Source organism: Arthrobacter sp. CAN_A6 (genome assembly GCF_015751715.1).
Classification (GTDB): domain Bacteria; phylum Actinomycetota; class Actinomycetes; order Actinomycetales; family Micrococcaceae; genus Arthrobacter_D.
On record NZ_JADOUV010000002.1, the window covers coordinates 283,960 to 341,504 of the forward strand.

Consider the following 57,545-nt stretch of genomic DNA (forward strand, 5'->3'; position numbering starts at 1 on the left):
GACGCTGAGCCGGGCAACGGTTTCCAGGTCTACATTCGAGTGCGTCGCAACAAGGGATAGTAGAACCACAACCCCTCAAGCATAACGAGGGGGCGTCCGCCGGCAGTAATAGGTTTGCCTTACCCGGAGCTTGCCTTCCCATACTTTCGCGGAAAATGGGGGTGCGGCGTGCACGTGAGATTGGACACCAGCCGCTTCGGACGTGGCACGGAGGTTAACGATCTCCGGCGATCAACGGCAGAATCAGGGTATGAACCTTGGAGCAGCACACCCGCTGATGGACGGCCGCACGGCTGAATCAGCCCTCATCTCCGCTTACCGCGGGCTTCCGCCACGCCGTCGTCCGGTGTGGTTCATGCGTCAGGCCGGGCGGTCACTGCCCGAGTACCGGGCACTCCGTGAGGGCACCAACATGCTCGAATCGTGCCTCGACCCCGAGCTGGCCTCCGAGATCACCCTCCAGCCGGTGCGCCGGCACGATGTCGATGCCGCCATCTTCTTCTCCGATATCGTCATCCCGCTCAAGCTGGCAGGCGTGGACGTCGACATCGTGCCCGGCGTCGGGCCCGTGCTCGGCACACCCATCCGCAGCGCCGCCGACGTAGCCGCCCTGCCGGTTCTTACCGACGCCGCCCTGGAGCCGATTCGACAGGCGGTCGCCCGCACCGTTGCCCAGCTGGGTTCCACTCCGCTGATCGGATTCGCGGGCGCCCCCTTCACCCTCGCGGCGTACATGGTCGAGGGCAAGCCGTCCCGCGACCATCTCGGTCCCCGCACGATGATGCACGCCGACCCCGACACCTGGCGGGCCCTCACCGAGTGGGCCGCGGACGCATCGGGCCGCTTCCTCCGCGCTCAACTTGAAGCTGGAGCATCAGCCGCGCAGCTCTTCGACTCCTGGGCGGGTTCGCTCGGCCTCGATGATTACGTGCGGCACGTCGCGCCGGCCTCCTCCCGTGCCCTTGACCACGTCCGCGGGTCGGGCGCTCCGCTGGTCCACTTCGGCACCGGCACCTCGGAGCTGCTCGTGGCCATGTACGACGTCGGCGTGGACGTGGTGGGCGTGGACTACCGCCTTCCGCTGGCCGAGGCCAACCGGCGCCTGGGCGGCAGGGTCCCGCTGCAGGGCAACATCGACCCGGCCCTGCTCAGCGCGCCCTGGGCCGTGCTGGAACAGCATGTCCGGGAAGTACTCGACTCGGGTTCGGCGGCGCCCGGGCACGTGGTCAATCTGGGTCATGGGGTGCCACCGGAAACCGACCCGGAAGTACTGACCCGGGTGGTGGAACTGATCCATTCGGTGGCCCCATCCGCATGAGCGGACCAGCCAGAAGCGGAACCGGGCCGACCTCCGGCTCATCAGGCACGGGCGGTCATGCGCCGGTCGTCGTCGTGGGCGGGGGAATGGCGGGACTCGTCGCCGCACGGACCCTCGCCCGGCGCGGGCTGCAAGTGACGATCCTTGAGGAATCGGGGCGTTTCGGCGGCAGTGTGGATTCGCGCGAGCTCGGCGGGCTCCGGCTCGACAGCGGGGCTGAATCCTTCTCCACCCGCTCCGCCACGGTTCCCGGGCTCGCCGCCGAGCTCGGACTCGATGCCGAACTGGTGGTACCCGAAGCGGCAGGCGCGTGGGTCCAGCTTCCGGGGAAGGACCTGCAGCGAAGTGCTCAACCCCTGCCCAATTCGGGCGTGCTCGGCATTCCGGCGGACCCGACCGACGCGGGGACGGCGGCGGCGATCGGCCGAACGGGTGTGCTCCGTGCATCCCTGGACCGGGTGCTGCCACTTGGATCCCTCGCCACCCGCCCCGGCGTCAGCCTCGGCGAGCTCGTCCGGAAGCGGATGGGGGAAGAGGTCCTGGACCGCCTTGTCGCCCCTGTTGCGGGCGGGGTGTTCTCGGCCGACCCGGACACCCTCGACGTCGATGCGGTGGCGCCCGGCCTGCGGGCGGCCATGGCCCGGCTGGGCTCGCTCGGTGCCGCAGCCGGTTCGCTGAGGAAAGCCGCCCCGGCCGGGTCGGCTGTCGGCGGGCTCCGCGGCGGCATGGCCCGGCTCCGGGATGCACTCGTGGCGGAGTTGACGGCCGCGGGTGTGGATCTGCGAACCGGGGAGACGGTTCGTGGAATCCACCGTTCGCGGAGCGGCTGGCGGGTAGTGACCGAGCGCTCCACCCTGGAGCGGAGGCTGCCGGCCCGCGCCGTCCTCGTGGCCACCGGTGGGCCCGACGCCGTCGACCTCCTTGCCCCCGTCCTCCCGGAACTGGCCGTCGAGCGACCGGCGCCGGTGCCTGGGGTTGCCCTCGTCACCCTCGTGGTCGAGCTGCCCGGCCTTGACGCGCACCCGCGCGGGACGGGAGTGCTGGTGGCCCGGGGGGTCGAGGGAGTATCGGCCAAGGCGCTCACCCATTCCACTGCCAAATGGAAGTGGCTGCGTGACCAGGCTGCGCCGGGCGTGCACGTGCTGCGGCTGTCGTACGGACGGGTTGGGGATACCGCACGAAACCTCGGGCCGTCGACCGGGGACGACACGCTGTTCGCTGCCGCCCTCGCTGATGCGTCGGCCCTGCTCGGGGTGCGCATCGACGGCGCCGCCGTACTCGATTGGGACGTGGTCCGCTGGGCCGGCGCCCTGCCACATGCTGCTGTGGGGCATCGCGACAGGGTGGCGAGGATCCGGGCCGTCACGTCGGCGGCCGGAACACTCGACGTCACCGGGGCGTGGCTCGCCGGCACGGGACTCGTCGCGGTGATCGATGACGCGCGGGCGCGGGCCACCGCACTCGCCGACCGGCTCGATACCGAGGGTCAGGAACCCGTCCAGCGTGACATCAATTACTTCTACGAGTTGTAGAAGAACAGGATTTCGGATTGCTTCGGCGCAGGGGCAGACTAATACCATGAGTGAGCTAACCGGCAAGAACGCTTTCCACAATCCTTCCACCGAGCCCTCGAATCAACCATCCCCGGACGTCGCTGCCGATGCCGAGGGAGAGCTGTTCTTCACGCTGTGGACCGTTTTCAAGCGCGACGGAAAATTCGCGGGATCCGCGGCTCCGGCCGGCGGCCTCGGGGACGTGCTGGGTTCGATCGAGGGGACCGGCGTCGTCGTCCGGGGTTTCTACGATGTCTCAGCGATGCGCGAGGACGCCGACGTGATGGTCTGGCTCCATGGCCCGCGCGCCGAGGACCTCCAGTCGGCGATCCGTCACATCCGGCGCACCGGCACGTTCTCCGGAACCAGCATCGCCTGGTCCGCCATGGGCGTGCACCGCAACGCGGAGTTCTCGAAGAGCCACAGCCCGGCGTTCTCCCGGGGCGTTGCTCCTGCCGAATGGGTGTGCGTCTACCCCTTCGTGCGCTCCTACGAGTGGTACATCCTTCCCAGCGAGGAACGCCGTGGGATGCTGTACGACCACGGGATGAAGGGCCGCGAGTACCCGCAGGTCCTCTCCAACACCGTGTCCTCCTTCGCGCTCGGCGACTGGGAATGGATCCTTGCCCTCGAGGCCCCCGAGCTGGTGGACCTCGTCGACCTCATGCGGCATCTCCGGGAGACCGAAGCGCGGCGCCACGTGCGCGAGGAAATACCCTTCTACACGGGCCGCAGGATCAGCCCCGACGAGATTGCAGAGGTGCTCCAGTGACCGCACAGGCCTTCAACCCCCTTGACGGAGTCGACGACGCAGGGCGCATGGCGCCCAAGAACTACGACGCCGTCGTCCTTGCGTCTTTCGGCGGCCCCGAGGGGCAGGACGACGTCATTCCGTTCCTGCGCAATGTGACACGCGGCCGGGGCATCCCCGACGAACGGCTTGAGGAAGTCTCCCACCACTACCGTGCCTTCGGAGGCATCAGCCCCATCAACGGCCAGAACCGCGCACTCCGTGCAGCTCTCGAGGCAGAGCTCCGGCGCCGCGGCATAGACCTTCCGGTGTACTGGGGCAACCGGAACTGGGCGCCGTTCATCGCCGACACCCTGCAGGAGGCGTACGACGCCGGACACCGCCGCGTCCTCGCCCTGACCACCAGCGCGTACTCGAGCTACTCGAGCTGTCGGCAGTACCGCGAGGACCTCGGGATGGCCCTCGTCAAGACGGGGCTCGAGGGCAGACTCGAGGTCGACAAGGTCCGCCAGTATTTCGACCACCCGGGATTCGTGGAGCCCTTCGTCGAGGGGGTCACCGACGGACTCGCCAGGGTGCGGGCCGGTCTGAAGGAGCGAGGGGAGGACGGCGCCCCCGTGCACGTCATGTTCGCCACCCACTCGATTCCCATCGGTGACGCCGAGGCGTCAGGACCCCGCAACGCCGAGGGTGGGCCTGCCCACGAAGAGGGTGCCTACGTTGCACAGCACCTTGCCACGGCGCAGGCCGTCCTGGACCGCGTGCCCGAGGCCGCGGGCGTCGATTGGTCGCTGGTCTACCAGTCCCGCTCGGGCGCGCCGCACATCCCCTGGCTCGAGCCCGATATCAGCGATGCACTGCGGGAACGAGCCGGTACTGGGGTCAGGGGAGTGGTAATCGTGCCGCTCGGCTTCGTGAGTGACCACATGGAAGTCGTCTGGGATCTTGACACGGAGGCCCTCGAGACTTGTGCCGAGCTTGATATCGTCGCAGACCGCGTGCCGACCCCAGCCACCCACGAGAAATTCGTGGCGGGACTGGTCGACCTCATCTCCGAGCGCACCGTCGAGAACAACATCGGCGAGCGGCCGTCCACCACCGACCTCGGCCCCTGGTACGACGTCTGCCGTCCCAACTGCTGCGCCAACCGGCGGGGCGAAAAACCCACCATTGCGGCGGTCGACGCGACGGTGGGGACTCCGCTTCCGAATCCCGGGTCCTGATGCCGCAGGCAATCCGCGTCGGAACCCGGGGCAGCGCCCTCGCCCTGACCCAGACCACCACCGTTGCCGAGAACATCGCCGGGCTCTCAGGGCGGCCATACGAGCTGGTGCGCGTTCGAACGGAGGGCGACATCCTGAAGGGATCGCTGTCGCAGATCGGCGGCACGGGGGTCTTCGTAGCCGCCCTGCGCGATGCGCTGCTGGAGAGCCGCTGTGAACTGGCAGTGCACTCACTCAAGGACCTCCCGACGCTCCCGGCGCCCGGACTGACCGTCGCTTCGGTACCGGCACGGGCCGATGTCCGCGATGCACTGTGTGCCAGGGACGGTCTCACCCTCGCGACCCTGCCCGACGGTGCGACCGTGGGCACCGGATCGCCGCGCCGCGCCGCGCAGCTGCGATCGGCCCGCCCTGGTCTGAACGTCGTGGATATCCGCGGCAACGTGGATACGCGCCTCGGCCGGGTCACCGGACTCGTGGACGGGGCACCAGGGGACCTCGACGCCGTCGTCCTCGCCGCGGCAGGGCTGCTCCGGCTCGGACGCCAAGCCGCAATCACCGAGTACATCGATCCCGCTGTCATGCTGCCCGCTCCGGGGCAGGGCGCGCTCGCCGTGGAATGCCGGATCGACGATGCCGATGCCTCCCTCCGGAAAGCCCTTGAGTCCTACGACGACGCGGAGACGCGGCTGGCCGTGACTGCGGAACGCGCCGTCCTGCTCCAGCTCGAGGCGGGCTGCGCCGCCCCCATCGGGGCGTTCGCTTCGGTGGCGGGAGGTAGCCTGACCCTGGAGGCGGTGGTCTGCAGCCTCGACGGGCGAACGATGATCCGCAGGACGCACTCCGCCGGTACCGTCGACAATGTCGGCGCTGCTGAGCTGGGCATGGCGCTCGCTGAGGAACTCCTCGCCGCGGGAGCTGCTGGGATAGCTCCCTTGAAGAGCTGACGGAACCCGCTCTGATGGAAGCTGCCCCCCTTCCGCTGGCAGGGGTGTCCGTGGTGCTCCTGCGCAGCCCCGAGCGGTCTGCCGCCATGGCCCGTGAGGTGCAACGGCTCGGAGGAGAGCCGCTTGTGATGCCCCTCATCGACTTCGAGCAGGCACCTGAATCCGAAGATCTACGGCGGGCGCTGGTCCGTCTGGCCGAGGGCCGTTACCAGTGGGTCGTGTTTCCGAGCGTCACCGCCGTGGCTTCACTCCAGCTGCACGCCGGCACCGCCGGCCGGGACCTGGCGGGGATGCTCCACTCGGGACCGCGCATCGCCGCGGTGGGCAGCATCACCGGGAAGTATCTGGCGAGCACCGGCGTCGTGGCCCACCTGGTTCCGGAGGGCAGCCAGTCCGCGCGGGGACTCCTCCATGAGATCCCTGCCGGGCCGGGGTCGATCCTCCTGCCGCAGGCCGACATCGCCGACCCCGCCCTTGCCGAGGGCCTCACCGCCGCGGGATGGTCCGTCGACCGCGTGACGGCGTACTGCACGGTCGACTATCCGGCAGCTGCCTCGCGCCGCCTCGTGATTCCGGTACCCGCCGGTGACGGAAGGATTCCCGGATCGATCGATCCCCGGCACTTCCGCCGTCTCGCCGCAGGGGAGGCACCGGTGGTGGCGGTCCTTACCTCCCCGAGCAACGTGTTCCGGTTCCATGCCATGCTGGAGAAGGAGGCACCGATGGGCTTCGGTTCCGCCCCGTTGGTCGTCGCGATCGGACCAAGCACCGCAACTGCAGCGGCGGGCGCAGGGCTTCGCGTCGACGCCGTTGCCTCCCGGCCTACCCCGGAGGGGATCGCCGAGGCCGCCGTCCGCGCCGTCACCGGCAGAAGCACAATACCGAGAGATGGAGTTTTCCAATGAGTTTCCCCCAGCACCGGCCCCGCCGGCTGAGGTCCACACCCGCCCTCCGGCGGCTGACGGCCGAACACCGCGTTCGCCCCTCGGAGCTGATCCTCCCCGCCTTCATCCGGGAGGGACTGACCGAGCCCGCGCCCATCAGCTCGATGCCCGGGGTGGTGCAGCACAGTACCGACTCCCTCAGGAGGGCTGCCGCGGAAGCCGTGGAACGGGGCGTCGGCGGGATCATGCTGTTCGGTATTCCCCTGTCCAGGGACGCGACCGGCAGCGCCGGCATCGATCCCGACGGCGTGCTGAACCGGGCCATCGCCGATGTGCGCTCCGAAGTGGGGGACGCGCTCGTCGTGATGAGTGATGTGTGCCTCGACGAGTTCACCGACCACGGCCACTGCGGGGTGCTCGCCGAGGACGGCAGTGTCGACAACGACACCACGCTGGCGCTCTACGCGCAGATGGCCGTCGAGCAGGCGAACGCGGGAGCCCACGTGGTGGGCCCGTCGGGCATGATGGACGGGCAGGTCGCCGTGATCCGGCAGGCTCTCGACGACGCTGGCCATCAAGACACCGTAGTGCTCGCCTACGCCGCGAAGTATGCCTCGGCGTTCTACGGACCGTTCCGTGAGGCCGTCGATTCGCAGCTGAAGGGAGACCGCCGCACCTACCAGATGGACGCGGCGAACCGGCGGGAGGCACTGCTCGAGGTGGAGCTCGACATCGAGGAGGGCGCCGACCTGGTCATGGTGAAGCCTGCCATGAGCTACCTCGACGTGCTGGCCGACGTCGCGGCGATGTCCCCCGTCCCGGTGGCTGCCTACCAGATCTCGGGGGAGTACGCGATGATCGAGGCCGCCGCGGCGAACGGCTGGATAGACCGCCGCCGGGCGATCGAGGAATCGGTCCTCAGCATCAAACGGGCCGGCGCGCAGATGATTTTGACCTACTGGGCCGCGGAGCTTGCGCTCTGGCTCGACGACAACCACAGCTGAGGACACCATGGCCACTTCCGAAGAACTGTACGAGCGCGCGCGTTCCCTGATGCCAGGCGGGGTGAATTCACCCGTCCGGGCCTTCGGCTCGGTGGGGGGCACCCCGAGATTCCTCGTCGATGCCCAGGGCGCGTATGTAACCGATGCCGACGGCACGACCTACGTGGACCTCGTCGGATCGTGGGGACCGGCGCTGCTCGGCCACTCGCATCCGGACGTTCTCGCGGCGGTGCACCGCGCCGTCGACCATGGACTGACCTTCGGAGCGTCGACGCCGGCGGAAGCCGACCTCGCCGAGATCGTCATGAACAGGGTTCCCGCCGTCGAGCTCCTGAGGATGGTGTCGACCGGGACCGAGGCCACCATGACCGCGGTACGGCTGGCCCGCGGCTTCACCAACCGCAACCTGATCATCAAGTTCGCAGGCTGCTACCACGGCCATGTGGACAGCCTCCTGGCAGCCGCCGGCTCCGGCGTCGCCACGCTGGCACTTCCCGGTTCCGCAGGAGTGACCGAGGCGACGACGGCGGAGACCCTCGTGCTGCCGTACAACGATGTCGCAGCGGTTGAGCAGGCGTTCGCCGAGCACGGCCCGCGCATTGCGGCAGTCATCACCGAGGCAGCACCGGCCAACATGGGTGTCGTCACGCCGCAGGAGGGCTTCAACGCCTTCCTCTCCCGCGTGACCACCGAGCATGGTGCCCTCTTCATCGTGGACGAGGTCATGACGGGGTTCCGGACTGCTCCAGGAGGCTACTGGGGCCTGACCGGAGGGGCACCGGACTCTACGGATCCGTGGACTCCCGACCTCCTCACGTTCGGGAAGGTGATCGGTGGCGGTATCCCCGCTGCGGCTCTGGGCGGCCGCGCGGACATCATGAACTACCTCGCCCCGATCGGGCCCGTCTACCAGGCCGGGACCCTCTCCGGAAACCCCCTCGCGATGGCGGCCGGCGTTGCCACACTCACCGCCGCCACCGACGACGTGTATCGCCACGTCGATGCCCGCTCACTCGAGCTTTCCACTGCGCTCTCCGACGAGCTTGGACGTGCGGGGGTTGACCACTCCATCCAGCGAGCCGGCAGCCTCTTCAGTGTCGCCTTCGGTACCTCCGCCAAGGGCGTGCACAATTACGCGGATGCCCAAGGGCAGGAAACGTATCGCTACGGGCCCTTCTTCCATTCGATGCTGAATTCAGGCGTCTACCTCCCGCCGTCGGTCTTCGAGGCCTGGTTCCTTTCGGCGGCCCACGACGCCGCCGCCATGGAGAAGATCTTCGCGGCCCTTCCTGCGGCGGCGACGGCGGCTGCCCAGGCCCAGCCGCTCTGACGCCCTCGCTCCTTGGCTTGGATGAACCTGGCACACCCTGCACCTGCACCCGCCGCCGTCCGCGGCACTGGAGTCAGGCATTGAGAAGTGCCGGCGTGGCGACGATGGCTACCGTCGGAGGTTGCGCCTCTTCCGACGATCCCGCCGGAAGAACGGGCCAGGCGCATTCGATCACGGCGGTCGGATCGGTGCGCCTCAGGTACTCCTGGAAACTCGCGGCCTGTCGTTCAGCCCAGACGAGCTGGGCATCGTGGAGCTCCTCGGCTGGGCGGGCCAGCAGTGGGAAGCGGTGCGCGAGAACCGCGGCCACGCGGAGTGTGGCAAGGACATCCGCCGCGGACGTGTGCGCGTTCTCGAATTCGATTCCGTAGTGGGCGCACATCGCGGTAAGCGTCCTTTTGCCTCTGCGGTACCGATCAACTTGCTTGTCCATGATGAACGGGTCAAGGACCGGGCGCGGGCTGGGTGTGGAAACGCCGTGGCGCTCGCCCTCGCGCTCCAGAACGGTGAAATCGTACCGGGCGTTGAAGGCGAGCACGGGAACTCCGTCATCGAACAAGCGTGCGAGGACAGCAGCCACTTCCAGCACCACCTTCGCCGGGGGCTGTCCATGGGTGCGGGCGTGCTCGGTGGAGACCCCGTGGATGGCGGCGGCCTCGTCAGGGATGGGTATTCCCGGGTCCGCGAGCCACTCGTGGTGCTCCAGCGGCGAGCCGTCGCGATCCACCAGCAGGATCGACGCTGTGACGACGCGGGCTTCCCGGGGGTCCCGTCCCGTGGTCTCGAGATCGAAAGCGGCCCGTGGTAATTCCTGCCAGCTGGTCATGCGCCAAGGCTAGCGCGACGAACCGACCTTTCCGGGCAGGGCGCCGCGGTTACGCTGGAGTGCATGAGTAGGGAAACCGCCGGCGCTTTCTCCTCCGAGGATGCCGAGCAGTGCGACGTCAGCGACCGCTGGGGATTTCGCCGCCTCGAATACAGCGACGCCGTCCTTGAGGTCGCACGGCTGGTGCCGGCCGGCTGTGTCGTGACCTACGGAGATGTCGCGGAGCTCCTTGAAGCAGGCGGGCCGCGCCAGGTAGGAGCAGCAATGAGCCGCGGCGGGGACGACATTCCCTGGTGGCGTGTCCTGCGGGCAGGTGGACTGCCTCCGCGCGGACTCGCGGAGCGTGCCCTCGAACACTACCTGCGTGAAGGGACGCCGCTCAGGTCTCCGGTCGGGTCTCCGTCCCGGAGTCCGGAACCACCGAACCGGACGTTCAGCGTGGACCTGACCATCGCCCGTTGGGCGCCGGGAGAGATCGAATTCGAGTCGGTGGAGGATGTGCGTGCAGGTTTGAGGGGCTGCCCGACCACGAACCCCGCAGGTGATCGGAACGGAAATGTCAGTGCGAAGTGATGGGCTTGATTCATGACCACGATCCTTGACGGCGCTGACACGCTGGACACGCCGCCCGCTGGTCAGGAGACCCGGGACCCAGCAGGAGCGGACGTTGCTCCTGCCACTGCCGAGGAGATCGCTGCGCTGTCCGGCCCCGTGCTTGTCCTCGGCGGTCCAGGTACCGGCAAGTCGACGCTCCTGGTCGACGTCGCTGTCCACCGGATCCGCGCCGGCACGATCGAGGCCTCCGAGGTCCTCCTGCTCGCGCCCACCCGGGCGGCTGCGGCGCGCCTACGTGATGAACTGACGGAAAAACTCGACCGCAGCCTCAGCAGCGCACCGGCAAGGACCTGGGCCGCCTATGCATTCGATCTGATTCGGCGTGCAAAGGCGGAGGGACGGATGCCTGAACTCCGCCGCGCGCCGCGTCTCCTCTCGGGTGCCGAGCAGGACCTGATCATCAAGGAGTTGCTTGCAGGCCACGGCGAGGACGGCGCACCGGCCATCGACTGGCCGCAGAACCTCGCACTTGCCCTTCCCACCCGGGGATTCCGGCAGGAGATCCGTCAACTCTTCGACCGCGTCAGCGAATACGGGGCCTCGGCCGGGCAGCTTGGCCAGTGGGGCTACCGCTTCGACCGCCCTGACTGGGTTGCCGCTGCAGCGCTCTACGGCGAATACCGGGACGTCCTGGACCTCCGGATGCCGGAGGCCTTCGACCCTGCCGGAATACTCACGGCAGCCCGTTCCCTGCTGGAACTGGATGAGGAGTTCCTGGCGCAGGAGCGTCAACGCGTGAAGCTGGTCCTGGTGGACGACTACCAGGAAGCCAACCCGGCAATCCATGCGCTCCTCGGTCTCCTTGCCAGCGGCAGGGACGCCGTCGTCGCTTCCTGCCCGGATACCGCGGTCCAGGGTTTCCGCGGCGCCAGGCCTGAACTCACCGGGCAGCTCGAACAACTGCTGTCACCGGAGACCGGTCTCACCTCGGTCGTGCTTGCTGAATCCCATACCCTGACGGCACCGCTGGCCGAGGCATGGCGCAACGTCGTCTCCCGTATCTCGACCGCCGGAGTACCCTCCGGCTACAGGGCGCTGGCCCCGCGGGCTGGAAATCCACTCGGGCCTCGTCCAACGGCTGCGCCTACGGTGAAACTTCAGGAGAACCGGTCCGGTGCCGGCGAACCGGCACCTCCCTCGGCTCCCGTGAAAACGACACCTTCCGTCGCCTCCCATCTCGTCGACTCGGTCTTCCACGAGCAGCGCTACATCGTGCAGCGCATCCTCGAGGCACACCTGTTCGGCGGCCGGACCTTCGACGACGTCGCCGTGATCGTCCGGAACGGCGCGCAGGTCGCCACTGTTCAGCGCTTCCTTGCCGCCCAGGGAATTCCGGTCAACGTGCCCGCCTCCGAGACTGCCCTCCGGGACGAACCGGCTGTCCGACCGCTGCTGGACATCTTCTCCGTAGTGGTGGGAGAACGGGGTATCGACCCTGAGTTGGGTGTATCGCTCCTGACCTCCCGCATCGGGGGCGCAGGAACTCTCGAGCTCCGCCGGCTCCGCCAGGTCCTTCGCAGGCGGGAGTTGCAGGACGGCGGCGGGCGCACGAGTGATGAGTTGCTGGTGGATCTGCTGACATCGCCCCTGGCAATCGAGGGACTCGGCAGTGAGGCCGGTCCTGCGCGCCGCATCGAGAGGATGATCCGAGCCGGGAAGGACGCCCTCACCGCACCTTCCGCCGATCCGGAAACCGTACTGTGGGAGCTCTGGTCCGCCAGCGGTCTTTCCAACAAGTGGTCTACTGCGGCCCTGAGCGAAGGCCAGGGCTCGGTTCGGGCCGACCGCGACCTCGATGCCATGCTGGCCCTCTTCCAGACCGCTGAACGGTTCGTCGACCAGATGCCCGGTGCCGCACCGCGACTGTTCCTCGAATATCTACTGAGCCAGGAACTTCCCATGGATACGCTTGCTGCACGGGCGCGACGGCACGCGTCGGTCTCGGTACTTACCCCGGCCAGTGCCGCGGGACGTCACTGGCCCTTTGTGATCGTCGCCGGACTCCAGGAGGGCATCTGGCCGAACCTGCGCCTGCGCGGTGAACTCCTCGGCTCGGGTGAACTCCAGGCGCTCCTTGACCACGGAGCATCGTTCCGGCAGCATCGCCAACCGCTCAGTCTTCTCCAGGACATCCGGTTCGATGAGCTGAGAACGTTCTCGACGGCTATATCCCGTGCAAGCGAAGAGCTCATCTGCTGTGCCGTGTCCTCGCAGGACGATCAACCGTCGCAGTTCCTCGACCTCGTCGACCCATTGTCCCCGGGCACGACCGAACGGCCGAAAACGGAAGTGCTGCGGCCGCTCACGCTTCGCGCGCTCGTCGCCGAACTGAGAAAATTCGCGCAGGACCCGGGCAACCCGGGCCTGGCGACCGAAGCAGTGGCGCATTTGGGGCGAATGGCGGCCAGAACGCCGGAGATACCGGGGGCTGACCCAGCGCAGTGGTGGGGTCTGCTGAACCTCAGCACCACGCAGCCCATTCTGCCCGCCGACACACCGGTTCCGGTGTCACCCTCGAAAGTCGACTCAGTACTGACGTCCCCGTTGAGCTGGTTCGTATCGGCAGCCGGTGGTGAGAAAACCACCGACTTCGCCCGCTCAATCGGAACCCTCGTCCACTCGATAGCACAGGATATGCCCGAAGCGACCGGCAACGAGTATGTAGCCGAACTCGAGCGGCGATGGCCGACGCTCGGCATGAAGGACACCTGGGAAGGGAAAGCGGATCTCCGCAGGGCGGAGGGTATGGTCAGGAAACTCGCCGCGTACGTCATTTCGGCACGGCAATCGGGCCGCAGGCTGCTGGCAACCGAGGTCGACTTCGAAGTGGACCTTCCGTTCGAGGAAGAAGGCCATCAGCGGACTGCACGCCTGCGGGGACAGATCGACAGGCTCGAAGAGGATGCGAAAGGACGGCCTGTCATCGTCGATCTCAAGACGGGCAAGTCCGCGCCCGCGAAGAAGGAAATCGAGGGTCATCCGCAGCTCGCCTCCTACCAGGTTGCCGTCAACGAGGGAGGACTTTCGGACCGGGCAACGGCCCAGGAATCGGGAGGCGCGGCGCTTGTTCATCTGGGAACGAAGAACAAGGAGGCATCCGTCCAGGAGCAGCACCCCCTGGATCCATCCGAGGATTGGGCGCGCACCATGATCCAGGAAGCCGCACGCCTGATGTCGGCCGCGTCCTTCGAAACGGTGCACGACCCGCGGCGCTCGGGGTTCGGAGGAAGCGGTTGCCGCCTTCCCGAAGTGTGCCCACTCTGCGCAGAAGGCCGTCAGGTGACCCAGTGATGATTCCGCCGGCACCGGAAACCACCGCTGGGCGGGACTTGAAGCAGACTGTCCGTTATTCGGCACGCGAACTTGCGGAGTTGCTTCATTCCGACCCGAACTCGCCCGTGCAATACCCCACCGATGACCAGGTGCTGGTCATCGAGGCGCCGCTGCAGCCGCAACTGGTTGTTGCCGGCGCAGGTTCGGGCAAGACCAGGACCATGGCCGACCGCGTTGTATGGCTCGTTGCCAATTCCCTGGTACAGCCCGAGCAGATCCTGGGTGTCACGTTCACGCGCAAGGCGGCGGCGGAGCTCGGCACCCGCATCCGGCAGCGTTTGGCGGCACTTCACCAGGCACTGGGGCAGGAAACAGACGGCACAGGTACTGGCAGACCGGGCGACCTGGATCCGGCCGTGTCCACCTACCACTCGTTCGCCAACTCGATCGTCCAGGACTATGGCCTGAGGATCGGCGTCGAACGCGATTCCGTTCTGCTCGGAACCGCCCAGGCCTGGCAACTCGCCCACTCCGTTGTGGAAGCGTACCAGGGTGAGTGGGCCCACTTCACCGCTGCTAAATCCACGCTCGTCAAGGGTGTTCTGGACATGGCTGGCGAATGCGCGGAGCATCTGGTGGCGCCGTTCCAGGTGCGCGCCGCGCTACGCCACCAGATCGACGCGGTACAACGATGGGAGTATGTCGCCGGGACTCCCCGCAAACCGGCGCTGGGCGTCGAGACCCTCCTCAACAAGCTGCGTACCCGCGTGAGTGTCACCGAGCTGGTCGAGCAGTACGCGGAGGCGAAGTTGGCGCGCCGGCAACTCGATTTCGGTGACCTCGTCGCCCTGGCGGCGCGTATCGCCGAGGAAATTCCTGAAGCTGTCGCACTCGAACGGGAAAAGTACAAAGTTGTCCTGTTGGATGAGTTCCAGGACACGTCGCACGCACAGATGGTCCTGTTTTCGAGGCTGTTCGCCGACGGCCGGGCAGTAACGGCAGTCGGAGATCCCCACCAATCGATCTACGGCTTCCGTGGCGCCTCGGCGGGCCAGCTCGGTACCTTCCGGACAGCTTTTCCGACCGCTGTTCCAAGCGGTGGCTGGACGCCCGCTCCTGTGGCCAACCTGTCGGTCGCGTGGCGGAACGCGACGGCGATCCTTGCTGCGGCGAACACGATTTCCTCTCCCCTCGGGGTACCTGCGCCCTGGTTGCGGACCACCCGATCCCTTTCGGTACCCGACCTCGAGCCGAAGCCGGGGGCTCCGGTAGGGGAAGTCATCCTCGGGCGGTTCCTCTCGGACGCGCGCGTCGCTTCGGGTGGGATCAAGGAGCCCCTGTTCGCCGGCAGCCCGGACGGCAGGACTCCTGGACCGAGTGAAGCCGAAGCTCTCGCGGCGCAGATCATCCACCAGTCACGGCGGACTTTCGAACGGGACGAACAGGGAACGCGGCTCCGCCCGACGCTCGCGGTTCTTTGCCGCAGCCGAAAACAGTTCGAACCCATCCGCAGCGAGTTGGAGCGCCAGGGCATCCCTGTGCAGATCGTCGGTCTTGGAGGATTGCTCAGGACGCCGGAGATCGTCGAGATGTTGGCGGTGCTCCGGGTCCTCGGCGACCCCGACCGCTCCGATTCCATGCTTCGGCTGCTCTCCGGTGCCCGGTGGCGCATCGGTCCGGCGGATCTGATGGGGCTGGCCGACTGGTCGCGACAATTGGCCCGGTCCCGTGAGGCAGGAGGACGCCCGAAGGCCGGCGCGGACACCGAAGCGCCTGTCGCTGGAACGGAGTCGGAAACGGTCGTGCAGTATGACCTTGCGGAGGCCGGAAGCCTCGTCGAGGCGGTCGACCACCTCCCGCCGTCGGGCTGGGTATCGGCCTCGGGCCGCGAGCTCAGCGTCGAAGGACGCACGCGGCTCGGGGTGTTGAAACGTGAGCTCCGCAACCTGAGGCATTTCGTCGGAGATGACCTAGGAACCATTGTCGGAGAGGTGGAGCGGACCATCCTGCTGGACATCGAAGTGGCGGCGAAGCCCGAAATGGGGATCCACGACGCGCGCCGGAACCTCGACGCATTCTCGGAAGCGGTCGCCGGTTTCACTGCCTCGGCTGAGCGCGTGGACCTACCCGCTTTCCTGGCATGGCTCGAAGCCGCCGACGCGGAGGAGGACGGTCTTCCTGTGACGCAGTTGGAGGCCAGCAGGGATGCCGTCCAGCTCCTGACAGTTCACGCGTCCAAGGGTCTTGAATGGGACGTCGTGATGGTTCCGGGGCTGAACGGAGGCGCTTTCCCCAGCGGCACGGATTCGCGGTGGAGTTCAGGTGACTCCGCTATACCCTGGGGCCTTCGTGGTGACGCGGCGGAGCTTCCGCAATGGGATTGGGAGCAGCCGGACCAAAAGGGGTGGCTGGAGAGCGAGAAGGGTTTTGCAGGTGAGGCCAAGGCGCACACGGAACGTGAGGAGAGGCGTCTCGCCTATGTTGCCTTCACCCGCGCCAAACATGTCCTGGTGTGTACCTCGTCCGCCTGGGGCGGGGGCAGGACCAATGCTTCCCCTCCGTCCGGCTACATTCTTGACCTGTTGGAACGTGCAGGGAAGTCCCAGCCCGGCTTTTCGCTGATCCAGTGGCTCGCCGAGGAGGACGAGGGAACCAGCAACCCCGCCAATGCGGTGCCGCACAGGGCGCTCTGGCCCTTTGATCCGCTCGGGATCCGAAGGTCCGCCCTCGAATCGGCAGCGGCGGCGGTCACGAAAATCGCCGAGCAATCCGGCTCCGGCGCGGGGCATGCTCCACTTACCGAAGGACGGTGGGTGCGGGAGGTCGATCTGGCACTCGCCCGCCAGTCCGAGGACCTTCGTCCGCTTCCGGTGAAGCTGCCCGCCCACATTTCTGCCTCGACCCTTGTGGAACTCGGCGAGGATCCGGCGGCGGTAATGACCCAACTTCGTCGGCCCGTACCGCGCAAGCCAGGTTCCGCAGCGCGGAAAGGGACGGCCTTCCATGCCTGGATCGAGGAATTCTACGGAACCAGCGGCATGCTCGATCTCGGCGAATACCCTGGTGCCGCGGATGAGTACATCGATCAGGCGCTGGGTCTTTCCGACATGGCGGAAATTTTCAAGCGCTCCGAATGGTCAGCCAGGACGCCGGCCGGAATCGAGGTCCCCATTGAAACAAGGGTGGGTGGGGTGGTGGTGCGCGGCCGCATCGACGCGGTCTTCCGGGACGCCGACGGAGGCTGGGATCTGATCGACTGGAAAACCGGGCGTCCACCGAGCGGAACACGGCGCGGCACGAAGGCGGTGCAGCTCGCGCTGTACAGGCTTGCGTGGTCGCGGTTGAACGAGGTGCCGCTGGAGCAGGTTCGTGCGGCCTTTTTCTACATTGCGGACAACAAGCTGGTGCGCCCGCATGACCTTGCCGACGAGGAAGACCTGGAGAGGATCGTTGCCTCGGTCGAGGAGCCTAGCGGCGGGAGGAAATAATGGGCAAGGCCGAGGTCTCGACGTCGTTCCTATTCATCGAAACCGCGGAATCATCGTCCGGCCGAAGCCGCGTCACCTTGGCGGACGCCGCGCCCGCGTGATGATTCAGCCGAGCACGCCCGTACGGGTCGCTCTCGGAATGTGCCTCGTTGTGGAACTGGCCCGGCCGGTTCCCGGGATACGCGGAACTACCGTTAGCCGGAGAATGTTGAGGCGTGCCTGCGGGCTCGACAGCGGAAGTCCCCGATGCCGCCGGGTCCTCGGGGTCGGAGCCGTCTTCGGGTCCGTGGGCTGTGACCGGTGCCCCCGAGTCCTCGGGGTCGGAGCTGTCTTCGGGTCCGTGGGCTGTGACCGGTGCCGCCGGGTCCTCGTCGTCGTCGTGCCCGTGCCGGCTGATGTCGTCGTCGTGCCCGTGCCGGCTGTCGAGGTCGTCGTCGGAGAGGCTCGACCCGTCCGCCTGCGCCGTGCCCGCTTCGGGCTCCCCGGAACCGATGGAATGGAAGCTCGTCGACGCAGTGCGACCGGAAAAGGGCGCTGCCAGCTCGGTGGCTTCCACATCGGCCTGCAGGGTTGCCAGCATTTCCTCAGCCTCCAACACCATGGAGGGGTCCTCGAGGGAGATTCCGCGCACCAGCCACTGGGCCAGTGCGAACTCCGCTGCCAGCGCCGCCCTGCGTTCGATGTGCGGATCGACCGGCACGTCGGAAGCCGCGGCATACGCCGCATAGACACCGTCGACGAAGGAGTGGTCCATCGCGGCGGCAAGCCATGCGAAGTCGTCCGCCGGGTCGCCGATGCGAAGGTCGGTCCAACCTGTTACGGCCGCTACCCTGCCTGCCGAGATCAGGAGGTGGTCCTCGTGCAGGTCACCGTGGACCACTGACGGGCTGAACCGCCACAGGGCCACATCTTCGAGGGCATGCTCCCAACGGCGCAGCAGAACCGCAGGAATGCGGCCCGTGGTAGCCGCCTGATCCAGTTCATTGAGCTTGCGCTGCCGAAATTCGTTGGCTCCGTAGCTCGGCAGGTCAGCCTGTTCAACGAGCAGTTGGGGGAGCTGATGGATTGCTGCGATGGTTTTCCCGAGCTCTGCTGCCATTCCGGCTCCGGCCGACGTCAGGGCATCCAAGGTCCTGGTGTTGCCTTCGAGATGTGAGTAGACGAAAGTGCTGATGTTTCCCTGCCGGACACTGCCCGCGATGTGCGGTATCAGGAACGGCAGTTCTGCCTTGACTGCAGGAGTGAACGCCCGGAGGGCCTTCAACTCGGTTTCCAGCCTCATGCTTGCTTCCACGTGTTTGGGTGAACGGACGCGCCACTGTTTCCCGGAGTCGTCGACCAGGAGCGCCGAGTCGAAGTCCGCGGTGTCGTCCGGAGCGCCCGCCACTCCTGTCGGGGCAAGCCCCGGCACAGCGGCGCTGGCAATTGCAGCGAGTTCCATGGGGGTCCGTTTCACAAGTTCAACGGTAGGGGCTTGCGGAGGTTCAGGAGTAATCGGTGTGCGGCGAGTCGCGAGGTGGGTAGCACTCTTCCTCCACGGAGGCTCATTCGAAATGTCTTTTGGGGGTGCGAGAAAGTACCTTTGAGTTATGACTGAACCCCTCCGGACCCTGGTTCTCCCACCGCTGGGGTCGTTACCGCTGTCGCGGTCCGAGACCGACCGGGACGGAGTCTTGCGGCTAGCTCCCGACCTGTTCGACACCCTGTGGGCGTCCCCGGAAACACTGGTCCTGGTGCTGGCCGGGGGACTTGCTCCCGTCATAGGCTCCAGGCTGAAGCTTTTCCCGGCGGGTGATATCCCGCAACCGGCCCAGCCCGTCTACCTCGGGCGGGTACTCCCGGGGGCCGTCGATGCAGGGAAGCAGGTAGTCCTTGTCGTCCTTGACGAACCGGATTTCGATCTTGCTGCAGAAGGAGAATGGATCGGACTGCGCGAGGTCGCGGCCTCGCTCGACCCCCGGGACGCAGGCCTTTTCGTCGCAGGTGCCGCAGTGGCCAACTGGCACGCGACCCACACCCACTGCCCGCGCTGTGGAAGCCCCACCATTCCCGTCGACGGCGGATGGGTGCGGCGATGCCCGCGGGACGGCTCCCAGCACTTTCCGCGCACCGACCCGGCAATCATCGTCTCCGTGGTGGATGAGGATGACAGGCTGCTGCTCGGGTCAGCAGTCACCTGGCCGGAGAACCGATTTTCGACCCTCGCCGGTTTCGTCGAGCCCGGAGAATCACTCGAAGCTGCAGTGGTGCGGGAAATTGCCGAGGAGTCGGGTGTCGAAGTCCACTCACCCCAGTACCTCGGTTCGCAGCCCTGGCCCTTTCCCGCCTCCATCATGCTTGGTTTCACGGCGGTGGCGTCGGGAACCGACCTGGTGCCCGACGGCGTCGAGATCAAGACTGTCCGGTGGTTCAGCCGCCGCGAACTTTTCGAGGCGGTGCGCGACGGCGACATCACCATTGCAGGAAGCGTTTCCATAGCGCGAGCACTGATCGAACGCTGGTATGGGGGGCCGCTCGACGAGGAGCCGGCCGAGGTACGCCCGTAGTGTCCGAACAGCCTTTCGAAGAACGAATTCTCGACGGCCTGGACAACGAGCAGCGGAGCGTCGCGAGTTCGCTCTCGGGACCGTTGTGCGTGCTGGCCGGGGCCGGAACCGGAAAGACGCGGGCCATCACGCACCGCATCGCCTACGGCGTACACACCGGTGTGTACAAACCGCAGCAGGTACTTGCTGTGACCTTCACCGCGCGGGCCGCGGCGGAAATGCGGACACGCCTCCGCGACCTCGGCGCCGGAGGCGTGCAGGCCCGTACCTTCCACGCCGCCGCGCTGCGGCAACTCCAGTATTTCTGGCCCTCCGCCGTCGGCGGTCCGATGCCGGCGCTCGTGGACCACAAGGCGCAACTCATCGCGGAGTCGGCGAGGCGCCTCAGGCTATCGACGGACCGGGCAGCGATCCGTGATGTCGCAGCAGAGATCGAGTGGGCGAAGGTGTCGATGCTGACGCCGGACAACTACACAGCGGCAGCAGCCGGCCGGGCCGAGCCGGCCGGGATGGACCTGACCACTGTGGCCCGGATCTTCACCGCCTATGAGGACCTGAAAATCGACCGCAACCTGATTGATTTCGAGGACGTGCTGCTCACGACTGTGGGCATCCTCCAGGAGGACGAGAAGGTCGCCGCCACCGTGCGGAGCCAGTACAGGCACTTCGTCGTGGACGAGTACCAGGACGTTTCCCCGTTGCAGCAGAGACTGCTTGACCTGTGGCTGGGCGAGCGCCGTGAACTGTGCGTGGTCGGTGACGCCAGCCAGACCATCTATTCCTTCACAGGGGCCACCTCGCGCCACCTCCTCGAGTTCACCAAACGGTACGAGGGCGCCCAGGTGGTGAAGCTGGTCCGCGATTACCGTTCCACGCCGCAGGTGGTGCGGATCGCCAATGCCCTGCTCGCCGCCCGTAACTCGGAAGCGGACAAGCGGGCCGTCGACACGTTCTGGTCCAAGCCGCTCGAACTGATCGCTCAGCGGGCCGCCGGGCCGGAGCCCGTGTTCACCGAGTGCAGCGACGACGAAGCGGAGGCCGCCGAGGTGGCCCGCCGGATCGGCCAGCTCCGGGAGTCCGGAGTGGCGGCGAGCGAAATCGCCATCCTGTACAGGACCAACGGTCAGTCCGAGGCTTACGAGCAGGCGCTAACCAGTGCCGGCATCGGGTACCAACTGCGGGGAGGCGAGCGTTTCTTCGCCCGACGTGAGGTCCGTGACGCCCTGCTCCAGCTGCGTGCCGCCGCCAGGGCCCAGGGGAACGACGACGTTCCCCAGCAGGTGAGGGACGTTCTCGCATCCCTCGGCTACACCTCCACCGCGCCGCAGAACTCCGGAGCCGTCCGCGAGAAGTGGGAGTCCCTGGCAGCCCTTGTGGGCCTCGCCGACGAGATCAACGCTGCGCGGGGAGCCGACGGGTTCACCCTCCAAAGTTTCGTCGCCGAGCTCGAAGAACGGGCAGCGGCCCAGCACGCACCTACGGTCCAGGGCGTCACCCTTGCCTCGCTCCACTCCGCGAAGGGCCTGGAGTGGGACGCCGTGTTCCTGGTGGGCCTCAGCGAAGGACTCATGCCCATCTCCTTTGCCGATACGCAGGAGGGCATCGACGAAGAACGCCGGTTGCTGTACGTCGGGATCACCAGGGCGCGTGCCCACCTCTACCTGTCGTGGTCTACCTCCCGGTCCCCCGGGGGACGCGCCAGCAGGAAGCCCTCACGTTTCCTGGACGTCCTTCGTCCTGCGGGATCCGGCGCCCAGGCTTTCCGCCAGCCCAAGGCACGGCAACCGAGGAAAGCCGCGGCGCCTGCGGTATGCCGGGGGTGCCGCCGTCCACTCAGTACCGGCTCGGAGCGGAAGATGGGCCGGTGCGGAGAGTGTCCGGCAACGTACGAGGAACACACGTTCGAGGCACTGCGCAGCTGGCGCCTTGAAGAGGCGAGGGAGAAGGACGTCCCGGCCTTCGTCGTGTTCACCGACGCAACCCTCATCGCTATCGCTGAGGCCCGGCCCCAAACCCTCGACGAACTGGGGGACCTCGCCGGGGTCGGCTCCGCCAAGCTCGAAAGGTACGGCGAGTCGGTCCTCAATATCATCGGGGACAGTTGACATGACGATCGACGGGACACGGGACCTGGTTGCCGTCACCGAAGGAACGAGGCCTGGGACGCTTTCTGCAACGGCAGGGCGTCCCGTCGTCGTCCGCCGTTCAACCCGGCGGAAGCGCACCGTCAGCGCCGACCTTCGGGACGGAAGCATCATCGTGTCGATTCCCGCCCATTTCTCGCGGCTCCAGGAGGACGAGTGGGTCGCGCGGATGGTGCGGCGCATGGGGGAGAAGTACCCGCCCCGGCTTTCACCCGGTTCGGATACTCCGCCCGAGGAGCTGCTGGCCCGGGCACAGGACCTCGCCGGGAAGTTCCTCGCCGGCCGGGGGATACCTGACACGATCGGCTGGGTGACGAACCAGAATTCACGGTGGGCGTCGGCAACCCCTGCGCGGAGATCGATCCGGCTGTCCACGAAACTGCAGGGCATGCCGGTCTGGGTGGTGGACTACGTAATTCTTCACGAGATGGCCCATTTGATCGAACCGTCACACAACGCACGGTTCTGGAACCTGCTCACGGCCTACCCACGCACCGAGACCGCGAAGGCGTTCCTCTCCGGGGTGTCATTCGCGCTGGGACGCGGACTCGACGGAGAATGACCCTTCGCTCGAGTGCTCCCGGCCGGAGAAGCCGCCGTCGGCTTCCCCGAATCCGCTAGGAGGGATTCTCCGGCTTGCCGTCGCCGCTGTCTGCAGCGCCGTCGTCGGCGCCTTCATCGCCGTCAGCCTCCCCGGTGGACCCCGACTCCGAAGTGCCGGGTGCACCTGCCGGCGGCGCGTCGAAGCCACCCGAAAGCAGCCTCTCGAGCGCGGCATCGACGTCGGCCTCCGATGACTCGACCAGTCTGCGCCGCTGGGAGAAGCCCGCGGGGTCATCGAGATCCTCGGCAGTCGGCAGGAGATCGGGGTGCTCCCAGATCGCGTCACGGCCCTGGATGCCCCGCTCTTCGAACAAGCGCGACCAGAGCGATGCGGCGTCACGGAGCCGGCGCGGCCGGAGCTCGAGCCCCACCAGGGATGCGAAAGCGTGTTCAGCAGGTCCGCCGGTCGCCCGGCGCCGCCTCACCATCTCCCGCAGGGCGGACGACGACGGCAGGTTGGCCGTTGCCGCAGCCGTCAGCTCGTCTACCCACCCCTCGACGAGGGCCAGCACGGTTTCGAGGCGCTCGAGCGCCGCGTCCTGCTCCGGCGTGCGTTCCGGCATGAAGACGCCCTGGGACAGAGCGGACTGCATACTCTCCGGATTCGTCGGATCGATGTCCCGGGCCGCCTCCTCGATCTTGGACATATCGATGTGGATGCCGCGCGCATAGCGCTCGATCGTCCCCAGGAGATGTCCGGTCAGCCAGGGCACCTGCGTGAAAAGGCGCGCGTGCGCCGCCTCGCGGACCGCCAGGAACAACAGGACCTCCTGTTCGGGAACATCGAGGCCCTTGCCGAAAGCCGCAACGTTCGAGGGCAGCAAGGCCATGTGTTCGTCGGACAGCGGGACACCGATGTCGGTGGATCCGACGACGTCCTTGGAGAGGGCGCCCACCGCCTGGCCGAGCTGCATCCCGAACATGGCGCCGCCGATGTTCTGCAGCATGGAGGAGGGCCCGCCCATCATGCCCATCATCGACTTCATTTCCTCGGGAAGCTGTTCGCTGATGGTTTCCGACAGTGCCTTCGCGATGCTCGTCGCCACCGGTTCGGTGAGGCGGCGCCAGGTTCCCATGGTCGCCTCGACCCATTCAGCGCGGGACCACGCGCGGCCGAGCTGGCCGGTACTCGGAAAATCCGTGACCGGATCCAGCCACATCTCGGCCAGTCTCAGTGCCTCGTCGACGCCGCGGCGCTGCGCGGTCGAGACCGTCGGGTCGCCGTCGGTCGCAGCAACACGCCGGGCGTGGTCGTGGGCGAGCTGCCAGTTGACGGGCCCCTCGCTGGGCGTGGAGAACATCGCCTGGACCTGCTGCATCATCATCATCATCGCCTGCGGGTCGGAGGGGAGGCCCGCGGCCCGCGCAATCTCCTGCGGATCAAACCCCTGCGCGTCGCCACCCATCATTCGCGCGATCATCTCGGAGAGCGGATTCTTTGGCGCGTCGTCGTCGCTGGAGGGATTGGAAGGGTTGGTCACTGATACCACCGGTCCTGGGATAGCGTGTGTTGCCCGCGCAACCCGGCGAAGAATCAGCCGGCGCGGTTGTCTGCCCCACGGTACCGGGCGTTCCATGGCGTTGTCCCGGAAAGCGGGTACCCGTTCGCTGTCGGCAAAGAGCTCCGCTCGGGAAAGGCGGCCCTCCGCGGGCAGGGACAGGCGGCAGCAGTGCGCGTGCCCTGGAAGCAACGCTTAGGCTGATGATGGAAGGCTCATAGTTGAAGGATGTCGCGTCGGCGGTTACTGCTGTTCAGGGCAGGTCCGAGGAAAAGGAAGAACCACCATTGACACACCCACCGCAGTTCAACACGCCCGACGCCGCTGGGGCGCGGACGAGGGACCCCCGTTTTTCGGCAATGGTGGTGTCCGGAGCGCTGGCAGTGGTGCTCGGTGGCATTTCCCTCCTGGTTCCCGCGCCCTACGTCGTCGAATCACCGGGCCCTACGTTCAACACGATCGGTGAAGTCGATGACCAGCCCCTGATCGAAGTGTCCGGCGCGCAGAGCTATCCGGCGGAGGGCGAGTTGAGCCTGACAACGGTCTTCGTCCAGGGCGGACCGAATGGGCAGGTGAGCATTTTCGATGCGTTCGGCGGTTGGGTCGATCCGCACCGCGATGTCCTTCCGGAGGAGATCGTCTACCCGCCGGGTACCACGCAGTCCGAGCTCCGCGAGCAGAACTCGGTCGCGATGACGTCGTCGCAGGAATCCGCTATCGCCGCTGCTCTCGCACAGCTCGACATCGATTTCGACGAGTCCTTGACGGTGGCAGGCCTGGCTCCGGACTCGGCGTCGGCGGACATCCTGCAGGAAGGGGACATCCTCGAAACCATCGACGGCACCGACGTGGTCAACATCGGCACGATCCGCACTGCGCTCGACGACGCGGCAGGGGATCCGGTCGCGCTCACGGTGGAGCGGGACGGGGCGCCGGCACAGGAGACAGTGGCGCCGAAGCAGTCCGAGGAAGGCGACTACCAGCTGGGCGTGCTGCTCAACTCCACGTTCCAGTTCCCCTTCAATATCACCATCCAGCTCGATAACGTCGGCGGGCCGTCCGCGGGGATGATGTTCGCACTCGGCATCATCGACACCCTGACCGAAGGCAGCCTCACCGGGGGGCGTTCCTTCGCCGGTACCGGGACCATCGACTCCGCTGGGAACGTCGGTCCCATCGGCGGCATCGCCCAGAAGCTGGTCGGTGCGCGCTCGGACGGCGCGGAAGTCTTCCTCGCTCCCGCGGAGAACTGCAACGAGGTGATCGACAACATTCCGGACGGACTGGCGGTGGTGAGTGTCGAGACGCTCGACGACGCCGTCGAGGCGGTCGAGGTACTGGGGAACGGCGGAGACGCGGCATCCCTGCCATCGTGCAGCTGAACACTGAAGGACACGGTTCGATTAAGGTCGGCGGCGATTCCCGTTCCCGGGGAACTGGATTGGGCGGCCCATGCGTGGACAGGGCAGAATGAAACCACGAAGACGGTGGCTGCACGCTGTTTCAGGTCCGCTCCTACCGGGCTCACTGATGGTGGTCCAGTCAAGGTCGTCGTGATCCGCAGCAGCCAACGATGAGGTAGATGTGACATCCGGACCAGACCGGCCATTCGGCAGCAGGCCGAGCCCAGCAAGATCCACCACCCGACGACGCAGTCCGCTGATCCCCACGATTATCGTGGTCGCTGTCATCGTCATCGCCTTCGTCTACCTCTCGCAGGTGTACGCCGATGTCCTCTGGTATGACCAGCTGGGCTTCCTCGAAGTGTTCATCACGGAGAACCTCTCGCGTATCGCGCTCTTCCTGGCAGCGTTCCTGATCATGGCAAGCGCTGTGTACTTCAGCCTCCGGATCGCCTACCGCAGCCGGCCGATCTACGCTCCTGACAGCGCGGTCCAGGACAACCTCAACCGGTACCAGGCCCAGCTCGAGCCGATTCGACGGCTCCTCATGCTCGGCATACCGCTGGTGCTCGGTGCGTTTGCCGGCACCGCGGCGTCCTCACAGTGGCAGCAGGTCCTGCTCTTCATCAACCAGGAACCGTTCGGCAGGGAAGATCCGGAGTTCGGGATCGACTACGCGTTCTACATGTTCTCGTTGCCGTTCTTCGGTTTCGTCACGGGATTCCTGCTCAGCGTCGTCATCATCAGCGCGATCGCGTCGATCCTGACCCACTATCTCTACGGCGGCATCCGTCTGGAGGAGAAGGGCGTGTTCACGACCAAGGCCGCCCGGGTCCAGATCGCCGTCGTCGCCGCCCTGTTCCTCCTTCTGCAGGGCGTAAATTACTGGCTTGACCGCTATGCCACCCTGCAGAACCAGGGAAAGTGGGCGGGTGCGCTGTACACCGACGTCAATGCTGTCATCCCCACCAAGGCGATCCTCGCCGTGGCCGCCGTCATCGTTGCCGTCCTGTTCATCGTCTCGGTCGTTCTGGGCAGATGGCGGCTGCCGGTGATCGGTACCGCGATGCTCATCATCACCGCTTTGCTCGCCGGCGGGGTGTACCCGTGGGTCGTCCAGCGTTTCCAGGTGGTTCCTTCGGAGCTGACCCTCGAAAGCGAATATATCGACCGCAATATCGCCCTCACCCGCGAGGCCTACGGCCTCGACGAAGTGGAGGTATCGGCGTACAACCCCACGGACGTGCCGCAGGCCGGAGCACTGGGCGACGACGGCGAGACGACGGCGAATATCCGCCTTCTGGATCCGAACCTCGTGTCGGATGCCTTCAGCCAGCTGCAGCAGTTCCGGCAGTACTACCAGTTCCCCGAGACCCTCAACGTCGACCGGTACGAGATCGACGGCGAGATCCAGGACACCGTCATCGCGGTCCGGGAACTCAACACCAGCGGCGTCCCGGCCGGTTGGGTCAATGAACACGTCTTCTATACGCACGGCTACGGCGTTGTCGCTGCGGCCGGGTCCACCGTGCAGCCCGACGGGCGCCCGGAATTCCTGCAGTCGGGAATCCCCTCCACGGGTGTGCTGGGCGACGAATCGACCTACGAGCCACGCATCTACTTCGGCGAGGAATCTCCGCTGTACTCGGTGGTGGGAGCGCCCGAAGGAACAGCTCCCAGTGAGATCGACCGGCCCCAGAGCGAGGAGTCCGACAACGAGTCACGCAGCACCTTCGAGGGGAACGGCGGACCGATGGTCGGCAATGCCTTCAACCGGTTGGTCTACGCCCTCAAATTCCAGTCCACCGATCTCCTGCTCTCAGACCAGGTCAACAGCGAGTCGCAGATCCTTTACGACCGCGATCCCGTGGAGCGCGTTGAGAAGGTCGCTCCCTACCTGACCCTGGACGGCAACAGCTATCCGGCGATCGTGGACGGCCGTGTGAAGTGGATCATCGACGGCTACACGACCAGCGCCGACTTCCCCTACTCGACGCAGCAGGAGCTGGAGTCGGCCACGGAGGATTCACAGACGGCAGAAGGGTTCACCACGGCGCTTCCGGCGGAGCGGGTCAACTACATCCGCAACGCGGTCAAAGCGACGGTCGACGCCTACGACGGCTCCGTCGAGCTGTACGCATGGGATGACCAGGATCCCATTCTGAAGGCCTGGCAGAACGTCTACCCGTCCTCCATCACGCCCTACAGCGAGATGTCAGCGGACCTCATGGCGCATATCCGTTACCCGGAGGACCTTTTCAAGGTCCAGCGCGAGCTCCTGGCCCGGTACCACGTCACCGAGACCGAGCCTTTCTACAGCAACAACGAGGCGTGGAGCGTTCCCGGGGATCCGACCCTGGGCTCCGAATCGACGGTCCGGCAGCCGCCGTTCTACCTGACGCTTCAGATGCCTGACCAGGACGCCGCGGCGTTCTCCCTGACGACGCCCTTCATCCCGTTCGTCCCGGTCGGCCAGGAGCCACGCAACGTCCTCTACGGGTTCCTTGCAGCCAACGGCGATGCCGGCACAGGCGAGGACGGCGTCAAGAGTGAGGACTACGGCAGGCTCACCCTGCTCGATTCCTCGGGCCAGGATTCGACCGTCGGCCCGGGCCAGGCACAGAACCTGTTCAACTCCGACACCACGGTGTCGCAGGACCTCAACCTCCTGCGCCAGGGAGCGTCGGAGGTCATCAACGGAAACCTGCTGACCCTGCCGATCGGTGGCGGGATCGCGTACGTCCAGCCGGTGTACGTGCAGTCCTCGGGAAGCTCATCCTTCCCGGTCCTGCGGAGGGTGCTGGTGAGCTTCGGGGACAACGTCGGTTTCGCACCGACGCTCGATGAGGCCCTCGATCAGGTGTTCGGGGGAGACTCCGGGGCGACCACGGGCGACAGCGAGAATGTCGGCGAGACTCCCGATGATCCGGCAGCGCCGCCCGCCGAGGGCGACGGCGGCACAGAGGTCGAGGGAGACGCCGGCGTGCCGCCTGTGGCTCCCGGAGGCACCACCGACGATCCGTCCGCCGACCTGAGGTCGGCACTCGATGACGCGAGCGCCGCGATCGAGGAGGGCAACGCAGCACTGGCCGAGGGTGACTTCTCCGCTTACGGCGACGCCCAGGACAGGTTGAACGAGGCACTCCAGCGGGCACTTGCAGCTGAGGAGCGGGTCTCAGCGGGCGCCGGCGGCTGAGGCACGGCCTCGATTTGCTAGTTCGCCCCGCGGCCGGTAACGTTAGTTATACGCCGCGGGGTGGAGCAGTTCGGTAGCTCGCTGGGCTCATAACCCAGAGGTCACAGGTTCAAATCCTGTCCCCGCAACCGAGAAAAAGTCTGGCCGACAGGAATGTCGGCCAGACTTTTTTGTTGCCTGATTAGTTGCGGGAACGGGGTCAGGTTCCGCGCAGCGCCTGGAACGCCGCGAGTGCCCGCTCCCGGCTTTCCTTCAGGTCGACGACCGGGGCCGGGTATCCCTCAGAGCGACCCTTCCACGGTTCGTGGATGTTCTCGGCGTCGGCGAGCTCCGGCACGTACCGCAGCAGGTACTTCCCCTCAGGGTCGAATTTCCTGCTCTGGGTCACTGGATTGAAGACGCGGAAGTACGGGCTCGCATCGGCGCCTGATCCAGCAACCCACTGCCAGTTCGCTGCGTTGCTGGCGGTATCGGCGTCAACGAGGCGGTCCCAGAACCATCGCTCGCCCACCCTCCAGTCCACCAGGAGGTTCTTGATCAGGAAGGAGCCGGTGACCATGCGGACGCGGTTGTGCATCCATCCCGTCTCCTCCATCTGCCGCATGCCGGCATCCACGAGGGGATACCCGGTCCTGCCTTTCTGCCACGCATGCAGCTCCGCTCCGGTCGAGCTCTCCCAGGCGAAGGCGTCGAACTCGGGGCGGTAGTTCTTCGTCGCCAGTTCTGGGTTGAAATACAGGAGTTGCCAGCAGAACTCCCGCCACCCGAGCTCGGAACCGAACACCCGGATGTCCTCGCTGACGGCAGCATCCCGGCGCTCCCGGGCCGCATGCCAGATCTGGAAGGGACTGATCTCCCCGAAGCGAAGGTGCGGGGAGAGCCTGCTCGTGCCTTCCGTGGCCGGGAGGTCCCGGTTGGTCCGGTAGCCCTCCACCCGGCTGTCCAGGAAATCATCGAGCCGCTGGTGGGCGCTACCCTCTCCGGGAGTCCAGGTGTTCCGCAGGCCCTGTGCCCAGTCGGGCGTCGTCGGCAGAAGCGCCCAGTACTCGAGCTCGTCCGAAACCGGGGGAGGGCCGCCCCGAAGCGAAGAGGGAGCTTCGAGCGGGGCTCTCGGGGACTGCCGATCCATGCAGGCCCGCCAGAAAGGGGTGAACACCCTGTAGGGCTCTCCGGACCCGGAGGTCACGGCCCAGGGTTCGAAAAGCAGGTTCGCCTGGAAACTGTTGGCCCTGATCCCGTGCTCACCGCACCAGACCTTGATGCCGGCGTCGACGTTGCGCTCGGCCAAGCCGTAGCGGCGGTTCCACAGCAGGGTGTCGGCTCGGGTCTCTTCAAGTAGCGCGGGTATCACCGACGCTGCAGCACCACGCCGCAGGGTGAGGTGCACGCCGAGTTCGGCGAGGTCCCTGCCCAGCGAGGCGAGCGAGTGGTGGAGCCACCAGCGGGACGCGCCGCCGAGCGGTCGGATACCGGGGCTCTCCTCGTCCAGGAGGTAACACACGACGACGTCGTCCCCGCTTCGTGCCGCCTCGGAGAGGGCGGGGTTGTCGGAAAGGCGAAGGTCATCGCGAAGCCACACCACAGTTCCAGCCATGCGACCAACTTACCCGTCCCAGGGGCACGTTGACGCGGGACTTGAACGCACTACGCCGCAGCGTTGCCGCTACGGCGTAGTGTCTGGGTGGACAGCGGTGCTAGTACTTCGGTGTTTCCGTTCCCTGCTCGAGTGCCGAGGGCGAGGATGACGCGCTGCCGGACTTCAGTGCTGCGAGGCGGGCCTCGATCTCCGTCTGCTCGCCGAGATCCTCAAGGCTCTCGAACTGGGCGTCCAGGCTGGAGCTGGCCAACTCCTGCTGCCCGCGGACCTTTGCTTCTTCCCGGCGGATCTTCTCTTCGAAGCGTCCCACCTCACTGGTGGGGTCGAGGAAGTCGATGCTCTTGACGGCGTCGTGGACCTGCTGCTGCGCCTGGGCTGTGCGGGAGCGCGCGATCAACTGATCACGCTTGCTCGTGAGCTCGTTGAGCTTGCCCTTCATCTGGGTCAGGCCGTTCTTGAGCTTGCCGACGATCTCCTCTTGCGACGCGATCGTGGGCTCTGCGCCCTTCGCCTCGGTCTCGGCGGTGATCTGGCGCTGGATCGCAACCTTCGCGAGGTTGTCGAACTTCTCGGCGTCCACCGGATCACCCGCGGCGCGGTAGTCGTCGGCTTTTTTCGACGCCGCGAGAGCCTTGTTCCCCCAGCTGCGTGCGTTGTCGAGGTCCTCCTGGTAGTCGTCCTGGATCATCCGGAGGTTACCGATGGTCTGGGCGACGGCGCTCTCCGCCTCGGCGATGCTGTTCGTGTAGTCCCGGACCATCTGGTCCAGCATTTTCTGCGGGTCTTCCGCCTGATCGATCACCGAGTTGATATTGGCCTTGGCCAGTTGTGCGATTCGTCCGAAAATTGACTGCTTTACCATGTTTTTTCCTTTCATCGTCTGACTGAATATGGACTGCATGCCGGAAGCGCAGAAGCGCTCGGGAAGTGCCTAGAAGCCGCCACCGCCGCCGTCGAAGCCACCGAAACCGCCGCCGCCGCCGTCGAAGCCGCCGAAGCCGCCGCCGCCGAAGACGTCACCACCACCCCCGCCGCCCCCGCCGAAGAAGCCTCCGCCACCGCCGTTGAGGAGTCCGCCGAGGAGGATTCCGCCGAGGAGGGCGCCTCCCATGCCGTCACCGCGTCCGCCGCCATACCCGCCGTAGCCGGCCATCCCGCGTCCGCCGAAACCATTGACGTCATGCTCGGCGAGCTGCGCGGCCTGGTCGGCGAGCTGCGCGGCCTGCTGGGCGTGGGTGAGTGCTGACACCGGGTCCGAGCCCTGGATCTCGATGGCGTACTCGAGATTCCGCTCGGCCTCGGCCAGCCGCGTGCGGGCTTCGCTGCCCACGCCGCCTCGCCGTGCCCGAATGTAGTCCTCGGTACCCGAGATGCGCGACTGGGCAGCCATCAGGGCGTGGTGCAGGGAGTCCTTCGCGCGGCGCGATTGTTCCGCCTGGTCCCGGACTCCACCCAGCGCGTTGTCGAGCTGCAGGTGGGCTGCCTCAACGCGCTCCAGCAGCGACACCGGATCGATCGGTCCAGCTTGCCGTTTGGACCGGACTGTCTGCAGTGCGGCTTCCGCTGCTGCAACCGGGCCGGCAAGATCCTGGTGCATCCCGGTGCCGACCATGGCCTTCGCCTGCGCGAGATCCTCAGCGGTATCGGACGCTGCGCGTTCCAGTTCCAGCTGTGCTGCCTCGAGCTCCGATGCCCGCTTGTCGATCGCGTCGAGCAGGAGGTTCGCCTGGTGCACTCCCTCTTCGGTAGCCCGGACCGCCACGACTGCGGGCCCGGTGTCCCCGGCGTCGAGCTTCTGCCGGGCCTCGGCCGATGCGCTCTCGACGAAGGCGAGGCGCTCCCGTGCCTGTTCCACGTTGTCCTGCACCTGGCTCGTTGCCGAGTCGGCATATCGCTGGCGGAGGTGCGACAGCTTGCGTTCCGCCTCGGCGAAGCGCGTTCCCGCTGCGTTTCCTGCCTCGCGCGCCGATTGCAGGGCCTGGGGAGCGTTCCGCTCGAGTTCCCGAAGCGAATCGAAGTCGGCTTTGTGCTGCTGGAGCGATTCGTTGACCGCCTCGCAGCGCCGGATGATGTCCCCGAGCCAGGAGCGCTGTTCCTGTTCAGTGTCCGGGATGTGGTCGTCAAGCTGCTGCTGGAGCTTGAACGATTCGCCCATGTGGGCCTTCGCCGCGGCGATGTCAGCGGTGAAGGTACTCACGGATGCGACACCGTATTGCGCCTCGGCGAAACCGACTTCCTGTTCGCTCGACTTGATGGCGTCGTCGGCGGCGATCAGCAGGCTTCCCGCCCGTTTCCTCAGCTCCTCGACGCTGAGCGCAGCGAGCGGATCGACGAGTTCAGCAGGCTGATTCCGGCCGTCACCGGTGGGATAGCCGTACTCGTTGACGCCGTCGGCACTCCTTTTCTGCTTCTTCCGCGAGCGGAGGTAGGCGTACCCGCCGGCTCCCGCAAGAGCCAGGGCGCCGCCCACGAGGGCGATCGCGCCCAGACCGCCGGGATCGGCGGCCGCGCCGGTTCCAGCAGCTGTGCCCCCGTCGGCGAGGACTGTCTCGGTGCCTTCGACGGCGGCAATGCCTGCCTCGGCCCAGTTCTGCTGCGCGAGTTGCGGCTCGATCTGCTGCGCGAAGATGTCCTGGGTGCTGGCTTCGACATCGCTGCCGCCAATGAACCGGGCCTGCTGCGAGTCGACGGCGACGGCCAGCAAGGCCTGGTCCCCGGCGATATTGCTGACTTCTGCTGTCTGCTGGGCCCACGCCAGTGGATCCGACGGGCTGGTGAAACTGTCGACGAAGACCACGTTGACGGTGAAGCCGTACTCGCTCTCAAGATCGGCGACCGCGCTTTCGATGTCGGCTTCATCGGCTGCCGTCAGCACTCCCGCGTCATCGAAGACAGGATCACCCGCGGGGAAATCGACGGGTTCGGTGGCGAAGGCCTGGGGTAGCCCGAGAACTGGCAGTGTCATCAGCGCGCACAAGGCCGCGGCGGCACCCATCCGCCTGGGAAGTGATCGCATTCATAACCCTTCAGCATGTTCCCCCGATCACAACCGAAATCAGGAATGAGAGCGGACGACGCCGGGGGTCCCTGGTTTCCGATTCTATGGCGGGTACCGGTAACCGTCCACTGACGACCATATGCCCCTAGCGAAACCGGGTCCCCCGCCGGTGGAGGCCATACTTGAAACAGAGCAGAGCCGCGGTTCGACATCCAGTGAACTCCCAGCCGACACCCAGCTGCCTTACCCGGCGCCGTCAGGGAGTGTTGGCACAGTGGAGGAGAACTTAGACGAGAGGAAGTCGCATGACTGAGCAGTATGGCGGTTCCGCCGGGCCAGAACGGCCCATGCCCCCGCGCCCCGGAAATCCTCCGGCGTGGGGAACGCAGGAGACACCGGGGAATGGGGGGGCCTACGGCCAGCACGCTGCCTACAACGGCCATCAGCCGTATGACGCCCACCAGCCGTATGAGGCCCAGCACGGGACGTTCGGGCAGCCGGTGCCGTCCAACGAATCTCCAGCCGAGGGGAAGAGCCGGAGACGGGTGGGCATGGGAACGTTCGCCGCCGGAGTCCTGGTCGCCGGGCTGATCGGTGGCGGTGTAGCGGCAGCGGGAAGTGAACTGCTCGACGATGGAGCCCCGGCCTCGAACGCGCCCGTCGGAGCCAGCGAGTCGATCGTGGTCAACAACACCGACAGCGTCAACGAGATCACCGGCGCAGCGGTCACCGCGTCCCCCAGCGTGGTGGAGATCGCCGTGAGCGGCGCCGGGTCGGGCGGATCCGGTTCGGGAATCATCCTCGACGACGAAGGGCACATCCTGACGAATACCCACGTCGTCACGCTCGGCGGCCAGGTTGCCGATCCGAGGGTGGAGGTGCAGTTGGATGACGGGCGGGTCTTCCCCGCCGAGGTAGTGGGTACCGACCCGCTCTCCGACCTTGCGGTGATCAAGGTCGATGCTCCTGATCTCACCCCTGCCACTCTCGGCAACTCGGATGAACTGAACGTGGGAGACACCGCAATCGCCATCGGCGCCCCGCTCGGTCTCAGTGGAACCGTGACGGACGGCATCGTCTCCACGCTCAACCGAACCATCAGCGTCGCCTCCTCCGCCGTGCCCGAAGATCAGGCCGACTCACCCGAAGACAGCGGGGACGGCTTCAACTTCCTGCCGCCCGAGGGGTCCCCGGAGCAGGAGCCGCAGTCCCAGGGTTCCATCTACCTGAACGTGATCCAGACGGACGCGGCCATCAACCAGGGCAACTCCGGCGGTGCGTTGATCGACGCGCAGGGACGGATCATCGGCGTCAATGTCGCCATCGCCTCGGCCGGCTCGGGGGAGAGCTCGGGAAACATCGGCGTCGGGTTCTCGATACCCATCAACTACGCGGAACGGGTGGCCAGGGAAATCATCGAGGACGGCGCTGCGACCCACGGCTTCCTCGGCGTGAGCGTACAGGAAACCCCTCCCAGCGATTCCGGCCAGGGCTCGACGTTCTCGGTCGGCGCCCGGGTGGCCACCGTGGAACCCGGATCACCGGCGGCGGAGGCTGAACTGCGGGAGGGCGACGTCATCACGAAGCTCGGCGACTACGAGATCAACGATCCCACGGAGCTGACCGCGGCGGTACGGATGCAGCCAGTCGGCCAGGAGGTTCCGGTCGAGCTGACTCGGGACGGCCGCTCCATCACCATCGATGTGGCCCTCGCAGCGGTTCCAGCGCCCTGACCCTCCAGGTGGGGAGCTTCGCGAAGCGCCAGTATGGTTAGCTTGGTTTCGGGAAGATCCCCACTTAAGGAAGGTCACCAATGGACGAGGCCCCAGCGACGGGACTGAACATTGCGGTGCTGGTCAAGCACGTGCCCGACGCGCAGTTCGACCGGCATATCAATGGTGAGCACAAGACCACCCAGCGCAGTGAGAGTATCCTCTCGGAGCTCGATGAATACGCGCTCGAAGCCGCGCTCCAACTCACTGAGAAGCTTGGAGGCGACGCCGCAGGCCACCGGATCACGGCAGTGACCATGGGACCCCCCGCGGCCGTGAGCGCGGTGAAAAAAGCCCTTCAGATCGGTGCCCATCAGGGCGTGCACCTCACGGATGACGCCCTCCTCGGGTCCGATGCGTCGGCCACCTCCCTTGCCCTGTCAGCGCTCCTGACCCACCTGGGCGGTTTCGACCTGGTGCTTACCGGCATGGCGTCGACCGACGGCGAGACTTCCCTCGTTCCGGCGCAGCTCGCCGAGCGGCTGCAGCTTCCTCAGGTCACGTTCGCGGCAACCCTCGACGTGACAAAAGAGTCCGGCGGATGGTTGGTGACGGCACGGCGCGACGGTGACACCTACTCGGAGACCCTCGAGTCGCCCCTGCCCGCGATCGTTTCCGTGACAGATCAGATCAACGAGCCCCGGTACCCCAATTTCAAGGGGATCATGGCGGCGAAGAAGAAACCGGTGCAGACGCTGTCCCTCGGAGACATCGGCATCACCGGCGACCAGGTGGGATTGAAAGGATCCTGGACCCGCGTCCAGGATGCCGAGCCGAGGCCGCCGCGGGCCCAGGGAACAGTGATCACCGACGAGGGCGATGCCGGCATCCGGCTCGTGGACTTCCTCGCCGGCCAAAAGCTGCTCTGACCCGATCCATTCCAAACCCCACGCAAGGAGGCCGCGGCATGGCCACGGTACTGGTCTTTCTGGATAATCCGGGGGCAACCCTGAACAAGAGCGAGCGGGAACTGCTCTCGCTCGCGGCGAGCCTCGGTGAGGGAACCGCAGCACTGGCCTCGGAAGCGGGTCAGGCATATCTCGACGGCGTCGGGTCCTATGGTGTGGCCGCCTGCCATGTTCCGGCCGATGCGGACCTCGGCACCTACCTGGTTGCAGGAAAAGCGGCGTTCCTTGCCGAGGCCGTCCGCCTGTCCGGGGCGCAGGTGGTGCTGCTCGGAAACTCCTACGAGGAGAAGGAGATCGCCGCCCGGGTCGGCGTCCGCCTCAACGCGGGAGTGATCACCGACGTCGTCGGCCTGGATCCGGATCTCACCGCGACGAAGTCCGATTTCGCAGGGTCCTACACGGTCACGTGCAGGGCGACCACCGGGATCGCAGTGTTCACGGTCAAGCCGAACAGCTACGAGGCCGCCGAAGCGGGTACTCCCGAGGGCCCCCGCATCATCCCGGTGGAAACGGCCCTTCCCGCTGCAGCGGCGCGCATTACCGGCCGGGTGGACAAGCCGGCGAGCGGCCGGCCCGAGCTGAGCGAGGCGCGGGTGATCGTGGCAGGCGGCAGGGGGGTCGAAGGGAATTTCAAGCCCCTCGAGGAGCTCGCTGACGCACTCGGCGGCGCCGTGGGGGCCTCCCGAGCGGCAACGGACGCCGGTTGGATCGAGCATTCGGCGCAGGTCGGCCAGACGGGCAAGACGGTCTCGCCGCAGCTGTACATCTCAGCGGGTATCTCGGGGGCGGTTCAGCAGAAAGCCGGGATGCAGACGGCGAAGGTGATTGTCGCCGTGAACAAGGACGCCGACTCACCGGTCTTCGAAATCGCCGACTTCGGTATCATCGGCGATCTGTTCACCGTACTTCCGCAGGCCACCGAGGAAATCCGGAAGCGCAGGGTCTAGCAGGCCATGCCGTTCCCCGACTCCGCACCCGTGCGGCGCGTCCTGTGCTTCGCCGCCCACCCGGATGACATCGACTTCGGAGCAGCCGGCACGATCGCCTCCTGGACCGATGCCGGAGTCGAGGTCAGCTACTGCATCCTGACCGACGGGGACGCCGGCGGTTTCTCCGAGCAGCAGCGCCCAGGGATCATGGGGCTCCGTCGCGACGAGCAGCGTGCCGCCGCGCGCCTCGTGGGGGTGAAGGACGTTTCCTTCCTTGGGCAACCGGACGGCTTCCTCGAGCCCTCTTCCGAGGTGGTTGGCGGTATCGTGAAGCGGATCCGCGAAGTGCGGCCCGACGTCGTGATGTCCATGCACCCGGAACGCAACTGGGACCGCATCCAGAAAAGCCACCCCGACCACCTGGCCTGCGGCGAGGCAGTGACGCGGGCGGTGTACCCGGCCTCGGAGAATCCCTACGCCTTCCCCGAACTGGCGGCGGCAGGACTACCCGCGTACCGCGTTCCCTGGGTGTGGTTCTTCGGGGGACCCGGTCACCTTGAGAACCACTTCGTCGATATCACCGGGTTCGAGGACCGAAAACTGGCAGCGATCCGGGTCCACGCCAGCCAGCACCCGGATATCGAGGCGATGGATGCCACCGTCCGGCGCATGCTCGCTGGCAATGCTCGACGCGCCGGACTTCCCGGGGGTTCCAGCGCAGAAGCGTTCCACGCTGTGGGGATCAACACCGAGGACACCATCGCGGGCTTCTAGGAGAACGCTGGGACGGCCCCCGGAACAACCTCCTGCTGGAGAGCCCCGGTGGACCGTTACCTATACCTGGAAAGGTATTTCGGCAACCAGAGGGAGAGTCGGCGCTGTGGAGCCGCCTGCGGGTTCGACGGTCAGGGCGAGTCCGGTGAACTGGTCGATGCCCTGGACCGCAGTCACCTTGGACCCGGCCACATCCTCGGCCGTCATGGTTCCTACCGAAACCGGGGCCGAACCATCCGTGGGCAAACGCCACATCTGGTACACCGATCCCTCAGGCGGGGCAGGCACCCCGGTCAGGGTCAGCACTGCGGCATTCTCCTCGCGGGACACCGCCAGGTCGGCCTTGCCGCCCGGCGCCAGCACGAATTCATTGGTGCGGAGATCGGAGGCCTGGAGCACTTCCTCCTCGAGGGAGGGCTGCAGGTTCTGCGCAATCGTCACTGCACCGACCGCGAGAACGACGGTGGCGGCTCCGGCGACCAACCACTGCGTGACCGAACGGGGACGACGGCGCTCCGCTCGTGCCTGCCGGCGCCGGGTCAGGTCATCCATGCCGGGCTCCTGCCCCGGTCCCGATGGTTCCGAGGATGGTGAAGGACGCTCGTCCCCCTCGGAGACCCCCGGGAGCTGGAGCAGGATCTTGTCGAACAGGCCGGCCGGAGGTTCTGCCTCGTCGATGGCGTAGGCGCTGGTGACGGTTTCGCGAGCTGTGCGAAGCCGCTCGTCGAAGGTGAGGCTCACCGCTGGATCCGCGGTGAGGAGGAACCCGTCGATGGTTGTCCGCTCGTCGTCACTGAGGGCGTCGAGGGCATACAGTTCAGCCCACTCCACAACGTGGCCACGGCTCAGGTCCGTCTCAAGGTCCTCGGCGAATTGCCGGTTCCTATCTCTGTCCTGCATCTCAGTTCACCCCCAGGCATGCTTTGAGTCGAAGTAGTCCGTCGCGGATTCTTGATTTGATGGTCGGTACAGCTACCCCGAGCTTCTCCGCGACTTCGCGGTAGGTGAGCCCGCCGTAGTACGCGAGCTTCACCGATTCCTGCTGGGTGGCCGTGAGCGTGTCGAGGCACTTCACTACCGTCTCGGCTTCGAGACGCTGCGTCACGGTGTCGACGACGTCGTCGTGGTCCGGAACCAGGGTGGCGGCCCCGTAACGGGCCTCCCGGTCGGTGGAACTCTGCTCCGACCTCACCCGGTCCACTGCCCTCCGGTGGGCCAGCGTCATGAGCCACGCCATCGGGCTGCCGGCCGCCGGATTGAAGCGGTCGGCACTGTTCCACACCTGGAGGTAGACCTCCTGGGTAGCATCCTCGCTGAGTTCCGGATCGATGAGCACCCGCCGGGCAAGGCCGTAGACACGGCGGGACGTCTGCTCGTAGAAAGCAGCGAACGCGTCGGTGTCCTGTTGGGCGATCCGGAGCAGGAGGTCCGTCAAAGTTGAACCTGCGCCGGACTCGCCGCCCGATTCGCGTGCCCTGGCGTCCACGGGGGTTACCCGGCTAACTCGTGGCGTGTCCATAGGTTCCAAGCATAAAGCTCGATGGCGCAGTTCCCGAACACTGGAGCTGCCGGGGCGGCGTGCGGGGGCAGTGGTGATAACCAACTGATCCACCCTCCTGCCTCGACTGTTTAGCTACCATTGACATCTTTGATGTCAGCTATTATTCGGAGCCGCAGTCAGGCCGGATGGGAGCGGGGGTCAGCCGATCTCCGGGCGGCCGGCCACGGCGATGAGGGTATCGGCGTTGAGGATGAAACCGGTGCCGAGTTCCCGGAGGAACCGTGTGCGAACGCGGTCGAGGACTGCCGGATCATCGGGGATGACGCTGCGGAACCCGCTGCCGAGCACCAGCGACCAGGCCATGTCAGCGTCGAGCGGCACGGCCAGGGCGAGTTTCTCCACCGTGATCGAAACGAATCCATGGCGTTCCAGCCAGGCGGTCAGGCGCCCTTCACCGGTCAACTCCCGACGATTCGCCAGGAAGGATCCCGGGGCTGCCGGTGCATGGTCAGGGAATTCGGCTTCGCACGCTCCCAGGAGCTTCGTTTCGAACGGCTCGAGCGCGCCCTCGTCCCAGACGCTCAGCGCGAATCGCCCGCCCGGCCGGAGTAGTGACAGCACCCGCAGCGTCACCGCCGACATAGCGGGTGAAAGGCAGAGACCATAGCAGCTCAGGACGGCGTCATAGGGTGCGTCGGTGTGCCATTCTCCCGGACCCTGCGCATGGAACCCGATGTTCTCCAGGCCCATCGCCCCGGCCTTGTCGCGGGTGAGGTCCAGCAGGGAGGTGACGGGGTCCACTGCGTCCACCCGGCCGTCCGGTCCGGCAAGCTGGGCTGCGGGAATGGTGGCGCTTCCTGTTCCTGCGTAGACGTCCAGCACCCGTTCTCCGACCAGGACATCCGCAGCGGCAACCACCGCATTGCCCACCGTGTTCCACAGCGCCGGTGCCAGCCGGTCGAAGTCCTCCGCGCCGTCGTCGGGCGCAATCGAGGCGTGTCGTGCAGTCATCGGTGGTCTCCTTGGTGCATCAGAGGACTGCCCCTTCGAACCCGTGCTGGCGCCAGGCTTCATAGAGCACGATCGAGGCCGTGTTCGCGAGGTTGAGGGACCGGCGGGATGCCAGCATGGGGACCCTCACCCTCGCACTCACGCGGGGGTCGTTCTTGACGTCCGCGGAAAGCCCCACGGACTCCGGTCCGAACAGGAGGATGTCCGAGGCGCGGTATCGAATGTCGGTGTAGGACACCTCGCCGTCGGACGTGAAGGCGAAGACGCGCTCCGGAGCAAGGCTTTCCCACGCCGCAGCAAGGCTCTCATGCACGGAGAGGACGGCGAGATCGTGGTAGTCGAGGCCCGCCCGGCGCAGTTTGGAATCCTCGAGGCTGAACCCGAGTGGCTCCACCAGATGCAGCTCGGCACCCGCGACCGCGGCAAGGCGGATTGCATTGCCGGTATTTCCGGGGATCTCGGGGGAATGGAAGAGGATGCGGAACACCGCTCCATCCTAGCTTCCGGCGGAGCTAACCTTCTGCGGCGCCCAGCAGCCTCGCAAGGACCGGGAGCTGGACCACATTCGGTTGCGGGCCCGCGGCGAGGAACGCCCGGATCGTCCGGACCATGGTTCCCGCGTTCACCACCTGGATGGCCGACGGCGCTGACCTGTCGAACGACGGCGGACTGTCGATCACCGGGTCGAAGGGGTTGCCCCGCGCGCCATGGACGACCAGCCAGCCGCTCACGTTGCATTCGGGAAACAGATCCTGCATCTCCCGGACGGTGTTCGTTATACCGAGTCCCTGGACCGCTCTGCCCTGATGTCGGAGCGACCGGCCGTCCCAGTCGAAATTACCCGGGGTGGCGGCGAAGGAATCGAGCACGGCGATCCGATAGCCGCCGAGGACCGCATGGCCGGCGGTTGTCCCTGCGCTGTTCGAAAACTTCAGTCCGTTGACCAGGCGGGCTGCGGGATACGTCGGCAGCAGGGACTGCTCGAGAATCGCCGCCGTCCGCAGCTCCCCCTCGACCCTCGCGCGGGCAGCGCCTGCCATCCTGCCGAAGATCCCGGGTTGCCGGGGCGCTCCGTGCAACTGCCGCCCGGCAAGGATGAGCGGAACCACCGGGGGCTCTGTCGGAGAGAACGGCGGGAGGTATTCAGGAGGCGCTTTCGCTGCCTCGGTGTTTTCACTCCTTGCCGCAGCGCGGGGCTGGGATGGCCGGGCACCTGCACCTGCACCCGCACCTGCGCCCGGTGTTCCGGTGCCGCGCGTGCCGTTGCCGGCGTCGTACCTCTGCCTGCGTGCGGGGTTTCCCAGCGTCTCGTAGGCCACGGCCACGGCGTGGAACAATTCCTCGCTTCCGCCGAGGTCCGGGTGCGAGGTCCGCGCCGCCCTGCGGTATGCGTCCTTGATCTGCTTGTCCGTTGCATCGGAAGCCAGGCCCAGGATGTCGTACGGAGACGCGCCCGAGGCGTCCGGCATGGTGCTCCCTCTCGAATGTCGCGACAGCGTCTGCTTCCCAACGAATCCGGCGCTAGGTCCGCGCCTTCACATATCGAATGTACAGTGCGGAATCCTCGGTCAGGAGCGACGCGAGGGAAAGGGCCAGGGGGTTTGCCGGCGCTTCTCCTACGGAAATTCGGGGCCCCTCACCACCGGCGAGGAGCGGGCTGATGGAAAGGCACAGGTCGTCGACGGCGTCGGATGCCGTCAAGGCACCCAGCACGGCGGGCCCGCCCTCGCACAGGACCTTGCGGACGGCCCGGTCGGCAAGGGCCTGCAGGAGCGCCGCTGTCTCGACGGATGCGGCACCGCAGGTTACGACGTCGGCCACGCGGGACAGCGCGGTCCGCTGCGAGGCAGGCGCCGAGCCGCTGGTGAAGATCACGGGTCGGACGGGTGCATTCGAGAAGAATCCACTGGACGGGTCGAGGTTCAGTGAACCGGAGATGATGCCGAGTGCGGGGTGAGCCGGGAGCCCCTGCCTCCGTCGCCAGGCCTGGCCCTCGTCGTCGACCAGGGCACCCTCATACCCTTCGGCGCGGATGGTGCCGGCGCCGACCAGAATAATGTCCGGAAGCCGGCGCAGGAGGCGGAAGATGCGTTTGTCGCCGTCGTTCCCGAGACCGGCGGAGAATCCGTTGCTCGTGGCCGAGCCGTCCGCCGCAGCCACGAAGTTGAACCGCACGTAGGGGCGACCGGTTCCGGGAAACGCCGGGTCGGGCTTCGCATCGTCGGGATAGGCGTACAGGCGCAACAGCTCGGCGTCGGTCAGCCCAGCGGATCCACCGGGCAGGAGGGAGGTGATCATGGAGCTGCCGGTTCGTTGAAGTTGCCCATGTTGTGGCGCAGGTAAGCAGGTTGCCGCCAACCGAACACCGCTTCGGTGAGGTCGATGGCAGCACGGGATGCCGCGACATCGTGCATCCGCACTACCCGTGCGCCGCCGAGGATGCAGATGACGGCGGCGGCCAGCGACCCTTCGGTCCGCTCGCGCTTCGGCTTGTCCAGGGTCTCCCCGATGAAGTCCTTGTTCGACACCGCCGCGAGCGTCGGAAAGCCCAGTGCGGCGATCTCGGAGAAACGCCGGGTGATCTCCAGCGAGTGCAGGGTGTTCTTGTTCAGATCGTGCCCCGGATCGAGGAGGATGCGGTCTTCGCGGATGCCGAGGTCCACGGCGGTGTCCACCTTCTGCAGCAGGAACTTTGCGACGTCGCGGGCGACGTCGTCGTACGTCGGCCGGGGGTACACAGTCCGGGGCTCGGCGAGGCTGTGGGTGATGACGAGGTGTGCACCCGCTGCGGCGACCACCACGGCCAGATCCGGGTTCCGGAGCCCCGTGGTGTCATTGATGACGTTCGCGCCGGCGGCGAGCGCGGCTTCGGCGACTTCGGGGAGGAAGGTGTCGGCGGAGATGATCACATCGGAGACCTCCCGCACCGCGGCAATGACCGGGACGATTCGCGCTGACTCCTCCGCCGCGGACACGGGAGAGCCGGGCGAGAACGGGGCGCCGCCGATATCGATCCAGTCCGCCCCGTCCCGGACCGCCGTTCGGGACGCCTCGATCGCGGCGTCCAGCGCAAAGGTGGCACCGGAATCGTAGAAGGAATCGGGGGTGCGGTTGATCACCGCCATCAGCGCTACCTGCCGGTCGAAGTCCAGGACCTTCGCGCCGAAAGCCTGCACCGGATGCCGCAGCACCGGAACGAACCTGCCTGTCGGGGGAGTTCCTGCTTCGCTGTCCACAGGGGTATTTCTACCAGAGGGACCGGACGACTCCGTGTGCACCGGCCGCACCGGTAGAATTGCAGGATGCCCGTGTACCTTGACCACGCGGCGACCACGCCTATCTCGGCGCCAGCGCTCGCCGCCCTCACGCTCGAACTTTCCCGCAGCGGCAATCCGTCGTCGTTGCACGGCTCCGGCCGCCGCGCCCGGCGCACCGTGGAGGATGCCCGGGAGATTCTCGCCCGGGCAGCCGGAGCCCATCCGTCCGAGGTCATCTTCACCTCCGGGGGTACCGAGGCTGACAATCTCGCGGTGAAAGGCCTGTTCTGGGCACGGCGCGACGAGAACCCGCGGCGGACGCGCATCCTGTGCTCGACGATCGAGCACCCTGCCGTCCAGGACACCGTCGAATGGCTCGAGCGCCACGAGGGCGCGCGGGTGACCTGGCTTCCCGTGGATGCCCGGGGCGTGGTGTCGTTGGAGGCGCTGCGGACCGAGCTGCAGGCCGATTCCGGGTCAGTGGCCCTGGTCACGGTGATGTGGGCCAACAACGAGGTAGGCACGGTCCAGAGAATTCCGGAAATCACCGGCATAGCCGCGGCCCACGGTGTCCCGGTCCACTCCGACGCCGTCCAGGCGTTCGGTTCCCTCCCGCTGTCCTTCGCGGACTCCGGGCTGGCGACCATGGCCGTCAGCGCCCACAAGATTGGTGGTCCGGTGGGTGTGGGAGCGCTGTTCGTCGGACGGTCGGTCGCGCTCACCCCCGTACAGCACGGCGGCGGCCAGGAGCGCGATGTCCGGTCCGGAACGCTCGACAGCGCTGGCATCTCCTCGTTCGCGGCGGCCGCGGACGACGCCGTCGCCCACCTGCCGGTTGAGGCAGCACGCCTCGCGGCGTTGCGCGACCGCCTCATCGAGGGCGTCCTGCGGGAAGTGCCCGACGCGGTACTCAGGGGCGTGAGCCACCCCGGGCCGGTCGGCGCGAGACTCCCCGGGAACGCCCACTTCACGTTCCCGGGGTGCGAGGGTGACTCCCTGCTGTTCCTCCTGGACCTGGCGGGCATCGAGTCCTCCACGGGGTCCGCCTGCACCGCGGGAGTGCCCCGCCCATCCCATGTCCTCCTGGCCATGGGACTTTCCGAGGAGGAGGCAAGGGGCGCCCAGCGGTTCAGCCTCGGGCATACATCGACCCCCGGTGACGTTGACGCAGTAATGGCGGCGCTGCCGGGGGCCTACGGGCGCGCCCGCGCCGCCGGCATGGCCGGCACCGCATCATCCATTCGAACGGCAGGAACTGGTTTTTCATGAGGGTATTGGCAGCCATGAGCGGCGGAGTCGATTCAGCGGTCGCGGCGGCGCGCGCCGTGGAGGCAGGGCACGACGTCGTCGGGGTACACCTTGCGCTTTCCCGCATGCCGGGGACGCTGCGCACCGGAAGCCGCGGCTGCTGCACGATCGAGGACTCCCGCGACGCCTGGCGTGCCTGCGACATCCTCGGGATTCCCTACTACGTCTGGGACTTCTCGGAACGCTTCAAGGCCGATGTGGTGGACGACTTCGTCGCCGAATACGCAGCGGGACGCACCCCGAACCCATGTATGCGGTGCAATGAGCGCATCAAGTTCGCCGCGTTGCTCGAGAAGGCGCTTGCACTCGGCTTCGACGCGGTGTGCACCGGACACTATGCGAAGGTCATCGAGGACGCGGACGGCAACCCCGAACTGCACCGGGCGGCCGACTGGGCGAAGGACCAGTCCTACGTCCTCGGCGTCCTCACCCACGAGCAGCTGAAGCACTCGATGTTCCCGCTCGCCGAGACGCCGTCGAAGGCCGAGGTGCGGGCCGAGGCCGAGCGACGCGGACTGTCCGTCGCCAACAAGCCGGACAGCCATGACATCTGTTTCATCCCCGACGGCGACACCCGCGGCTGGCTCGAGGAGCGCATCGACATGAGCGAGGGCAGCATCCTCGACGTCGATGGAGCCACGATCGGGAGCCATCCGGGAGCGAACGCCTTCACCGTGGGCCAGCGCAGGGGCTTGAAACTCGGCACTCCCGCTGCGGACGGCAAACCGCGCTTCGTACTGGAGATCCGGCCGAAGGACAACACGGTAGTGGTGGGTCCGGAACATCTGCTGGCAATCGACGAGATGCGGGGCATCAAGGTGTCCTGGGCCGGGATGCCGATCCCTGAGGTCTTTTCCGGTGCGGAATTCCCCTGCATGGCGCAGGTCCGGGCCCATGGTGACCCGGTTGACGCGCGGGCCTTCATCGAAGCCGCGTCCGACGGCGCACAGGAGCTCGTGGTCCGGCTGATCGAACCGATGCGCGGTGTCGCGCCGGGACAGACCGTGGTCCTGTACCAGGGGTCGCGGGTCCTCGGCCAGGCCACTATCGACTCGGCACGGTCCGCTCTTCGGCCTGAACTGGCGGCAGCCGGAAACTGAGGCCCGGCCGGCGTCGCAGTTGGTTGTAGCAGTTGGTTGGTGACTGTGCTCATCTGCTTGACTGGGTGCATGTCTGATACCAACAGTGGCTTCGATCCGACGGCGAGCTCCCTGGCGGGGGATGTGGCCCCCGAGGTTCTGGCTGAACTCCTCTCCGTGCGCAGCAGCATCGACAACATCGACGCGACCCTCGTCTATCTGCTGGCCGAGCGATTCAAGGCCACCCAGCGCGTTGGCCACCTCAAAGCCGAGCACCGCCTGCCCCCGGGAGATCCCGACCGCGAGGCGGCCCAGATCGCCCGGCTTCGCGCGCTCGCCGAGGAAGCCCACCTCGACCCGGCCTTCGCCGAGAAGTTCCTGAACTTCATCATCTCCGAAGTCATCCGGCACCATCAGGCCATTTCCGATACCCGGAACGCACGGGATGCCCCTGCAGGTCCCGGCTCGTCGGACAGCGACACCGACGGAACCGCCGCAGGCAACCCCGGCACCGGCGGCATCGATGACCACTCCGGGGCGCACAGTGAAAGCTGACTCCTCGACACATGAAGTGACAGCGACCGCCCTCGGCGAATGGCCGGGATCCGATCCCTTCGAGGCTCAGCGGATCATCCGGGGTGAGCTCGGCAACCCGCATCTCCCCTTCCTGGCGGCGCTGCCGGACCGCGGCCCCGGCAGCGACTCACTGGGGCGGACGCTGGCGATGCTGGTCGAGCTGCCGTTCGACCTCCAGCCGCACGGCTGGCGCCTCGTTGCACACCCCGGCAGGGACCAGCGTCGGGCGGAGTCCGCATTGTCCTCCGACATCAACGCCCTCGGCGACATCGCCGGAGCCGAGGAGGCACCGGCCGGGCGGATCAAGATTCACCTGCGGGGTCCCCTCTCGCTGGCAGCCGACGTGCACCTGCACTCCGGTGAACGCGCACTGCTCGATGCCGGTGCGCGGCGTGAGATCTACGAGTCGCTGGCCGTGGGAGCCGCGCGGCTGGTGCAGCGTATCGCGGCGGTCTCGCGCGGTGCCGCGGTCGTCGTGCAACTGGACGAGCCCGACGTCGACGCCGTCCTCGCCGGCCGGATTCCCACCGCGAGCGGGTACCGGACGCTCCGGGCCATCGACCGGCGCGAGGCGACCGACGCCTGGGGCCTCGTCCACGCGGCGCTCCGGTCAGCAGGTTCCCCCCGGACGGTCCTGGCGATACCAGCGGACGACGTCGTCCTCGATGCCGCGCTGTCCAGCCCGGCCGAAGCCCTCGCCCTGGGTATTCCTGGCATCAGCGACCGGCAATGGGAGCGACTGGCGGAGGCGGTGGAGGCGGGCCGGGAGCTATGGACCGGAGTGCTTCCGCTAGCGGGTTCCCTGCCGCAGGTGAGCGCCGTCGTCCGGACCATCCTGGATCCGTGGCAGCGGATCGGCCTGCCGCTGTCGGCGCTCGACGCGCTGACGCTCGTACCCGTCGGCGGGCTGGCCGCACGGAGTCCCGCGACGGCCCGGCTTGCCCTGACCCGGCTCACCCAGGCAGCTGACGCCCTGAACCAGGTGCGCGCGGAAGGCTAGGTCCGCTCCTCCCACCTGAGCGGCTGGGCCTCGAGAGGCAGGGCGCCGTCGGATTGCTCGAGGCGGTAGTCGAAAGCACCCGCATAGACCAGGAGTGTGCCCAGTTGCCGGTGGACCACGCGGGTGCTGATCCGGAACCGTCCGCTGTCCGCGTCCCACCACTGCTCCATATAGGCAAGGGCCCCGACGGCGTCGGGTACCGGGACGCGGACCCCGGCGTAGAGGCGCGTGGCCGACGACACCATGCGCATGCGGCCGTCCTCGGTGACCGAGCAGGTGAGCGCCGTGGCCATCCGGCGGTGGCGGCCCACGTAATCGGTCAACCGGTCGCCGCTGAGGGAGGTGGTGTCCTCGAAGAGCCGCCGGACCGTGCCGAAATCGATCTCCCGCCGTGCCGTCAGTGCGGGCCGGCCGAAGGGGTCGACGTGCGCGTAGTTCCGGATGGTGAACGGTACGCGGCTGGAGTATTCGGGGAAGAAGGCGTTCTCCAGGGCGGTCAGTCGGAAAACGGGCCGCGCGAACCAGGCGGGGCATCCGGCGACGTCGAACGTGCCTTCCCCGATCCCGAACGCGCCGCTGCCGGCATGCAGCCCGAAGTACTTCCGGAGCTCCGGCTGCAGTTTCGAGAACTCCCGGCCCAGGACATGTTGATAAATGGATCGCACGACTCCAACTCCCTCTTCTCGAAAATCAGTCTGCCATGCCCGTCGACCGGGTGGCCGGACGGAATCAGAGCCGCCCTGCAGCCTTGAGCCGGATGTACGCGTCGGCGAGTTTCGGCGGAAGATCGCCGGGACTCTCATCCACCACCTCCGCGCCGAGGAGCCGGAGATGAGCGGTGACGGCCTCCCGGTCCAGCAGTGCGCGCTCGGCGGCAGCCGCGCGGAAGGCATCCGATGCCGTGGCCCGCTGGGAGCGCATCTCCTCGAGGCGGGGATCCCGCACGGAGGCGACGACCACCACGTGCTGCGCCGTCAGGCTCGGAAGGACCGGCAGAAGGCCTTCCTCCACGGAGCCGGAGTCGAGGGAGGTCAACAGCACGACCAGTGACCGGTGCGCGGATATCGAACGGATCTGGGAGGGGATACGGGACCAGTCGGCCTCGATGAGTTCGGCCTCGAGGGGGGCCATGGCCGTGACCAGGGCGTTGACCAGGTTGCCTTTCGCCGCCGAATCGACGCGGGCCCTTCGCCGCCGGTCGAACGCAAGGAAGTCCACATTATCGCCGCCGCGCTGCGCGAGGACCGCCAGCAGCAGGGCGGCTTCGATCCCGGTGTCCAGCCGCGGCTCATCGCCGATGCGGGCAGCTGAGGTCCGGGAGGTGTCAAGCACGATCACCACCCGCCGGTCACGCTCCGGACGCCAGGTGCGCACCACGGTGTCCCGTTTCCGTGCGGTCGCCCGCCAGTCGATGGAGCGTACGTCGTCGCCGCGGACGTAGTCGCGCAGCGAATCGAATTCGGTCCCGCCACCCCGGATCTGCACGGCTGCGCGGCCGTCCAGCTCGCGCAACCGGCGGAGCTTCGACGGAAGATGCCGTTTGGAATGGAACGGCGGCAGGACCCGGAGGCTTCCCGGCGCCGGCACGGTGACCTGCCGGGCGGCCAGGCCCAGCGGGCCGCTGCTGCGGATGGTCACCGCGGTCACGCCGAGGATGCCCCGGCGCTCGGGCACCAGCGTAATCTCCATCCGCCGCGTTTCACCGGGCGGCACGGAAAGCTGCTGCTCAGGATCGACGGCGCCGGCCGAAGGCTGCCACGCCTCGCGGAGGGTTGACCTCAACATCCTGGAGCTGTCATTACGGACGAGGAGGGTGCTGGCACACTGCTCGCTGAGGCGCACGCTGCCCGGTAGGTTCCGGCGTATCCCCACCTTCCGGGGAGATGCGGCGAGTGCAAGGTCCACTGCCACCGCGGCAGCCAGCAGCAGGAGCCAGAGGAGGATCGAGGTGCTTCCCGGGTACACGATGACGGGCACGACGCCGAGCAGCGCGAGCAGCAGGAGCCTTCCGGTGATGACCATGGCCTGACCGTCAGCGCGGTACCGGAACGGTGGCGAGGATCCCCGACAGCACGTCATCCACGCTTCCGCCGTCCATCTCGGCCTCGGGCCTCAGGGCGACGCGGTGCCGCAGTGCGGGAAGCGTCAGGGCCTTCACGTCGTCCGGGGTCACGAAGGATCGCCCCGACAGCCACGCCCACGACCGCGACGTGCTCAGAAGTGCTGTCGCGCCGCGCGGGGACACCCCGAGCTGGAACGACGGAGACACACGGGTCGCCCGCACGAGGTCCACGATGTACGCCACGACCTCAGGAGCGATCGCCACCCGGCTCACGGCACGGCGGGCGGCGTCGAGGTCCTCCGCGCCGGCCACCGGCCGCACACCCGCGGCCGACAGGTTCCGGGGATCGAAGCCCTCACTGTGCCGGCGGATCACCTCGATCTCGTCGTCCCGCCCGGGCAGGAGAATCGTCAGCTTGAGCAGGAAGCGGTCCAGCTGCGCTTCGGGCAGGGGATAGGTGCCCTCATATTCCACGGGGTTCTGCGTCGCGGCAACGATGAACGGCGTAGGAAGCGCCCGTGACACTCCGTCCACCGATACCTGGCGCTCCTCCATGGCCTCGAGCAGCGCGGCCTGCGTCTTGGGCGGCGTCCGGTTGATCTCGTCCGCGAGCAGGATGTTGGTGAAGACGGGCCCCTCCCGAAAAGTGAATTCGGAGGTCCGCGCCTCGTAGATCAGCGACCCCGTGATGTCGCCCGGCATGAGGTCGGGTGTGAACTGGACGCGCTTCGTCTCAAGGCTCAGCGCCGTGGAAAGCGTCCTTACCAGCAGGGTCTTCGCGACGCCGGGCACCCCCTCGAGGAGGACATGCCCATCCGAGAGGAGTGCGATCAGGAGGCCCGTGACGGCGGCGTCCTGGCCCACGATGGCCTTTGCCACCTCGGTCCGGACGTCGAGCAGGGCACGGCGCGCGGGCTCGATGTCCAGGAGGGGGGCGTGTTCCTGTTGAAGGCCGTTGTTCGGGTTCATTGCTGGTTGATCTCCTTTTCAAGATCGAGAAGTTCCTGCGAGAACTGCACGAGTTCCCGGTTGCCGTCCGGAATGCGGTCGATGATGCGTGCCAGGTCGGGCCGTGGACGCCCGGTGCGAACCGCTGCGGCGTCGATGATCCCGCTGCGTGTGCTCGACTGCGGCAACCTCAGGCGTCGTGCAAGTCGACTCAGGGTTGCCGCCTGAAGGTTCGCCGCCGCATGCTGCACCGACTTCGAATCCTGGTACAGCCTCGCCCGGCCCTCTGCCGTTTCAGCGGCACGGACGACGACGGGGAGCGGCTCGGTTGCGAGCGGACCGAGGCGCCGGCCACGCCAGAGAATCGCTATTCCCGAGCAGATCAGGAGCCAGACCATGAGCGGATTGATCCAGTCCGGAAGCAGGTTCCGGGCATCGACCGGGGTTCCGGTGGTCGCCAGGTCCGCGGTGGTGGGCAGGTACCAGACCAGCACCGGTTCACTCCCGAGCACCCGTAGCGCCAGTGCGGCGTTGCCCGCACTGGCGATTCCCTCATTGGTGAGAACGTCCGCATTTCCGATCACTGCAGTGTCCTGGTTCGCCGTGGTGACGTAGGAGCCGCCGGCGCTGCCATCGGTCATGGACGCCGCCGGAAAGCATTCGGAGGGTCCTGAATAGCCGCTTCCGCCGCTGGTGATGCTGCCGGCGGCGCGGGCGTCGTCGTCGTCGCACCGTGCTTCGACCGTGTCCGGTTCGTCCGACAGGGGGCCTACGGTGCTGATGGCGGGAGCGAGGACGTCCAGCTGGTCCTCCGTCGGTGCGGCGAGCACGATGCGGGCCGGTGCGCCGGTGAGCCCGGCGAGCTGCTCATCGTTGAGCCAGCGGTCCGGGTCGGAGAGGAAGAGCGTGGTGCCCTCCGACAGGCTCTCGAGCGCTTCCGCGTACGATTCCGGGCGAACCACCTGGACGCCCTGGTCCTGGAGTACCTGGACCAGGGCACGCGACCCGCCGGGTGACGCATTGCCCGGGGACAGGGGGCGGGTGTCCGCCTCGGATCGTGTCAGTGTGGTCAGCACGACGACGGCGGCGATCACCAGCGCGAGCAGGAGGAACGGCAGCGTGCGCCGGAACCGCCTGCGGGCCGTGTCGAGGACGGTGGCACCGTTCCCCATCACCTCCGCTGCCGAAGCCCCTCCGCCGGGACGGTCATCGGCATCCGGTCGGGGAGCGGCTACCGGAGCAGGAGACGCATGGACCGCAGCGGCGGGAGGTCGTGCCGGGCTGCTCATCGAGGAGCTACCGGAACGGTCGGAGCGAGAGCCGGCGAAGGACGCATCTCCTCGAGCAGGCCATCCAGGGTTGCTGCACGCTGCTGGTCGTCGGCGGACGCCCGGAGGTGACCGTAGTGCACCTCGTTGAAGCGGTTGGCCAGCCACTCGATGTCCGCGGAGGGGCGGGGGAAGGCCTCCCCGAGTTGCAGCGCTGCTTCGGACGCGGTCCGCCCGGGCCGGCTGTCGAGGAGGACCCGTTCCTCGGCCGACCGAATGATGGCCCGTAGCCTCTCCGTCAGGGCCTGGTCCCAGTGCCCGGAGGCAGCGGCCGCCTCGGCACGGGCTCTGTGCCCTGCCGCGGTCCGGACTTGGCTTCCGGAAAAGACACCGGACGCGGCAGGGGCGCCGCGTGCGTTGAGTCGCGGCCGGACCAGCACGACGGCGATGAGGATCAGCACGGCCGCGCCCACCGCCAGCACGATCGTGCCGGCACCGGCGTCGAGCCCCTGCAGGGAAGAGAAGCTAGCCTCCAGCCAGTCCAGCACGCTGGTGATCAGCCGCTCCAGCAGGGTCGGTTGCGCTTCCTGGTAGACGGACTTCGCGAGTTCTTCGTCAAGAAGTCCACGCGCCTCGTCGGCGTCGGGGAGGAGGTCCGCATGGTTCGGGTCGACCATCAGGGGCTTTCCTTCCCGGGCCCGCCGGAAGATCCATGGCCGAAATGCGCCGACGCACCCGGGAGGACATCGCTGGGGGTGTTTCCGGCCTGCTCGTGCTCCTTCATCAGCACGACGTCGAACCCTTCGCGACGGATCCGCAGGTCGATGTAGAGCAGCGCGGTCACGCCGGCCTGGAAGGCATACCCGATGGCGGTGAAGAACGCGGTGATGCCCTGGGTGACCAGCAGGAGGGGCAGCGAGCTCGAGAAGTCCGAACCCATGGCCAGCGGGGAATCGCCGAAGCTGAAGAAGAGCGGAAAAAGGAACGCAAGCGGAGCGGAGATGACCGAGGCGATGATCGTCACGATGATGCTGGTCAGGACGACGATGCCGAACGTCCTCCACCAGTTGCGGCGCGTCAGGACCCACGAGCGTTTGAGGGACGCGAACGGGCCTGTGCCTTCGAGCATGAGGACTGCCGGCGCCACCACCAGTTTGATACCGAGCCAGATTCCCAGGGCAACGACGCCGAAGAACAGCGGAATGATGATCCAGAGCGAGGTAGCTTCCAAAGCGACGGCGAGACCCACGGAAATCAGGACGAAAACGCCGAGTACGATGGCCGTTCCGACAGCGAGCAGCAGCCCGAGCAGGACCAGCGGCAGTATTCTCCTGCCGGCCAGCTTCCACATCCGGCTGAAGCCGGTCCTCTGGTTGAGGACCGCTCGCGCCACGGGAATCACGAGGACCCCCTGAAGGATCAGCAGCCCGGCCGCGGATACCACCGTGATGACCGAAGTGAAGGATGCGAGTGTGGCGAACAACCCGCCGAGTTCCTCGGTGGAGGCGGTCTCGGGGTCCAGCTGGTCGAGTGCCGCGAACAAACCCGAGGTCATGAGCACCGTCACCACGGTCACGATCGCCTGGAAGAGGATCGCGCTGCCGAAGGTGGCCAGGGGGTTCCGCCGGCAGGCCTGGAAAGCGCCGTCGAGCATCTCCCCCAGGCCGAGGGGACGCAGCGGAATCACTCCCGGCTTCGGGGGAGCGAGGTACATCCCGTTCTGCCCGTACTGCCAGTTCTGCCCGTTCTGCGGGGGCCCGTAGCCGGGCCACTGCGGCGGTTGCCCCCACTGGTCCGCAGGGGGAGATGGATGGCCATAGGGCTGGTTCGCGGGACCGGCGTTTCCGCCCGGGAAGGAGTTCTGGTTCGGATCCTGACCTGCGGGAGGGGACGGCAGGGCATTCGGAGCGTGCCAGGCGGCGTCCTCGGGAGGGCCGTCCTGCGGATAATTGCCCATGATGTCCCCCTGGAAACAAGCGCCGCCTACCTCTGTCATCTTGAACTATAGTTTCAGCCCCGCATTCTGCGGGGATGGGCTGCGGATCCGGGCAGGCCGCCGGTGGCTGTCCTCCGCCCGCCCCTCCGGGGTCCGCGGCGCGCTGGGCGTCGAGCCAATGGGACATTGCGGCTCCGATGGGAGACTATTGAGCTATGAAGGCTCGAATCCTGGTGATTGATGACGACGAAGCCCTGTCCGAGATGATAGGGATCGTGCTGCGCAACGACGGTTTTGATCCCGTGTTCTGCGCTGATGGGGCCGCGGCACTCGGTATCTTCAAGGCCACCCAACCCGACCTGGTCCTGCTCGACCTGATGCTGCCGGGACTGGACGGCATTGAGGTCTGTCGGCAGATCCGCAACGAGTCCGATCTGCCCATCGTGATGTTGACCGCGAAATCCGACACGTCCGACGTCGTGCGCGGCCTTGAATCGGGTGCTGACGACTACGTTCCCAAGCCGTTCAAACCGGCCGAGCTCGTGGCCCGCGTTCGTGCGCGGCTGCGCCCGGGGGACCTGCGGGCACCCGAGACGCTGAAGATCGGAGACGTCAGCATCGACGTAGCCGGGCACTCGGTGACCCGGGCAGGTGTCCGCGTTTCCCTGACGCCGCTCGAATTCGACCTCCTGGTGGCGCTCGCGCGGAAGCCCTGGCAGGTCTTCACGCGAGAGCTGCTGCTCGAGCAGGTGTGGGGCTACCGGCACGCTGCGGATACCCGGCTCGTCAATGTCCATGTGCAAAGGCTGCGCTCCAAGATCGAGCGGGACCCGGAAGCGCCTGAGATTGTGCTGACCGTGCGCGGGGTCGGGTACAAGGCGGGTCAAGGATAGTTTGAGCACGTCGGCGGATCCAGCGCAACGCCCTGCCCGGACCCGGCGTTGGTATGAGCCGCTCCGGACCGGCGGCGCCTCCGTCGCACGCCGCTGGCGGAGGTCGCTGCAGTTCCGTACCGTCGTCGCGACGATCCTGCTGACATCCGTCGCGTTCGCCGTTGTCGGGGGATTCCTCTCCAACCGGGTTGCCAGCGCCCTTTACGTGGAACGGTTCGGACAGTTCCAGGAGGAATCGACGAACGCGCTGGCGGACGTCAAGACGGTTTTCAGCGAGACACCCGCGACCGAACGTGAAACCACCGACCGGCTCGCCCTCGACACGCTGACCGGTCTCACCGGCACCGGTGCAGATGCTCCCCGGCAGTGGCTCCTGACGCCGCTGCCTGGCCAGCAGGGCTACTTCGTGCCGCCGCGCGCGAGCGTCGAAGGCGCTGCCGCCTCGGCGCTCATCCCCCAGGAGATGACCGACGCCATCATCGCGGGGAACGACCAGTATTGGGCGCCGATCGAGATTCCGGTGTCAGAACAATCGGGCCGGCGGAATGCGCCGGGAGTGGCGTTCGGGACGAAGGTCACCCTGCCGCCCGACCGCACCGAGTATGCCCTGTACATCTACTACGACCTCTCCTCCATGCAGGGAACGCTCGACGACATCCATCGGGTGCTGTGGGCGGCAGGTACCGCCCTGCTGGCGATCGTCGGTGCTGTGGCCTGGTTCGTGACCCGCAGCGTGGTGCGTCCGGTCAGCCACGCGGCCTTCGTGTCGGAGAAGCTGGCAGCGGGTCAATTGCAGGAGCGGATGGACGTGCGCGGAGAGGACGAGGTGGCGCGGCTCGGTGCTTCCTTCAACCGGATGGCCGCCAACCTGCAGGACCAGATCACCCAGCTGGCCCAGCTGTCCCAGATGCAGCAGCGCTTCGTCTCGGACGTGTCACATGAGCTGCGGACTCCCCTCACGACGGTGCGGATGGCTGCCGAGGTTCTCTTCGATGCGCGCCGTGATTTCGATCCCGTCAACAAGCGGTCCGCCGAGATCCTGTTCGACCAGGTGGAGCGGTTCCAGTCCCTGCTCGCGGATCTACTGGAAATATCCCGGTTCGACGCCGGCGCTGCAGTGCTCGAGCCGGAGCCCGCTGATATCTTCCAGATCGTCCGGCATGTGATCGCCGGCGCGGAGCCGCTCGCCGACAACTCCGGGTCCGTGGTAACGATCGTGTCCGAGGAGACCAGCTGCGTGGTGGAAGTGGATTCGCGGAGGATCGACCGCATCCTGCGGAACCTGCTGGTCAACGCACTGGAGCACGGCGAAGGGGAACCGATCGACATCCACATTGCGTCAGGGCCCGATGCGGTGGCCGTGGCAGTTCGGGATCACGGGATCGGGATGACGCCGCCGGAGGCGTCCCGGGTGTTCGATCGATTCTGGCGGGCCGACCCCGCCCGTGCCCGGACTACCGGTGGAAGCGGTCTCGGGCTCTCCATCGCCGCCGAGGATGCACGGCTTCACGGGGCCTGGCTGCAGGCCTGGGGCGCGCCGGGCGACGGCTCCTGCTTTCGGCTGACCCTTCCCAGGCGCCAGGGGAGCGATGTGAACGTATCACCATTGCCGCTGCCGCCGCGCCGGGCCGCCTCGCCGGGTGGGTCGCCGTCGGGTGGGGTGCCGCCGGACGCCCCTGTGGAGGTTCTTGCAGGTCGCAGTGTCCCTGAGGAGGAAACCAATGAGATTCCCTGACAGGTTCTCCCGGCACGGTGCGCCGGCCATGGTACTCGCTGTCGTACTCACGATCGCCGGCTGCTCTGCCATTCCGAGGAGCGGCCCGGTGAGCACCATCACCGCCGCCGCGGAGGACGAAGGCATTTCCGCCCAGGAGTTCTCGCCCGAGGGGCCGTCCGAAGGTGCGGCCCCCGAGCGGATACTGCAGGACTTCATCACTGCGGGTACCGGCGCGGGGGATGGTTACAGCGTCGCCCGACAGTACTTGACCCCCGCCCTTGCCGCCTCCTGGCAACCGGAGGACCGGATCGTCATTTTCCGTGCGGATCCACGCATCGTGCAGCGCGGGGACGAGGAGGAGGGTCCCTACCTGATCCAGCTCGAAACCACCGGCACCATCGACGAGCAGGGCGTCCGGACGAACTCGCTCCTGCCCTCAAGCGAAACGATCACTGCCGAGATGGTCCAGATCGACGGGCAGTGGAGGATCAGCGAGATCCCCGACGGCATTCTGATCACCGAGAGCAACGCGCGCGCCCTGACGATCTCCCACACCCTGTATTTCTACAGCAGCAACTACCTGTACTGGGTACCGGATGTCCGCTGGTTCGTTCGACGGACAGGAGTGACGGCGCGCATTGTCCAGGCCATGCTCGCCGGCCCCGCGCCGTACCTCCAGGGTTCCGTCACAAGCGCGTTTCCCGAGGGAGTGGCCCTCGCACGCGAATCAGTGCCGATCCGGTCCGGGGTGGCATCGGTCGAACTGTCCGAGGAGGTACTCGAGGACGCCACCGAGCTCCGTCTGGAACAGATGCAGCAGCAACTACAGACGAATCTCGTCGGACTCAACGACGTCACGAGCGTGGAGATGACTGCAGGGCAGCCCATCCCGCTGGATGAGCCCGAGGATGACCTCGTGGTGCCGGTGCTCAATCCTCCGGTAGGCAATGAGCAGGTCGCAGTATCAGCGAACGAACTCGTGACCCTCCGCAACGGGGCAGTGGTGCCCATCGATAATTTCCCCTCCGTCGCTTCCTATGGGCCGAAAGACCCGGCCACGTCGGTGTCGGGCAGCAACTATGCGTTCCTGTCGGGAGACGGGACCAGGCTGCTCGCCACTGCCCCAGGCAGCGAGGTGCGTCTTGCCGCCGAAGGTACGAGCCTGACTGCGCCGAGTTTCGATCCGGGCAACTGGGTGTGGACGGCACGGACCGCCACGGGTGGTGCCTCCGATCAGGGGAGCGAGGTCGTCGCCGTCCCTCCGGGCGGAACGAGCGCGAACGCCGTCGTCGTTTCCGCGCCCTGGCTCGCCGATCGCATCGTGCGGGAACTGAGAATCTCGCGGGATGGCGCCCGTGCGCTGCTCGTTGCCGAGCGGGCAGGTGTCACGGAAGTGCTCCTGGCCGGT

Annotated in this window: 47 protein-coding genes and 1 tRNA gene (2 of these 48 only partly in view); 28 read left to right on the forward strand and 20 right to left on the reverse strand. The window is 67.0% G+C overall.

The window, feature by feature from the left end:
• A protein-coding gene (locus tag IWX75_RS04825) for a glutamyl-tRNA reductase (protein ID WP_196821107.1) crosses the window boundary here: on the reverse strand, positions 1-69 show its start. It extends 1,311 nt beyond the left edge of the window; only the first 69 of its 1,380 coding nucleotides appear in the window; its start codon is at positions 67-69; its stop codon lies off the left edge, out of view.
• A gap of 181 nt (positions 70-250) precedes the next feature.
• Here IWX75_RS04825 and hemE point away from each other — a divergent pair, with 181 nt between their 5' ends.
• The 8 genes from hemE to hemL are packed head-to-tail and all read left to right on the forward strand — an operon-like array spanning position 251 to position 9,010.
• Positions 251-1,318, forward strand: a complete 1,068-nt coding sequence (gene hemE / locus IWX75_RS04830) for a uroporphyrinogen decarboxylase (RefSeq protein WP_196821108.1) — start codon at positions 251-253, stop codon at positions 1,316-1,318.
• Complete coding sequence (gene hemG / locus IWX75_RS04835) at positions 1,315-2,850, forward strand: protoporphyrinogen oxidase (protein WP_196821109.1); 1,536 nt, start codon at positions 1,315-1,317, stop codon at positions 2,848-2,850. Before hemE ends, hemG begins: the two co-directional genes overlap by 4 nt.
• A gap of 46 nt (positions 2,851-2,896) precedes the next feature.
• Entirely contained in the window at positions 2,897-3,643 is a 747-nt protein-coding gene (gene hemQ / locus IWX75_RS04840; RefSeq protein ID WP_196821110.1) for a hydrogen peroxide-dependent heme synthase, read from the forward strand.
• Positions 3,644-3,690: 47 nt separating this feature from the next.
• Entirely contained in the window at positions 3,691-4,845 is a 1,155-nt protein-coding gene (locus IWX75_RS04845; RefSeq protein WP_196821371.1) for a ferrochelatase, read from the forward strand.
• Positions 4,845-5,792 carry a hydroxymethylbilane synthase gene (gene hemC / locus IWX75_RS04850; protein WP_196821111.1) on the forward strand — a complete coding sequence of 316 codons (948 nt, stop codon included), beginning with the start codon at positions 4,845-4,847 and terminating at the stop codon, positions 5,790-5,792. The genes IWX75_RS04845 and hemC overlap by 1 nt, the downstream gene beginning before the upstream one ends.
• Positions 5,793-5,806: 14 nt before the next feature.
• On the forward strand, positions 5,807-6,697 hold the full coding sequence (locus IWX75_RS04855) for a uroporphyrinogen-III synthase (RefSeq protein ID WP_196821112.1): 891 nt from the start codon (positions 5,807-5,809) through the stop codon (positions 6,695-6,697).
• Positions 6,694-7,680, forward strand: coding sequence for a porphobilinogen synthase (gene hemB / locus IWX75_RS04860; RefSeq protein WP_196821113.1), 987 nt, complete (start codon positions 6,694-6,696; stop codon positions 7,678-7,680). The genes IWX75_RS04855 and hemB overlap by 4 nt, the downstream gene beginning before the upstream one ends.
• 7 nt (positions 7,681-7,687) lie before the next feature.
• Entirely contained in the window at positions 7,688-9,010 is a 1,323-nt protein-coding gene (hemL, locus tag IWX75_RS04865) for a glutamate-1-semialdehyde 2,1-aminomutase (RefSeq protein WP_196821114.1), read from the forward strand.
• A gap of 73 nt (positions 9,011-9,083) precedes the next feature.
• Here the strand turns inward: hemL and IWX75_RS04870 are convergent, their stop codons facing one another.
• Positions 9,084-9,836: a 3'-5' exonuclease gene (locus tag IWX75_RS04870; protein ID WP_196821115.1), complete on the reverse strand. Its 753-nt coding sequence runs from the start codon at positions 9,834-9,836 to the stop codon at positions 9,084-9,086.
• A gap of 63 nt (positions 9,837-9,899) precedes the next feature.
• Between IWX75_RS04870 and IWX75_RS04875 the strand changes: the two genes are divergently transcribed.
• Genes IWX75_RS04875 through IWX75_RS04885 form a run of 3 tightly spaced genes read left to right on the forward strand, consistent with a single transcriptional unit; the run spans position 9,900 to position 17,212 of the window.
• Positions 9,900-10,409 carry an MGMT family protein gene (locus IWX75_RS04875; protein WP_196821116.1) on the forward strand — a complete coding sequence of 170 codons (510 nt, stop codon included), beginning with the start codon at positions 9,900-9,902 and terminating at the stop codon, positions 10,407-10,409.
• 12 nt (positions 10,410-10,421) lie between these two features.
• Positions 10,422-13,742, forward strand: a complete 3,321-nt coding sequence (locus IWX75_RS04880; protein ID WP_196821117.1) for an ATP-dependent helicase — start codon at positions 10,422-10,424, stop codon at positions 13,740-13,742.
• Positions 13,742-17,212, forward strand: a complete 3,471-nt coding sequence (locus tag IWX75_RS04885) for an ATP-dependent DNA helicase (RefSeq protein ID WP_196821372.1) — start codon at positions 13,742-13,744, stop codon at positions 17,210-17,212. Before IWX75_RS04880 ends, IWX75_RS04885 begins: the two co-directional genes overlap by 1 nt.
• On the opposite strand, the gene IWX75_RS04890 is transcribed toward IWX75_RS04885, so the two are convergent.
• Positions 17,193-18,653: a phosphotransferase gene (locus tag IWX75_RS04890; protein WP_196821118.1), complete on the reverse strand. Its 1,461-nt coding sequence runs from the start codon at positions 18,651-18,653 to the stop codon at positions 17,193-17,195. The two genes, IWX75_RS04885 and IWX75_RS04890, sit on opposite strands and share 20 nt — an antisense overlap.
• A 148-nt stretch (positions 18,654-18,801) precedes the next feature.
• Here IWX75_RS04890 and nudC point away from each other — a divergent pair, with 148 nt between their 5' ends.
• The 3 genes from nudC to IWX75_RS04905 are packed head-to-tail and all read left to right on the forward strand — an operon-like array spanning position 18,802 to position 22,464.
• Positions 18,802-19,758, forward strand: a complete 957-nt coding sequence (gene nudC, locus IWX75_RS04895) for an NAD(+) diphosphatase (RefSeq protein ID WP_196821119.1) — start codon at positions 18,802-18,804, stop codon at positions 19,756-19,758.
• Positions 19,758-21,863, forward strand: coding sequence for an ATP-dependent DNA helicase UvrD2 (locus IWX75_RS04900; protein WP_196821120.1), 2,106 nt, complete (start codon positions 19,758-19,760; stop codon positions 21,861-21,863). Before nudC ends, IWX75_RS04900 begins: the two co-directional genes overlap by 1 nt.
• 1 nt (position 21,864) lies before the next feature.
• On the forward strand, positions 21,865-22,464 hold the full coding sequence (locus IWX75_RS04905; protein WP_196821121.1) for a M48 family metallopeptidase: 600 nt from the start codon (positions 21,865-21,867) through the stop codon (positions 22,462-22,464).
• A gap of 55 nt (positions 22,465-22,519) precedes the next feature.
• Here IWX75_RS04905 and IWX75_RS04910 read toward each other — a convergent pair whose 3' ends face one another.
• Positions 22,520-23,926, reverse strand: coding sequence for a zinc-dependent metalloprotease (locus IWX75_RS04910; protein ID WP_334684148.1), 1,407 nt, complete (start codon positions 23,924-23,926; stop codon positions 22,520-22,522).
• Between the two features lie 365 nt (positions 23,927-24,291).
• Here IWX75_RS04910 and IWX75_RS04915 point away from each other — a divergent pair, with 365 nt between their 5' ends.
• From IWX75_RS04915 to IWX75_RS04925, 3 genes are all read left to right on the forward strand, one after another.
• Entirely contained in the window at positions 24,292-25,386 is a 1,095-nt protein-coding gene (locus tag IWX75_RS04915) for a YlbL family protein (protein WP_334684111.1), read from the forward strand.
• Positions 25,387-25,588: 202 nt separating this feature from the next.
• Positions 25,589-28,603 carry a UPF0182 family membrane protein gene (locus tag IWX75_RS04920; RefSeq protein ID WP_442858948.1) on the forward strand — a complete coding sequence of 1,005 codons (3,015 nt, stop codon included), beginning with the start codon at positions 25,589-25,591 and terminating at the stop codon, positions 28,601-28,603.
• Between the two features lie 54 nt (positions 28,604-28,657).
• A tRNA-Met gene (locus IWX75_RS04925) sits at positions 28,658-28,731 on the forward strand.
• A gap of 71 nt (positions 28,732-28,802) precedes the next feature.
• Here the strand turns inward: IWX75_RS04925 and IWX75_RS04930 are convergent.
• From IWX75_RS04930 to IWX75_RS04940, 3 genes are all read right to left on the reverse strand, one after another.
• Complete coding sequence (locus tag IWX75_RS04930) at positions 28,803-30,197, reverse strand: cryptochrome/photolyase family protein (RefSeq protein WP_196821123.1); 1,395 nt, start codon at positions 30,195-30,197, stop codon at positions 28,803-28,805.
• A gap of 100 nt (positions 30,198-30,297) precedes the next feature.
• On the reverse strand, positions 30,298-31,062 hold the full coding sequence (locus tag IWX75_RS04935; protein ID WP_196821124.1) for a PspA/IM30 family protein: 765 nt from the start codon (positions 31,060-31,062) through the stop codon (positions 30,298-30,300).
• Between the two features lie 69 nt (positions 31,063-31,131).
• On the reverse strand, positions 31,132-33,216 hold the full coding sequence (locus tag IWX75_RS04940; protein WP_196821125.1) for a TPM domain-containing protein: 2,085 nt from the start codon (positions 33,214-33,216) through the stop codon (positions 31,132-31,134).
• 287 nt (positions 33,217-33,503) lie between these two features.
• On the opposite strand from IWX75_RS04940, the gene IWX75_RS04945 reads away from it, so the two are divergent.
• The 4 genes from IWX75_RS04945 (at position 33,504) to IWX75_RS04960 (ending at position 37,581) form a co-directional block, all read left to right on the forward strand.
• On the forward strand, positions 33,504-34,931 hold the full coding sequence (locus IWX75_RS04945; RefSeq protein ID WP_196821126.1) for a S1C family serine protease: 1,428 nt from the start codon (positions 33,504-33,506) through the stop codon (positions 34,929-34,931).
• 80 nt (positions 34,932-35,011) lie between these two features.
• Positions 35,012-35,839 (forward strand): electron transfer flavoprotein subunit beta/FixA family protein, encoded by an 828-nt coding sequence (locus tag IWX75_RS04950; protein WP_196821127.1) that lies wholly within the window; start codon positions 35,012-35,014, stop codon positions 35,837-35,839.
• Between the two features lie 38 nt (positions 35,840-35,877).
• Complete coding sequence (locus IWX75_RS04955) at positions 35,878-36,825, forward strand: electron transfer flavoprotein subunit alpha/FixB family protein (protein WP_196821128.1); 948 nt, start codon at positions 35,878-35,880, stop codon at positions 36,823-36,825.
• A gap of 6 nt (positions 36,826-36,831) precedes the next feature.
• On the forward strand, positions 36,832-37,581 hold the full coding sequence (locus IWX75_RS04960) for a PIG-L deacetylase family protein (RefSeq protein WP_196821129.1): 750 nt from the start codon (positions 36,832-36,834) through the stop codon (positions 37,579-37,581).
• Between the two features lie 60 nt (positions 37,582-37,641).
• On the opposite strand, the gene IWX75_RS04965 is transcribed toward IWX75_RS04960, so the two are convergent.
• From IWX75_RS04965 to folP, 7 genes are all read right to left on the reverse strand, one after another.
• Positions 37,642-38,481: an anti-sigma factor domain-containing protein gene (locus tag IWX75_RS04965; protein WP_196821130.1), complete on the reverse strand. Its 840-nt coding sequence runs from the start codon at positions 38,479-38,481 to the stop codon at positions 37,642-37,644.
• A gap of 1 nt (position 38,482) precedes the next feature.
• Positions 38,483-39,100, reverse strand: a complete 618-nt coding sequence (gene sigK / locus IWX75_RS04970) for an ECF RNA polymerase sigma factor SigK (RefSeq protein WP_196821131.1) — start codon at positions 39,098-39,100, stop codon at positions 38,483-38,485.
• 180 nt (positions 39,101-39,280) lie between these two features.
• The gene (locus tag IWX75_RS04975; protein ID WP_196821132.1) at positions 39,281-40,093 is read right to left on the reverse strand and encodes a class I SAM-dependent methyltransferase; all 813 of its coding nucleotides are present in this window, start codon (positions 40,091-40,093) and stop codon (positions 39,281-39,283) included.
• Between the two features lie 19 nt (positions 40,094-40,112).
• Entirely contained in the window at positions 40,113-40,580 is a 468-nt protein-coding gene (locus IWX75_RS04980; RefSeq protein WP_196821133.1) for a tRNA (cytidine(34)-2'-O)-methyltransferase, read from the reverse strand.
• A gap of 25 nt (positions 40,581-40,605) precedes the next feature.
• Positions 40,606-41,562, reverse strand: coding sequence for a J domain-containing protein (locus IWX75_RS04985; protein WP_196821134.1), 957 nt, complete (start codon positions 41,560-41,562; stop codon positions 40,606-40,608).
• 52 nt (positions 41,563-41,614) lie between these two features.
• Complete coding sequence (locus tag IWX75_RS04990; RefSeq protein ID WP_196821135.1) at positions 41,615-42,391, reverse strand: pyrimidine reductase family protein; 777 nt, start codon at positions 42,389-42,391, stop codon at positions 41,615-41,617.
• Complete coding sequence (gene folP, locus IWX75_RS04995; RefSeq protein ID WP_334684112.1) at positions 42,388-43,329, reverse strand: dihydropteroate synthase; 942 nt, start codon at positions 43,327-43,329, stop codon at positions 42,388-42,390. The genes IWX75_RS04990 and folP overlap by 4 nt, the downstream gene beginning before the upstream one ends.
• A gap of 66 nt (positions 43,330-43,395) precedes the next feature.
• Here folP and IWX75_RS05000 point away from each other — a divergent pair, with 66 nt between their 5' ends.
• The 4 genes from IWX75_RS05000 (at position 43,396) to IWX75_RS05015 (ending at position 47,313) form a co-directional block, all read left to right on the forward strand.
• Positions 43,396-44,619 carry a cysteine desulfurase family protein gene (locus tag IWX75_RS05000; RefSeq protein WP_196821136.1) on the forward strand — a complete coding sequence of 408 codons (1,224 nt, stop codon included), beginning with the start codon at positions 43,396-43,398 and terminating at the stop codon, positions 44,617-44,619.
• Positions 44,616-45,758, forward strand: a complete 1,143-nt coding sequence (mnmA, locus tag IWX75_RS05005; RefSeq protein WP_196821137.1) for a tRNA 2-thiouridine(34) synthase MnmA — start codon at positions 44,616-44,618, stop codon at positions 45,756-45,758. The genes IWX75_RS05000 and mnmA overlap by 4 nt, the downstream gene beginning before the upstream one ends.
• Before the next feature lie 69 nt (positions 45,759-45,827).
• The gene (locus IWX75_RS05010) at positions 45,828-46,292 is read left to right on the forward strand and encodes a chorismate mutase (RefSeq protein WP_196821138.1); all 465 of its coding nucleotides are present in this window, start codon (positions 45,828-45,830) and stop codon (positions 46,290-46,292) included.
• Between the two features lie 16 nt (positions 46,293-46,308).
• The gene (locus IWX75_RS05015) at positions 46,309-47,313 is read left to right on the forward strand and encodes a hypothetical protein (RefSeq protein ID WP_334684113.1); all 1,005 of its coding nucleotides are present in this window, start codon (positions 46,309-46,311) and stop codon (positions 47,311-47,313) included.
• On the opposite strand, the gene IWX75_RS05020 is transcribed toward IWX75_RS05015, so the two are convergent.
• The 6 genes from IWX75_RS05020 to IWX75_RS05045 all read right to left on the reverse strand — a co-directional run bounded on the left by IWX75_RS05020 (position 47,310) and on the right by IWX75_RS05045 (position 53,548).
• The gene (locus IWX75_RS05020) at positions 47,310-47,978 is read right to left on the reverse strand and encodes a DUF4166 domain-containing protein (RefSeq protein WP_334684114.1); all 669 of its coding nucleotides are present in this window, start codon (positions 47,976-47,978) and stop codon (positions 47,310-47,312) included. The two genes, IWX75_RS05015 and IWX75_RS05020, sit on opposite strands and share 4 nt — an antisense overlap.
• A 64-nt stretch (positions 47,979-48,042) precedes the next feature.
• Positions 48,043-49,335, reverse strand: a complete 1,293-nt coding sequence (locus tag IWX75_RS05025) for a DUF58 domain-containing protein (RefSeq protein ID WP_196821141.1) — start codon at positions 49,333-49,335, stop codon at positions 48,043-48,045.
• Positions 49,336-49,345: 10 nt separating this feature from the next.
• Complete coding sequence (locus IWX75_RS05030; RefSeq protein WP_196821142.1) at positions 49,346-50,344, reverse strand: AAA family ATPase; 999 nt, start codon at positions 50,342-50,344, stop codon at positions 49,346-49,348.
• A complete protein-coding gene (locus IWX75_RS05035) occupies positions 50,341-51,612 on the reverse strand; it encodes a DUF4350 domain-containing protein (protein ID WP_196821143.1) in 1,272 nt (423 codons plus the stop codon). Before IWX75_RS05035 ends, IWX75_RS05030 begins: the two co-directional genes overlap by 4 nt.
• A complete protein-coding gene (locus IWX75_RS05040) occupies positions 51,609-52,268 on the reverse strand; it encodes a DUF4129 domain-containing protein (RefSeq protein WP_196821144.1) in 660 nt (219 codons plus the stop codon). Before IWX75_RS05040 ends, IWX75_RS05035 begins: the two co-directional genes overlap by 4 nt.
• On the reverse strand, positions 52,268-53,548 hold the full coding sequence (locus tag IWX75_RS05045; protein WP_196821145.1) for a glycerophosphoryl diester phosphodiesterase membrane domain-containing protein: 1,281 nt from the start codon (positions 53,546-53,548) through the stop codon (positions 52,268-52,270). The genes IWX75_RS05040 and IWX75_RS05045 overlap by 1 nt, the downstream gene beginning before the upstream one ends.
• Positions 53,549-53,742: 194 nt before the next feature.
• Between IWX75_RS05045 and mtrA the strand changes: the two genes are divergently transcribed.
• The 3 genes in view from mtrA to IWX75_RS05060 are tightly spaced (at most 1 nt apart) and all read left to right on the forward strand, a layout consistent with a single transcriptional unit that may run on beyond the window.
• Positions 53,743-54,420, forward strand: coding sequence for an MtrAB system response regulator MtrA (mtrA, locus tag IWX75_RS05050; protein WP_196821146.1), 678 nt, complete (start codon positions 53,743-53,745; stop codon positions 54,418-54,420).
• 1 nt (position 54,421) lies between these two features.
• Positions 54,422-56,155 carry an MtrAB system histidine kinase MtrB gene (mtrB, locus tag IWX75_RS05055; protein WP_196821147.1) on the forward strand — a complete coding sequence of 578 codons (1,734 nt, stop codon included), beginning with the start codon at positions 54,422-54,424 and terminating at the stop codon, positions 56,153-56,155.
• A protein-coding gene (locus tag IWX75_RS05060; RefSeq protein WP_196821148.1) for an LpqB family beta-propeller domain-containing protein crosses the window boundary here: on the forward strand, positions 56,142-57,545 show its 5' portion. It continues 330 nt past the right edge of the window; only the first 1,404 of its 1,734 coding nucleotides appear in the window; its start codon is at positions 56,142-56,144; its stop codon lies beyond the right edge, outside the window. The genes mtrB and IWX75_RS05060 overlap by 14 nt, the downstream gene beginning before the upstream one ends.

Bases quoted from the DNA above. Each gene is read 5' to 3' on its own strand.
- hemL (WP_196821114.1), top strand. From the start codon at position 7,688: ATGGCCACTTCCGAAGAACTGTACGAGCGCGCGCGTTCCCTGATGCCA.
- IWX75_RS05025 (WP_196821141.1), bottom strand. From the start codon at position 49,335: ATGGTCATCACCGGAAGGCTCCTGCTGCTCGCGCTGCTCGGCGTCGTG.
- IWX75_RS05000 (WP_196821136.1), top strand. From the start codon at position 43,396: ATGCCCGTGTACCTTGACCACGCGGCGACCACGCCTATCTCGGCGCCA.
- hemB (WP_196821113.1), top strand. From the start codon at position 6,694: ATGAGTTTCCCCCAGCACCGGCCCCGCCGGCTGAGGTCCACACCCGCC.
- sigK (WP_196821131.1), bottom strand. From the start codon at position 39,100: ATGGACACGCCACGAGTTAGCCGGGTAACCCCCGTGGACGCCAGGGCA.
- IWX75_RS04985 (WP_196821134.1), bottom strand. From the start codon at position 41,562: ATGCCGGACGCCTCGGGCGCGTCTCCGTACGACATCCTGGGCCTGGCT.
- IWX75_RS04965 (WP_196821130.1), bottom strand. From the start codon at position 38,481: ATGCAGGACAGAGATAGGAACCGGCAATTCGCCGAGGACCTTGAGACG.
- IWX75_RS04990 (WP_196821135.1), bottom strand. From the start codon at position 42,391: ATGATCACCTCCCTCCTGCCCGGTGGATCCGCTGGGCTGACCGACGCC.
- IWX75_RS04975 (WP_196821132.1), bottom strand. From the start codon at position 40,093: ATGACTGCACGACACGCCTCGATTGCGCCCGACGACGGCGCGGAGGAC.
- IWX75_RS04880 (WP_196821117.1), top strand. From the start codon at position 10,422: ATGACCACGATCCTTGACGGCGCTGACACGCTGGACACGCCGCCCGCT.
- IWX75_RS05040 (WP_196821144.1), bottom strand. From the start codon at position 52,268: ATGGTCGACCCGAACCATGCGGACCTCCTCCCCGACGCCGACGAGGCG.
- IWX75_RS04910 (WP_334684148.1), bottom strand. From the start codon at position 23,926: ATGATCGCGCGAATGATGGGTGGCGACGCGCAGGGGTTTGATCCGCAG.
- IWX75_RS04960 (WP_196821129.1), top strand. From the start codon at position 36,832: ATGCCGTTCCCCGACTCCGCACCCGTGCGGCGCGTCCTGTGCTTCGCC.
- IWX75_RS04935 (WP_196821124.1), bottom strand. From the start codon at position 31,062: ATGGTAAAGCAGTCAATTTTCGGACGAATCGCACAACTGGCCAAGGCC.
- IWX75_RS04945 (WP_196821126.1), top strand. From the start codon at position 33,504: ATGACTGAGCAGTATGGCGGTTCCGCCGGGCCAGAACGGCCCATGCCC.
- IWX75_RS05035 (WP_196821143.1), bottom strand. From the start codon at position 51,612: ATGAGCAGCCCGGCACGACCTCCCGCCGCTGCGGTCCATGCGTCTCCT.
- hemQ (WP_196821110.1), top strand. From the start codon at position 2,897: ATGAGTGAGCTAACCGGCAAGAACGCTTTCCACAATCCTTCCACCGAG.
- hemG (WP_196821109.1), top strand. From the start codon at position 1,315: ATGAGCGGACCAGCCAGAAGCGGAACCGGGCCGACCTCCGGCTCATCA.
- mnmA (WP_196821137.1), top strand. From the start codon at position 44,616: ATGAGGGTATTGGCAGCCATGAGCGGCGGAGTCGATTCAGCGGTCGCG.
- IWX75_RS04855 (WP_196821112.1), top strand. From the start codon at position 5,807: ATGGAAGCTGCCCCCCTTCCGCTGGCAGGGGTGTCCGTGGTGCTCCTG.
- IWX75_RS04940 (WP_196821125.1), bottom strand. From the start codon at position 33,216: ATGCGATCACTTCCCAGGCGGATGGGTGCCGCCGCGGCCTTGTGCGCG.
- IWX75_RS04950 (WP_196821127.1), top strand. From the start codon at position 35,012: ATGGACGAGGCCCCAGCGACGGGACTGAACATTGCGGTGCTGGTCAAG.
- mtrA (WP_196821146.1), top strand. From the start codon at position 53,743: ATGAAGGCTCGAATCCTGGTGATTGATGACGACGAAGCCCTGTCCGAG.
- IWX75_RS05045 (WP_196821145.1), bottom strand. From the start codon at position 53,548: ATGGGCAATTATCCGCAGGACGGCCCTCCCGAGGACGCCGCCTGGCAC.
- IWX75_RS04890 (WP_196821118.1), bottom strand. From the start codon at position 18,653: ATGGAACTCGCTGCAATTGCCAGCGCCGCTGTGCCGGGGCTTGCCCCG.
- IWX75_RS04905 (WP_196821121.1), top strand. From the start codon at position 21,865: ATGACGATCGACGGGACACGGGACCTGGTTGCCGTCACCGAAGGAACG.
- IWX75_RS04930 (WP_196821123.1), bottom strand. From the start codon at position 30,197: ATGGCTGGAACTGTGGTGTGGCTTCGCGATGACCTTCGCCTTTCCGAC.
- IWX75_RS04845 (WP_196821371.1), top strand. From the start codon at position 3,691: ATGGCGCCCAAGAACTACGACGCCGTCGTCCTTGCGTCTTTCGGCGGC.
- IWX75_RS04875 (WP_196821116.1), top strand. From the start codon at position 9,900: ATGAGTAGGGAAACCGCCGGCGCTTTCTCCTCCGAGGATGCCGAGCAG.
- hemC (WP_196821111.1), top strand. From the start codon at position 4,845: ATGCCGCAGGCAATCCGCGTCGGAACCCGGGGCAGCGCCCTCGCCCTG.
- hemE (WP_196821108.1), top strand. From the start codon at position 251: ATGAACCTTGGAGCAGCACACCCGCTGATGGACGGCCGCACGGCTGAA.
- IWX75_RS05030 (WP_196821142.1), bottom strand. From the start codon at position 50,344: ATGAACCCGAACAACGGCCTTCAACAGGAACACGCCCCCCTCCTGGAC.
- nudC (WP_196821119.1), top strand. From the start codon at position 18,802: ATGACTGAACCCCTCCGGACCCTGGTTCTCCCACCGCTGGGGTCGTTA.
- IWX75_RS04955 (WP_196821128.1), top strand. From the start codon at position 35,878: ATGGCCACGGTACTGGTCTTTCTGGATAATCCGGGGGCAACCCTGAAC.
- IWX75_RS04885 (WP_196821372.1), top strand. From the start codon at position 13,742: ATGATTCCGCCGGCACCGGAAACCACCGCTGGGCGGGACTTGAAGCAG.
- IWX75_RS04870 (WP_196821115.1), bottom strand. From the start codon at position 9,836: ATGACCAGCTGGCAGGAATTACCACGGGCCGCTTTCGATCTCGAGACC.
- IWX75_RS05010 (WP_196821138.1), top strand. From the start codon at position 45,828: ATGTCTGATACCAACAGTGGCTTCGATCCGACGGCGAGCTCCCTGGCG.